The organism is Actinoplanes sp. ATCC 53533 (assembly GCF_003947245.1).
Genome location: NZ_QHHV01000010.1, coordinates 169,291 through 224,646 on the forward strand (window position 1 = coordinate 169,291; position 55,356 = coordinate 224,646).

A 55,356-nucleotide genomic window follows, 5' to 3' on the forward strand; every position below is an offset into this window, starting at 1 on the left:
ACCGTAAAGAACAAGAGAAGCGGTAAGTGTTTGGAGCAGAGCTGGGTGAACGGCACCGAGCAGTCGGACGTGCAGGCGGTCGACTGCAATGGCAGCCCCCAACAGCTCTGGCAGATCCACCAGGCGCAATACGAGATCTATGGATTCTTCCTCGAAAACGAGAGCAGCGGCAAAGTGTTGCAGCAACGCTACGTGTACGACACCGAGTACCCGGAGGTCGTTGTCAGTGCGGAAACCGGCTTCGTTTACGGGCACCGGGTCTGGCGCACGCGGTGACAGGTCCCATCGAGCGGGCGCGCCGGCAGCGGGGTTCCGACGCCTGCTGCACCACCGCACCGACGCGGTAGAGAGGTCATCGTGGCGCCGGGCCTACCGACATGTGCCGCACTGGGCTGTCCGGCCGACCCCGCCAAGCCGCTCAGGACAACTGGCACCCGATGGCAAATCACTGAGGCTTTCCGAGGAACGGCTTGTGCATGTCGGGTCGCTGTCATGGTTGTCGGGTGTGGACAGGCCGGAACCACTTGCGGTGCAACGAAAGACGCAGAACCCCGGTATGAAGTGGTCCTCTCACAGACAAGTTCACCAGAGGTCCTGCGTCAGCTATGAGTTGTCACATACACGGCATCGTCATCGAGGTGAAGGAGGCCCGCCTCCGCGGCGGCCAACCCGGCGCCTGTCGGGCTGGCCCCTGAACGCGGGCCCCTGAACGCGGTCAGGAGCGGGCGCTCGGGGCTGACTTCTCGGTGAGCTCCCAGCGGTCGCCGTGACCCGTGGCGATCGCGATCGCCTCGATCACCCGCCGGGCCGCCGCCGGGTCGTCGACGAAGCCGACTGCGGCTTCGAGGCCGACCGGCGGCCCACCGGCGAGGCTCGCGGCCACGGCGATCATCCGCCGGTCACGGTCCGGCACGTCGGCAGCCGCCGCGAAGCCGACCACCGCTGCCCAATCGGTGACCTGCCCCATCCGCACGGTGTCACCCATGTCCCACACCAGATCCAGGATCCCCACGAGGTCACCGAAGCCCGACTGGTCCGGAACCGTGGTGAAGGTCAGCAGATGCACGGCGGCCCGCCGGCCGAGCGTGGCGCCGGTGGCGATGTCGGTGCGCAGGACGCTCCGAATCTCATCACCGGTGAACCCGGAGGCGAAGTCCGGCCGGGGAGTCCTCCGATGCAGCGGCGGCGCCGTATCGGGGTCGGCCAGCAACTCCGCCACCCGCAGGCACTCCACACACGGCGGCAACGCGGCGATGTCGACGCACGTGTCACTGAGATGCATGTCGTACGCGATGGTGATCGCCCACTGATCACTGCCCCAGACCGGACGCTCCGGAGCCGAACACAGCGTGAGACCCTCCTGCCCGCCGTCCCCGCCGGTCGCGTCGTCGAGATCCACGGACAGATGCCGCAACGTGCCGTCCGTACACAGTCGAGGGTTCATTTGGTCCTCCTCACGACCGGATGCTTCGCCGGTCGCCCGTGTCAACGAAGCCTATCCATGCCCCGCAACGGGTCCGTCCCACGCCGCGCAGGAATGCTTCGGCTCCTGACGACGGAGGCCGCAAACACCGGAGCGTCATCGGCTTCGTCCTGCCGGTCGACGACAGCGCCACGGTCCCACCCGGCATGGCCAGGGCGCCCCCGCGATGCCTTACCCGCTCCTGGAGGCCAACCCCCAGCGTGCCCACCATCGGGTCCGCATCGTCTGACCGCCGCCTTTTCAGGGCGAATCGCTTGGACCCGAAACCGTCACCACGGCGTCACCGTCAGCGCGGCGGCGTAGCGGCCACGCCACGACGGCCACCGCCAGGATCGACATGATCGTGAGGAACGGGTGGATCAAAAGGAGATCGGCCCTGATGTTGTAACCCTTGCCCTGCAGTTCGGCCTCCCACAAGGCATACAGCGACCACAGCAGGGCAGCCGCGAAGCAGGGCCAGGATCGCAGCCGAACCGGCATCCGGAGTATCCGACCGAGGAGGGCCAGGACCCCCACCGCCGCGAAGCCTCCCGCGAGCGTGAAGGCAAGATCCGGTCGTTCCGCCAAGGAGGGGTGGAACAACAAGTAACCAAGCAAGTCGTCTTGCACTGCCGCCGCCCTTCACGCGCAGGCTGCCGGCCTCGTGCGGCCGCACGATGAAGGTACGGCACTCCTCGGCGTGCAGCCGTTGGGACACCGACGCCAAGCAGGAGGGAAGGCACCCGGGTGCGTGCGGATGATCCAGGTAGGTACACGCTCGTACCGAATTCGATGCGCCATCTCACGCCGAGGATCGCGCACCCGCGTCGCCGACCGCATTCAGCGCCGATGCGCGGCGTGCGAGCCCGGGCCGCGCTGCGTGGGCCGTACGACGGTCACGTCGACGCGGTCGGTGCCATGCGGGCGTCGTCTCGCGGTGCTTGCTGGAGCGCCCACCGGCGGACGCCGCGGACCAGCAGGTAGCCGACCATCCAGAACTCGCCCACGTGCGCGGGCACCGCGAGGATCTCGACGACGGCTCCTGCCTCGGGAGCGAGGTATCCGATGAACGCGCCGAGGAGATAGCCGGCGCCGCCGCCGATGAGCAGCCAGCCCAGCGGCCGGGGCATCCACCCCGAGCGGAGCACGCAGTAGCCCATGGGGATGAGCCACAGGCCGAAGAACATCGCTCCCACGCCCCACAGGTTGCCGATCGACAGGTATAGGAGATGGACGGTTGTCGACGCGTCGCCGACCGGGTCGACCGCGGCCTCGGCCGCCGTCGCCAGCAACGCCGCGCTGCTGAGGCCCAGGACCGCGCTGATCAGGCCGAAGACGGCGATGCCGGCGGCGGCGAAAGCGTCCACGGTGCGGAACAGGCGGTAGAACCACATGGCGGTGAACGCCTGGGCGAGGACCATGAGCATCTCCAGCACGACCCCGGCGCGCGCGAGTGACCCGTTTCCGACCAGGTGCGCCAGCGTCGCGCTGGGATCATCGGCCGCGAAGAGCCGCGGCCGGATGACCAGAAGTCCCAGCACGGCCGTGATGACCATGCCGAGATAGCACAGCCCGGTCGTCCGGGCGGTGCGGACCAGCTCGGCCGTGCCGGCTCCGTCAGCCGGTGCGCCGGCTCGTGAGGATCCCATGATCATTCGACGGCCCTCGCTTCGCAGGGGGCAACGATCAGCGAGGACTGGCCTGCGATCCGGGCCAGACGTTGAGGGGTGTGCATGATTCTCCCTTGCTCTGGGCGTGCTGGAGGAAGGCCGCGCGGGAGGAAGGGCGTGCGGGCCGGTGGTAGTGGTGCGGCGGTCAGTCCTCGGTGTCGGGATAGCCGAAGACGTCGTCGAGCGGCATCTTGAACACTCGGGCGATCTGGAACGCCATCTCCAGTGACGGCGAGTAGCGACCCTGCTCGATGGCGATGACGGTCTGACGGGTCACGCCGATCCGGTCGGCCAGCTCCGCCTGCGTCATCTCCCCGTGGGCGAACCGCAGGGCCCGGATCGCGTTGGTCACCCTGGTGGGCTTGGCCATGGTCTACCAGCCCCGCCGGTACGCGACGATCTTCACGATTGACGAAGCGAGCGCGGCCAGGACGAACGCCAGGTACAGCGTGTTGGCGATCCAGAACTGCTCGATCTTCGCCATCGCCAGGCCGAGCGGGACGATCGCCGCGCCGCTCATGACGGAGAACCCGACGGACTCACCCCGCCGGTTGATCTCCTTGTCGCGCACATCGGTCTTGCCGGCCTCCCCCGGTGAGACGGTCGCGGCGATGATGCTCAAGACGATGCTCGCGGCGAAACCGACACCGATCGCGGTGAGCATCGGCCACACGTAGCCGATCGTCGCGACGTCCGTTCCCGGCACCTTAGACAGGACGGCCGCGAAGTAGACCAGGGGGACGACGACCGCGACGACGGCGTAGATCCACGAGTGCTTCTCTTCGGAGGACATGCCCGCTCCCATGTACAACAAACTTGACATAGCCAAGGTAAAGCAGCACTGACATGGTGTCAATGATTCTTTACTCTGCCCAGCTGTCAGGGTACGAGGACGACCTTGCCGATGTTGCGGCGCTCGCCGATCCGGCGGTGCGCCGCCGCGGCCTCCTCGAACGGGTAGACCCCGTCCACGCGCGGCCTGATCGCGCCCGCGCGCCACAGGTCGAGCAAGGCCGCCAGTTCCTCGCGCAGCAGATCGGACCTGCCCCACAGGTGGCCGAGGTTGACACCGCTGACCGTGCGGTTGCGGTCCATCATCGCGACCGGGGTCAGCAGCGGCACGCCGGTGATTTGGGCGACCAGCCGGCGGACGCTGCGCCGCTCGCCGGTGCTGAGGTTGGCGAAGCCGTACGCGATGAGCTGCCCGACCGGGCGCAGCAGGCCGAGGCCGCGTTTCCAGTCCCGGCCACCCAGCGGATCGAGGACGAGATCGACGCCTTCGCCGCCGGTCAGTTCGCGCACCCGTGCCCCATAGTCCTCGGTGCGGTAGTCGATCGGGTGGGTGCAGCCCTCCTCGCGCAGCACCGCGTGCTTGGCCGCGGACGCCGTGCCGAACGTGACGACCTCCGGCACCGTGCGGCACAGCTGCAGCACCGCGATGCCGACGCCGCCAGCGGCCATGTGCACCAGCACCCGGTCCGCCGGGCGGAGGTTCGCCACGCGAAAGAGCATGTGGTACGCGGTGAGGTAGTTGACCGGCAGCGCGGCCCCCTCGGTGAAGCTGAGGTCGTCGGGCATCGGCAGCACCCGCTCGGCGGACGCGCACACGGTGTCGGCGTGGCCGCCGAACCGCACCAGGGCGAGCACCCGCTGCCCGACCTCGAGCCCGGTGACCTCGGCACCGAGGGCGTCGACGACGCCGGCCACCTCGTAGCCCACGACGCACGGCGGCTTCGGCGCGTCCGGGTAGAGGCCCTGCCGGGCCATGACCTCCGCGAAGTTCAGCCCGGCGGCGCGGACCGCGATGCGCACCTCGCCCCGGCCCGGCTCCGGGTCGGGGCTCTCGCGCACCGCGAGGACCTCGGGTCCGCCGGCCTTGGTGATCCAGATGGCACGCATCGATGCTCCGCTCCCTCGACGATCATCGCCATCGTGCCGTAACCGGCCGGCGCGCGCCCGTTCGCCTCAGGGCGCCGCCGGTTGCAGTCGCACGCAGCAGCGGCCCGGGCCCGGGTCGAGCACCGCGAGGTAGTGGCGATCGCCAGCGCCGTCCGCGACGCCGCGCAGCAACTGCAGGTTCACCCCGCACACGAGAGCGGTGAACTGCCGGGCGAGCCGGTGGAACGGGCAGTTGCCCAGCGTGATCCTGCCGCCGTCGTGGTCCTCGCGCCGTGGCTCGTACCCGGCGTCCTCCAGCGCCGCGAGGAGGCCGCCGGCGGCCTCGCCGGTCGTCCGGCCGGACTTGTACGCGGTCCGGTGCAGCACCTCCCGTACGGGGGCTCCGGTGTCGACCGACTCCGCGACGGCCGCGGCGAGCAGTCCGCCGACCGTGTCGTAGTGCCGCTCGGGCACCGACACCGTCACCTCGTCCTCGGCCCGCCGGTACAGCTTCGCGGGGCGGCCGGCACCGGGACCGCCGCGCCCCGGCGGCCGGCGGTATTCGACGGTGAGCAGCCCCAGTTCGGCGAGCCGGTCGAGGTGGAACGCGGCCACCCGCCGGCTGACATCCAGGGCGTCCGCGGCCGCGTCGCGCCCCACCGCCGTCCCGGCGCGGGCGACCAGGTCGAACACGGCCCGGCGGGTCGGATCGTCGAGGGCGGCCAGGGCGGCGACGCGGTCGGGCAGCGGGCGAGTGACCATGACCCCGATTGTAAAACACGCACACCTTGACTTTAGAAGGGACACGGGCCTAGCTTTCTAACGTACGGAAATCGCGGTTTTAGAAGATCGGAGCAGCTCATGGTCACCAACACACCCGGCTCGTCGACCGGCACCCGGCTGGCGGGTCGCGCCGGGGACGGGGCCCAGCAGGCGTTCCTGTTGCTGCGCACCGTCTTCACGGTGGCGCCGATCGCGTTCGGCCTGGACAAGTTCGCCAACCTGCTGACCGACTGGCCCGGCTACCTGGCGCCGTTCGTCGACCGGCTCGTCCCGGGCACGGCTCAGCAGGCGATGTACGCGGTCGGCGTCATCGAGATCCTGGCCGGCCTGCTGGTGGCCGTCCGGCCGAGGTACGGCGCCGTCGTGGTGGCCGCCTGGCTCGCCGGGATCATCGTCAACCTGCTGATCCTGGGCGACTACTACGACGTGGCACTGCGCGACTTCGGCCTGCTCGTCGGCGCGCTCGCGCTGTGGCGGCTGGCCAGCCGGACGGCAACCCGATGACGGCACTGCGCCGGCTCCACACCGGCTACGGCCAGAGTCCGTGGCTCGACAACCTCACCCGCGGCTACCTGCGCGACGGCACCCTGGCGCGCATGGTCGCCGACGGGATCCGCGGGGTGACCGCCAACCCGACCATCTTCGCCAGGGCCATCGTCGGGTCCGCCGACTACGACGAACAGTTCGCGGCGCTGACCGCGGCCGGCCGGCCCCTTGAGGACGCCTACTGGCAGCTGGTCGTCGACGACATCGTCGCCGCGCTGGCCGTGCTGCGCCCGGTGTTCGACGCCAGCGGCGGAACCGACGGGTTCGCCTCCGTCGAGGTGGCCGCCGACCTGGCCCGCGACACGCCGGCCACGCTGGTGGCCGCCCGCGCGCTGCACGAGCGGATCGCGGCGCCCAACCTCTTCGTGAAGATCCCGGCGACCGCGGCGGGCGTCCCGGCGATCCGGTCGATGATCGCCGAGGGCCGCAGCGTCAACATCACGCTGATCTTCTCCCTCGCCCGGTACGAGCAGGTCATCGAGGCGTACCTGGCCGGGCTCGAAGCCCTCGCCGCGCGCGGCGGCGACCCGGCGCGCGTGCGCAGCGTCGCCTCGTTCTTCGTCAGCCGGGTCGACACCGAGGTCGACCGGCGCCTCGACGCGGTCGGCACCCCCGAGGCGCTGGCGTTGCGCGGCCGGGCGGCGATCGCCCAGGCGAAGCTCGCCTACCGGCTGTTCCGGGAGCGCTTCGCCGGCGAGCGGTGGGAACTCCTGGCCGAGCTCGGGGCGCACCCGCAGCGGCCGCTGTGGGCCTCGACCTCGACCAAGAACCCGGCCTATCCCGACACCCGCTACGTCGACGAGCTCATCGGCCCGAACACGGTCAACACCCTGCCCGAGGCCACCATCGCCGCGTTCACCGACCACGGCACGCTGGCCCGCACCATCGACACCGGAGTGGACGAGGCCGCCGCGGCGATGCGCCGGCTCGCCGCGGTCGGCGTCGACCTGGACGACGTCGGAACGGCCCTGGAGGATCAGGGCGTCGCCGCGTTCCACGCCTCGCACCGGCAGGTGCTCGCCGTGCTGGCGGCCAAGGCCGATCAGCTCAGCCACCGCTGAGCGAGCCCGGGATCAGTATCCGAAGGCGGCGACGAGCTGGGTCAGGTCCGCGCCCGAGCCGAGGGGACCTACATACCAATTCTTGGCCCCGGCTCGGGGTGTGGGTCAGCTGCGGGTCACCCAGGTCGGGTTGGCCAGGATGAACTTGTCGACCGTGTCGGTCTTCACCGATTTCAGCAGGTCCATGCTCGTGTCGCTGAGGATCTCGGCGCTGCCCACGCCCGGGATGTTGTCGCTGTTGAACTTGCCGTTGTTGGTCTTGATGGTGACCAGGTCGTCGGGGCGGATGCCGCGCAGGGCGAACACCCAGTCGGCCAGCGGGATGCCGCCGTTGTCCACCGTCATCGTCTTGCCCAGGGCCGACAGCAGGCCCGGCAGCTTCGTCGGGGAGTCGAGGCCGCTGTCCACCATGTTCGTGATCACGGCCTTCAGGAACTGCTGCTGGTGGCGCTGACGGCCGTAGTCGTAGCTGTCGTCATCCAGCAGGTCGCGCTGGCGGACGAAGTCCAGGGCGTCCGCCGGGGTGAAGCAGTGGTTGCCCTTGCGGTAGATGTTCGGCGTCACGCCGCGGATCTTGCCGCGCACCGTGCCGTCCGGATTGATCCTGTACGGGGCCGCGCGCTTGCCCGTGCTGTTGTCGTGACCGATGTGGATGGACGTGGTCGTGGTGTCCACATACATGCAGACCTTGCCGAGCACGTCGACCACCTTGCGGAAGCCCTGGAAGTCGATGACCGCGCCGGCGTCTGGGGTGATGCCGGCCAGGTTCTTCACGGTCTTGGTCAGCAGCGTGACGCCGCCGGTGAGCGCCTTGTCGCCGGTGAGCCCGCGGCTGCCGTACGCGAAAGCGGCGTTGATCTTGTTACGGCCGCCGGCGTAGGGCTGCTTGCCGTTGTCGAACGCGGGGATGCGCACGTAGCTGTCGCGCGGCAGTGACACCAGATAGGCCGCCTTGTGGTCGGCCGGAATGTGCAACAGGATGATCGAATCCGACCGGGTCAGCTTGCTGGGGTCCTGGTTCGGCCGGGTGTCGAGGCCGACCAGCAGGATCGTCTTGGCGCCCTTGACGCTGGCGTGCTTGACCTGCACCCGGGTGTCGCCGAGCAGGGGCTGCTGGGTGATCGTCTTGGTGGCCGCGCCGAGCATCGCGCGGCTGCCCGCCACCGCGGCGCCGCTGCCGGCCGTGAGCAGCACGCCGACCACCAGGCACCAAAGCGCCCAGCGGGGCGACCGTCGGGCCGGCCGGGCGCGGGCCTTGCCCGCCGGTGCCGGCGAACCGGCACCCTGCCCGCTCGCCTGCCCGCTCGCTCGCCCGCTCGTCTTGCCCGCTCGGCGGTCCGCACGTCTGCTCACTGCACCTGCCTCATGGTCCGTCCCCGTCGATGATGATGACGGGGACGGACCAGGAGAACGTTGCAGGGAAACCGGTCGGGCAAGAGGAGACGCGCGTCACAGACCGATCAGGTGCGGTCCCACGCCGCCATGGCCGTGAGGAGATCCAGCAGCGTGATCTCCTCGGTGGCCGGCTCCAGCGACCGGTAGGCGCCGTAGAGGTTGGCGACCGTGCGTTCCGACTCGCCCCAGGCGGCGTAGGGCCCGAGGTCGACCTCGGCGGCGGCCTCCCGCCAGGAACGGCCCGCGGCGAGGCTGCTGCGGGCGTACCCGTCCAGGAAGGTCAGGTAATCGCGGACCTGGCGGATGCCGGCCGGGCCGGTGACCGGGCCGTGGCCCGGCACGACGGTGGCCGGCTCCAGGGCCAGCATGTGGTCGCAGGCCGCGACCCAGTTCCCGATCGGGCCGGACCACATCATCGGGGTGCCGCCGATGAAGAGCAGGTCCCCGGCGAACAGGGTCCGGCTCTCCGGCACCCAGACCACCACGTCACCGCGGGTGTGCGCGGGGCCGAGCGGCAGCACCTCGACGGACCGGCCGCCGACGTCCAGGACGGTCGGCCCGGTGACCGTGACGTCGGCGCCGCGCACGGCGATGTCGGCGAACCGGTACGCGCCGAAGTTCCGCCGCAGGTAGGGCCCGAGCACCGGGCCCAGCTCCGCGGTCATGAGCTGGGCCAGCAGCGCCGGCGGCACCTCGTGCAGGTCGTCGTCGAAGTGCGGTCCGGCATGGATCACGGTGGACGCCGGCAGCAACGAGTTGCCGTAGCAATGGTCGCCGTTGGCGTGGGTGTTCACCGCGTAGCGCAGCGGGCTGCGGTCGGTGACCGGGGCCATCGCCGTGAGCATCTCGCGGGTCATCGGCAGGTCGAACAGGGTGTCGACGAGCAGGGTGGCACCGTCGCCCTCGATCAGGCCGGCATTGCTCCGGCCCCAGCCACCGTCGGGGGCGAGCCAGGCGTGGACGCCGTCGGCGACCTCGTGCAGGCCCTTGCGGTACTCGGTGTGCGCTGGCGGCATCATCGCTCCGGTCGGTAGGCGGCGGGGGCGCTGTCCATCCTGGCGGGTCGGCTTCCGTTCGGCACGGTTGACAGGGTTGGCTAATGCGATTAGCTTATAGCTAACGACATTAGCCAAGCCGGGAGGCAGCCATGACCGAGTTCCTGTCCGTCGACGGCGGGCGCATCGCCTACGAGGTGACCGGCGAGGGCCCGCTCGTGGTCCTCGCGCACGGGATGGGCGACAGCCGCGACGCCTACCGTTTCGTCGCCCCGCGCCTGGTCGCCGCCGGCTACCGGGTGGCCGCGACCGACCTGCGCGGCGCCGGCGAGTCCGGCACCGGCTTCACCGGCTTCAGCCGTACGGATATCGCGGGCGACCTGGTCGCGTTGATCCGCCACCTGGGCGGGCCGGCCGTGCTGGTCGGCCACTCGATCTCCGGCGGGGCGGCCACCATCGCCGCGGCCACCGCGCCCGAGCTGATCAGCGCGATCGTCGAGCTGGCGCCGTTCACCCGCAAGCAGTCCATCGCGCTCGCCGACCTGCGGGTCCGGCGCTTCCGGCAGGGCATGTCCCGGCTGCTCGGCGCCGGCCTGTTCGGCAGCGTCAAGCAGTGGCTCAGCTACCTCGACGTCGCCTACCCCGGCCCGCGGCCGGCCGACTGGGCCGGCCAGCTGGCCCGGATCGAGGCCAAGCTGCGCGAGCCCGGCCGGATGAAGGCGCTGCGGAAGATGGGCCAGTCCACCCCGGCCGACGCCGGCGCCCACCTCGGCGGGGTGCGCTGCCCGGCGCTGATCGTCGAGGGCACGCTCGACCCGGATTGGGCCGACCCGCGGGCCGAGGGCGAGGCGATCGTGGCCGCGATGCCCGCCGGCCTGGCTACCCTGGCGCTCGTCGAAGGTGCCGGACACTATCCGCACACCCAGTTCCCCGATCAGGTGGTGGCGCTCATGCTCCCGTTCCTCGCCGCGGCCGTCCGTGCCTAGGGCCGGCCTCGACCGGGCCACCGTGATCGCCGCGGCCGCCGAGGTCGCCGACGAGCGGGGCTTCGGCGGGCTGACCATGGGCCTGGTCGCCGAGCGGCTCGGCGTCCGCACCCCGTCGCTGTACAAGCACGTGGACAGCCTCGCCGAGCTGCACCTCGGTCTCGCCGCGCTGGCGATGACCGAGCTCGGCGACGCGCTGCGGGACGCCACCCAGGGATACGCCGGGCGGGACGCGCTGGCCGCGGCCGCCCGCGCCATGCGGTCCTACCTGACCACGCACCCGGGCCGGTATGCCGCCACGGTCGGGGTCGCCGACCCGGAACTCGACGCGGCCGGTGCCCGGGTGATCGGGTCGCTCGCCGCGGTGCTGCGCGGCTACCGGATCGACCCGGCCGAGCAGACCCATGCGCTGCGGACGCTGCGCAGCACCCTGCACGGCTTCGCCACGCTCCAGGCCGCGCACGGCTTCCAGTGGGACGCGGACACCGACCAGAGCTTCGAGTGGCTGATCGACTTCCTCGACCGCGGGCTGCGCCGCCCCTGAGTCACGCGGAGTCGCGCACCACCAATCTGGTGGGCAGGATGATGGACGTGCGCTCCTGCCCCGCGATCAATCCGATGAGCATCCGGGCCATCTCCTTCCCCAGGGCCTGGATCGATTGGTGGACAGTGGTCAGGGGCGGAACGGTGCGTTCGGCGATGCCCAGGTTGTCGAAGCCCACCACCGCCACGTCGGCCGGCACGGACCAGCCCGCCTCGCCCAGCACGCGCAGCGCGCCGGCCGCCATGTTGTCGCTGGCGGCGAAGACGGCGTCCAGGTCAGGGTGGCGGTCGAGCAGTGTCCTCATCGCCGCGGCGCCGCCGGCCTCGGTGAAATCGCCCTCCGTCATGCCGTGCGGGCTCAGGCCGGCCATGATCATCGCCTCGCGGTAGCCACGGTAGCGGGCCTCGCCGACCTCGGTGCTGATCTGGCCCGTGATGGTGACGATGCGGGTTCGGCCGAGACCGATGAGGTGTTCCGTCGCGAGCCGCGCCCCGCCGAGGTTGTCGGAGTCGACATACCAGTGCGGCTCGAAATGCAGTGGCCGCCCGCCATAGACCGCCGGCAGGCCGGCTTTACGCACGATGTGGATCAGCGGGTCGTCCCCGCGCAGCGCCATCAGCATGATGCCGTCGACGCCGCGCGTGTGCAGGAGGTTCGTCAGCCGGGATCGACCCCGGCCGGAGCTGGCCAGGCACAGCAACAGGTGCAGGTCGGTCTCCTCGAGGGCCGCGGACACCCCGACGATGACCTGAGCGAAGAACGGATCGGCGAACAACTCGGGATCGTCGTGGGAGACCGCGAGGGCGACTATTCCCGTCTGCTGGGTGGCCAGGGCCCGGGCGGTGCGGTTGGGGAGATAGCCCATCTCCTTGATGGCCCGCTCGACGGCGTCGCGGGTGGCGCGGCTGACGTGCGGCGCCTTGTTGATGACCCGGGACGCGGCGGAACGCGACACGCCGGCTCGCTCGGCCACCTCGTCCAGAGTGGGTTGCCGCCGAGGTGCCCCTGCTGCCATCTCGATGCCGAGCCCTTCCGTTCCGCCCGCCGATGTCGTTGATCGATGGTATCGACCGGTGCCGACAGCGTCGATGCGGTCTACTGGAAGCGGTCTCAGAAAAGGTCAAGCGGCGAGCGCTAATCCGGTCCGCCGTAGAACTCGGCAGACACCCCACCCTCTTGACATCCGCTCGGGTTTTGCCGAGCATCAGATCGACCTACATGGATAGATGCGACTGGAAGCGCTTCCAGTTTCACCGACCCGACTCGATCACGATCCACCGCCGGCGACCACGACGTCGCGGCTCCGGGCAGAGCGAAGTCGTAGCCCCGAACGGCTCAGCAGCACAGCTCGCCGACACCTTCCGACGCAAAGGAGACCCGCAATGAAACGACCGGCCCGTCCTTGGGCGCTTGCCGCCGCGCTGGCGTTGGCGGTTCCCGCGGTCCTGCTCGGCGCGACCGCCGCCCACGCCGATCCCGTCAGCCAGACCAGCGGGTTCTACGTGAATCCCCAATCCGGCCCCGCGTCCTGGGTTGCCGCCAACCCCGGGGACGGCCGCGCCGCCGCGATCCGAAGCCAGATCGCGCAGAAACCGATGGCCGGCTGGTTCGGCAACTGGAGTGGCGACATCGCGGGTGCGGTCGGCCGATACGTCGCGGCAGCGGACGCCGTCGACAAGCTTCCGATCCTGGTGGCCTACAACATCCCCGGCCGGGATGCCTGCGGCGGCCACTCCGGCGGGGGCGCCGGCAGCGTCGCCGGCTACGACTCGTGGATCGCCTCCTTCGCCGCCGCCATCGGCAACCGGCCCGCCGTGGTGGTCCTCGAACCGGACTCGCTGGGCGACTTCAGCTGCATGAGCCAGGCGCAGATCAGCGAACGCGTCGGCATGCTTTCTCGCGCCATCAGCCAGTTCCGGTCCAGGACGCCGCACACCTGGGCCTACCTGGACGCCGGCAATCCCGGCTGGGTCGACGCCCAGACGATGGCGCAGCGCCTCAACATGGCCGGCGCGGCCAACGCGCACGGCTTCGCGCTGAACGTGTCGAACTACTTCGCCACCGGCGAGAACGCGAACTACGGCAGCAGGGTCGCCACCGCGCTGCGAAGCTTCGGATACAGCAAGCCTTTCGTGATCGACACCAGCCGCAACGGCAACGGCTCCAACGGTCAATGGTGCAACCCGGGCGGCCGCCGGATCGGCACGCCGAGCCAGCTGGGCGGCGGTGCGGAGATGCTGCTGTGGCTCAAGACCCCGGGCGAGTCCGACGGCAACTGCGGTGTCGGGGCCGGATCCACCGCCGGGCAGTTCCTGCCCGAGGTGGCCTACAAGATGATCTACGGGTATTGATCCAGCCGCGCGGGTTCGGTGCGTACGCCCGGTGCTACCCGGACGGTCGCGGCGAGTCGGCGCGTGCCAGGATGCCGGCCGCGGCGATCAGGCTGGCCGCGCCGATGGCAGTCATGACCGGGGTGAATCCTCCGGTGGCACCCAACAGCGCGGCCGCGGCCAGCGGAGCGCCGGCCTTGGTGAGGGTGACCGGAGTGGCCAGCGCCCCCGCGATGCTGGCATAGGCGGTGGTGCCGTACCGGTCGGCGAGCAGCTGTGGGGTGGCGATGCTGGCGATGCCGAAGCCGAGCCCGAACGCGGTGACCGCGACGATCGCACCGGTCCGGCCGCCGGCCAGCACGGGCATGCTGAAGCCGGCGGCGGCCTGGATGACGAACACCGCCGCGACGACCCGGTGCAGGCGTACGCGTCGTTGCGCGGCTGTCAGCACGAGCCGGCCGGTGACCGACAGCACGCCGAGGAGCCCGGCGACGGTGGCGGCGAACGTGGCCGGGTGGCCGGTGCTGGTGAGGAAGCCGACGAGGTGCACGGTCATGGCGCTCATGGCGGCGCCGTGGGCGACGAACGCGATGGCCAGGCACCAGAATCGGCTGTCGCGCAGCGCGGTCCGCACCGGCACCCGCCGCTCGGCCGTCGTCGCCCGCGGGCCCGCCGACCGCCTGACCGGTGGGCGGCGGATGACGATGGCGTGCAGGGGCACGGCGATGGCGGCGTACGACCCGGAAAGGATGAGCAGCGTGGTGCGCCAGCCGAGCCGGTCGTTGAGCAGGCCGGTCAGCGGCATGAAGATCGTGCTGGCGAAGCCGGCGACGACGACCATCGCCAGCAAAGCCCGGGGCCGGCGGGCCGCGTCGAACCAGGAGACGATGACGGCGGTGGCAGGCTCGTAGAGGGCCATCGACATCGTGGCGCCCAGGCCGAGGAAGACGGCGTAGAGCTGCCAGACGGTGTGGATCTGGGACCAGGCGACGAGCAGCGCGGCCCCGGCGAGCGCGCCGAGGGTCATCACCGCGCGGCCGCCGTGCCGGTCGAGCCATCGCCCGACGGGCACGGCCATGATCGCCCAGGTGAGGATGGCCGTGGTCAACGCGCCGGTGACCGTGGTGGCGGAGGTGTGCAGGTCGCGGGCGATCGGGTGCAGCAGGACGGCGAAGGCGTAGTACAGGGTGCCGTAGCCGACGGTCTGGGTGATCGCGAAGACGGCGACGATGCGCCAGCCGTAGCACACCGTCCGGTGGCCGCCCGTCTCAGACTCGGCGGCCACCGGCGTGGTTGATGGCATCAGGTCAGCCGCAGCAACCGCCGGCCTGCTCACCGTCGGTCGGGGCCGACGCGCTGACCAGCGTCAGCGGCGCGGAGAGCAGCCCGCCGGCGATGCCGGTCGCCAGCCCGCGCCCGGCCGGCTCCGGCGCCCCGCAGCAGCCGCCGTCGCCGTCGATCCGGTCGCCGTCGATCCGGTCGCTGTCGACCGGCACGCTGCTGCTGCACACCCCGGTTTCGGGCAGGTCCAGCCGCACGTCCCGGGCCGCCTGCCAGTCCCCGGCGAGCGCGGCGACGACCGAGCGGGCCTGCTCGTAGCCGGTGGCGAGCAGGAATGTAGGCGCTCGCCCGTAGGACTTGGCGCCGATGGCGTAGTAGCCGGGCTCGGGGTGGGCGAGCTCGTCGACGCCGTGCGGTGGCACGGTGCCGCAGGAGTGCTCGTTCGGGTCGATCAGCGGGGCGAGCGTGCGGCCGGCGCCCATGATCGGGTCGAGGTCGAGGCGCAGCTCGGCGGCGATGCTGTGGTCGGGCCGGAATCCGGTCGCCGACACGATCCGGTCGGCCAGCACCGTACGGGTGCCGTCGGAGACCTCGACGCCGCCGCCGGGCCGCGGGGTGAGCCTGTCGACGGAGAAGCCGGTGATCAGCTCGACGCGGCCGGCCTCGACGTGCTCGCGCAGGACGGTGCCGAGGGTGCCGCGGGCGGGTAGCGCGTCGGCGGACCCGCCGCCGTAGGTGCGCGCCGGGCCGGTCGCCCGGATCGCCCAGGTGACCTGCGTGCCGGGTGCCTGATCGGCGAGCTCGGCGAGCAGCAGCAGGGTGTTGGCCGCGGAGTATCCCGCACCGATCACCAGGACGCGCCGGCCGGCGAACCGGTCGCGGTCGGCACCGAGCACGTCGGGCAGGGCCTGCTCGAGGAAGGGCGCCGAGGCGATTTCGCCGTGCGCGGGGATGCCGGAGGCGCCGAGCACGTTCGGGGTGTCCCAGGTGCCGGAGGCGTCGATGACGGCGCGGGCGAGGACGTCCTCGCCGGTGGCGAGGCGGATCAGGAACGGCGTGGTGTCGCGGCCGGCGGTGCGGACCCGGTCGAGGCCGAGCCGGGTCATCGCGACGACGCGGGCGCCGTAGCGGATCTGGGACTTGACGGCCGGGAGGTCGGCGAAGGGCTGCAGGTAGTCGGCGGCGAGCTGGGCGCCGGTGGGCAGTTTGTCGTCGTCCGGGCGGACCCAGCCGGCCTCGGCCAGCAGCCGGGCCGCGGCGGCGTCGATGTTGAACCGCCACGGGGAGAAGATCCGGACGTGCCCCCACTGGCGTACGGCGGCGGCCGCGGTCTCGCCGGCCTCCAGGACGGTGTAGGCGATGCCGCGCTCGGCGAGGTGCGCGGCGGCGGCGAGGCCGACCGGCCCGGCGCCGATGACGACAACGGGCAGGCTGCCCGAGGGGGTGCTCACGATGTGACTCCTCGATCTTGGAAGCGGATGGTTCGGTGCGGCCGCGCGGCCGGGCCGACGGAGGCGGTCATCAGCAGCCTCCCGTCGGCGTTGGTGCGGGGCGGCCCATGACGACGTCGGCCGCGGACGGGAAGCAGTCGACGCAGCGGGCGTTGATCCGGTAGTGCCTGGCCGTGCCGACCGGCTCGACCAGGACGAAGCGCACCTCGGTGAGGATCTTGAGGTGCTGCGAGACGGTGGACTGGGCCAGGCCGACCGCGGCGACGATCTCCGCTACCGGCAGCGGCCGGTCCTGCCGGGCCAGGTATTCCACGATCTGCACCCGCGTGGGGTCGGCGAGGGCACGGAACCAGGAGGCGTACTCCTGCGCGATGCTCCGGTCGAGCAGGTCTGCCATCATCCACCAGCTTCATCGTCAATCGCCGATTACCGATGAAACCGTAGCCGACGCCGGACCTCATCCGCAGCAGCCCTGCCCGGAAGCGACGGCATCGACCTTCGCCGCACTGCCGCAGCAGGAGCCTTCGGCTGCGGCGTCGGACGCGGTGCCGCAACACGGGGCGGCCGGCGCCGCGGCCGGATCGGGCGGGCTCAAGGTGGCCCGGGGCGGGTGGCCGCAACATCCGCCCGTACCGGCAGTGGTGAGAGCTGGCGCCGGGTCGCCGGAGAGACCACCGCGGGTCTGGGTGTCGGTCATGATCGCGCTCCTTCGCTCGATTCGATCTCGGTCGAACTCGATGACTGTCGAAACCGACAGTTGCACGCGGATTCGATATCTGTCAACCTCGAAGCATGTCGAAATCAGAGACGCCGCTCGACACGGTGCCGTGCTGCCCCCCGATGGCCACGACCCGCATCCCGGCTGAGTCCGCCGTCACGCTGTCGCAGGCGTTCAAGGCCCTCGGCGACCCGATCCGGCTGCAGCTGATGTCGATGATCGCCTCGGCCGAGGGCGGAGAGATCTGCGTCTGCGACCTCACCCCCGCGTTCGAGATCTCCGGGCCGACGATCTCGCACCACCTCAAGGTGCTGCGCGAGGCCGGCCTGGTCGACGCCGAGCGCCGCGCGAGCTGGGTGTACTACCGCGCCCGGCCGGGCCTGATGCGCCAGCTCGCCACCCTCCTGACCGTCGACGAGACAGTCAGCGCGTAGCCGGCGCGAACCAGCTGCCCGCCGCCGGGCCGGATGACCATCGGATGAACAGCCGTCCGGATCCTTGCGCCGACCAATAGCCTCAGTGATTATTGAGTCAATGGATACTGAGCGATTTTCCCTGCGGGAGCGGGCACGGATCCACGCCGCGCTCGGCGACCCGGCCCGGCTGGCGATCGTCGACGCGCTGAGCGTCGGTGACGCCTCGCCGGGTGAGATCGCCCGCGACCTGGCGATGCCGACCAACCTCGTCGCGCACCACGTCAAGGTCCTCGCCGAGGCCGGGCTGCTCGAACGCACCCGCTCCGAGGCCGACCGGCGCCGCACCTATCTGCGGCTGCGCCCCGGCACCCTCGCCCTGCTCGCGCCGCCCCGCCTGCCGGACCCGGCCCGGGTGGTGTTCGTGTGCACCCACAACTCGGCCCGCTCGCAGCTCGCCGCCGCCTTGTGGGCGGACCGCACCCACCGGCCCACCGCCTCGGCCGGCACCCGTCCGGCGCAGCGGGTGCACCCCCGGGCGGTGCGGGTCGCCCGCCGGCACGGGCTGCGGCTGAACGCGACCGGCACCGCGCACGTCAGCGACGTGGTCAACGACGACGACCTGGTCATCGCGGTCTGCGACAGCGCACACGAAGACCTGACCGCGACGGTGCGCCCGCGGCTGCACTGGTCCGTGGCCGATCCGGTACGCGCCGACACCGACGCGGCTTTCGAAGCCGCATACACCGACCTCGCCGGGCGCATCGACCGCCTCGCGCCCACTCTGACCGGAGAACAGTCATGACCGACACCACCGCCCACTGGCGTGCGGAAATGTCCATCGACCAAGCTCTCGCGCTGAAAACCGCAGCGGCCCGGCTCGCCGCCGAGTTCGACGGCACCTACGGGCCCGAGACCATCGAACGGTTCCTGCACACCAGCTACGACCAGTTCGCCACCATCGGCAGCATCCCGAACTTCCTGCCCCTGCTCGCGGAACGCTTCGCGCGGCAGCGGCTGCAGGCCCTGGCCCGCATCGAGGGTCACCAGCGCGACGGCAAGCCGGTCGTGTTGTTCCTGTGCACCCACAACGCCGGCCGCTCGCAGATGGCGCTGGGCTTCTTCAGCCACCTCGCCGGTGAGAACGCCATCGCCTGGTCCGGTGGCTCCGAGCCCGGCAATCAGATCAACACCGCCGCCGTCGCCGCCATGCGCGAGCGCGGCATCGACATCTCCGGCGAATACCCCAAGCCCTGGACCGACGAGGTCGTCCGGGCCGCCGACGTAGTGATCACCATGGGTTGCGGTGACGCCTGCCCGGTCTTCCCCGGCACCCGCTACGAGAACTGGGACCTCGACGACCCCGCCGGCCTGGCCGTCGCCGACGTACGGCCCATCCGCGACGAGCTCGAACGCCGCGTCCGCCGGCTCCTGGACGACCTGCACGTCCCCGCCTGACAATCCCCGTCCATCCCTGGGAGAACCCGCACTCATGAACCCTGTTGCGACCTGGCGGCGCCTGCTCGCCGAGTTCATCGGCACCGCGCTGCTGGTGACCGCCGTCGTCGGCTCCGGAATCATGGCGACCACCCTGTCGCCGGACGATGTCGGCCTGCAGCTCCTCGAAAACTCGGTCGCGACCGCGTTCGCGCTCGGCGCCCTGATCCTCACCTTCGGGCCGGTGTCCGGGGCACACTTCAACCCGGTCGTCTCCGCCGCCGACTGGTTCCTCGGCCGGGGCACCGGGACCGGCCTGACCGGCGCTCAGCTCGGCGGATACGCCCTGGCCCAGACCCTCGGCGCCGTCGCCGGTTCGGTGCTGGCGAACCTGATGTTCGACCTCGCCGCGGTGGACTTCTCCGGCAAGGACCGGTCCGCCGGGCACCTGTGGCTGGGTGAGGTCGTCGCCACCGCCGGGCTGATCCTGCTCATCTTCGCCCTGGCCCGGTCCGGCCGGGCCGCAGTCGCCCCGGCGGCGGTCGGCGCGTACATCGGCGCCGCGTACTGGTTCACCAGCAGCACCAGCTTCGCCAACCCGGCGGTGACGATCGGGCGGGCGTTCACCGACACCTTCGCCGGGATCGCCCCGGCCTCGGTGCCCGGCTTCATCGTCGCCCAGATCATCGGCCTCGCCGTCGGCACCGGGCTGCTGCTGGCCCTCTACCCGGGTGTGGGACAGGCGGCCGACGAGGTCGTCGTCGCTCACGACAGCACCGCCGCCATGGCACACGATAGGAGACACATCCGATGAGCAAGCCCAGCGTCCTGTTTGTCTGCGTGCACAACGCCGGCCGCTCTCAGATGGCCGCCGGCTGGCTGCGCCACCTCGCCGGAGACGCCGTCGAGGTCCGCTCGGCCGGCTCCGCACCCGGCAAGACGATCAACCCCGCCGCCGTCGAGGCCATGGCCGAGGTCGGCATCGACATCACCGGCCAGACCCCCAAGAAACTCGAATGGGAGACCGCCGAGAGCAGCGACGTCATCATCACGATGGGCTGCGGCGACGCCTGCCCGGTCTTCCCCGGGAAACGCTACGAGGACTGGAAGCTCGAGGACCCGGCCGGTAAGGGCGTCGAGGCGGTCCGCCCGATCCGCGACGAGATCAGGACCCGGATCGAGAAGCTGCTCGCCGACCTCGTGCCGGCCCCCTGAGTCAGCCGCGCAGATAGGCCAGGACCGCCAGCACCCGGCGGTGGTCCTGGTCGGCCTGCGGTAGGTCGAGCTTCTGCAGGATGGCGCGGATGTGCTTGGCCACCGCCGCCTCCGTGACCACCAGGCGGATGGCGATGGCCCCGTTCGAACGACCCTCCGCGATCAGCGCGAGCACCTCCCGCTCGCGCGGCGTCAGCGCGCCGAGCGGGTCGCGGCGCCGGCGCAGCAGCTGCCGCACCACCTCCTGGTCGACCACCGTGCCGCCCTCCGCGACGCGGTGCAGCGCCTCGACGAACTCCTCGACCCGGCCGATCCGGTCCTTGAGCAGATAGCCGACGCCGGTGCCGTCGCCCGAGCCCAGCAGGTGGGTGGCGTAGGTGGTTTCCACGTACTGGCTCAGCACCAGGATCGGCAGCGCGGGGTGCCGGCGGCGCAGCTCCCCCGCGGCGCGCAGTCCCTCGTCGGTGAGGCCCGGCGGCATCCGGACGTCGGTCACCACGATGTCGGGGCGGCCGGCCTCGACCGCCTCCCGCAGCGCCGCCGCGTCCCCGACCGCCGCGACCACCTCGTGACCGAACCGGGTCAGCAGCCCGGCCAGGCCCTCGCGGAGCAGGACGCTGTCCTCGGCCAGGACTATGCGCAGGGCGGCAGCGGCCGGCACGGGATCTCCACGGTCAGGACGGTCGGGCCGCCGGGCGGGCTGGACAGCGTCAGTGTGCCATCGACCACGGACACCCGGTCACCGAGCCGGACCAGCCCGGTGCCGCCGCCCGGGTCGGCGCCGCCGCGCCCGTCGTCGCGCACCCGGACGGTCAGGGTGCCGCCCGCGTAGCCGCCGCTGATCTCGGCGCGCTCCGCGCCGCTGTGCCGGGCCAGGTTGGACACGGCCTCGCAGACGACGAACCAGGCGGTCGACTCGATCGAGCCCGGAAAGCGCCGGGGCAGGTCGAGGCTGACGCCGACCGGGATCACCGAGCGGTCCGCGAGGTCGGCCAGCGCGGCGGGCAGGCCGAAGTCGGTCAGCACCGGCGGGTGGATGCCACGGATCAGCTCGCGCAGCTCGACCAGTGCCCGCTCGGCCTCGTCCTGGGCCCGGGCCAGCTGGGCGGTCAGCGGGCCGGCCGGCGCGTCGAGGCGGGCCAGCCCGAGCATCATGGTCAGCGCGATGAGCCGCTGCTGCGCGCCGTCGTGCAGGTCGCGCTCGATGCGGGCGCGCTCGGCCTCGAAGGCGTCGACCAGCCGGACGCGCGAGCGGGTCAGCTCGGTGATCCGCGCGTCCGGCGCGGTGATCAGGACCCGGGCCAGGGCGCCGCGGGCCCCGGCATAGACCGTCATCCCGTACGCGGCCACCGCGTACGCCGGCCCGGCGAGGGCGGCGACGGCCAGGGCGAGCGGCAACGAGGTGACCGGCCACTCCTTCAGCACGTTGACCTGTTCACCGTCCAGAGCCAGCAGGACCGGCGTCGCGAGCAGGGCCGGCGGCAGGGCGACGGTCAGCACCACCGCCAGCAGGTCGAACGGCCAGAGCAGGCCGGCCAGCAGCACCGCGTAGCCGAGCTCGCGCCAGGTGAGCGGCTCGGTGAACCGGGTGCCCAGCCAAGCCCGTAGACCCGGCCGCGTCGGCGGGCGATGCCCGTCCGGCGGCGGGCGGTCGTCGAGGAGCCGCAGCACCCGCCGTTCGGCCCGCGCGACCGGCAGGCCCAGCAGCGCGAAGCCCGGGAGGCCGAACACGACCAGGGCGCCGGCCGTCAGCAACAGCAGCGCGGCGATCAGGGTGCCAGCGCCGGCCAGCGCGCCGGCGAGCAGATAGCCGGCGGCGCGCCAAGGCCAGGCGGAGAGCAGAAAACGCCGGCTGCCCAGTGCCTGCCACACGCTCATCCAGCACACCGTAGACCGTAGTGCCAGCGCTACCGGGAAGACTCTCGCCCGGGAGACTGCGTGGCCGGGCCCGCGTCGGCAGGGTGGTGCGATGATCCTGATACTCGCCGGCCTGCGGACCCGCTGGGTGACGCTGATCGGCAGCTTCGTCGCCCTCGCGCTCGGCGTCGCCCTGCTGGCCACCATGGGCCTGGCCCTGGCGTCCACGGTGGATGCTCCCCCGCAGCACCCGGAGCGGTTGGCCGGGGCCCCGGTGGTCGTCCGCGGGCCGGACGAGCTGCGGGTCGGTGAGAAGACCCAGCCGCTCGCGAACTACCGCGGGGTGCCGGCCGAGGTGGCGGCCCGGCTCGCCGCGGCGGCGCCCACGGTCGCGGACCGCTCGTTCGAGGCCCGGGACGGCTTCACCGGCCACCCCTGGTCGGTGGCGGGCTACGGCGGCTACCGGCTCACGGCGGGCCGCGCCCCGGTGCGGCCCGGCGAGGTGGTGGTCGGTGGCCCACCGGCCCTGGTGGGGACCATCGTGCAGGGCCGCGAGGTGGTCGGGACCGTCCCGCCTACCGGGTACGAGCGGGCGATGTTCCTCACCGACGCGGAGGCGGCCCGGCTGTCGCCCCGGATCGACAACCTCGTCGTGGACGCCGCCGCCGCCGAGGTCCGGGCGGTGGTCGGGGCGGCCGTGGGGATCCAGGTGCTGACCGGTGACGGCCGGCGCCGGGCCGATCCCGACCCGGACCGCGACGCCGAGGCGCTGATGGCTGCCAACGCCCTGCTCGGCACGGCCGGCGGGGTGACCACGTTCGTCTCGGTATTCGTGGTCGCGTCCACGTTCGCCTTCGCGGTCGCCCAGCGCCGCCGGGAACTGGGTCTGCTGCGCACCGCCGGGGCCACGCCGGGCCAGGTGCGCCGGATGGTGCTCGCCGAGGCGGCGGTGGTCGGCGTCCTGGCGTCGGCGGCCGGCTGCGCGCTGGGTTCCCGGGCCGCGCCGCCGCTGGCCCGGATGCTGGTCGACGAGCGGCTGGCGCCCGCGTGGTTCGTGATCGGCGGGCACCGCTGGCCCTACCACGTGGCGTTCTGGACCGGGCTGCTGGTGGCGCTCGCCGGGGCGGCGACCGCGGCGGTGCGGGCCGGGCGGGTCGGGCCCCTGGAGGCGCTGCGGGAGGCCGCCGTCGACAGCCGGGCCATGCCGATAGGCCGCCGGATCGCCGGCGCGCTGGTGCTGGCGACCGGCCTGGGGTTGCTGGTCTGGCGCCTGATCGTCGAGCCCGGGGAGGCGCTGCACCGCAAGACGTACACCACGCAGCCGATGCTGCTGATCACGGCGATCGCGCTGCTGACGCCGGCCGTCGTCGGGCCGCTGGTCCGCGCGCTCCGGCTGCCCGGGGTGACCGGACCGCTGGTGCTGGCGAACGCCGCCGCCGGGCTGCGGCGCACCGCGGCGATCGCCGCGCCGGTGCTGATCACCGTGGCGCTGACCGGCTCCCTGCTCGGCGCGACGGCCACCATCAGCACGGCGAAGGCCACGGAACTGCGCGCGCGGACCGCCGCGGATCTGATCATCGAACGGCCGGACGCCGCCACGGTGGCGCGGGCCCGGGCCGTACCCGGCGCGACCGTCCTGACCAGCGCCCAGACGGCGGTCTATGTGCTGGAGGAGGGCACCGCCCTGATCCGCTCGCCGGCGCTGGCCGTGGACGCCGCCGCGCTGGCGTCGGTCCGGCGCCTGCCGGTGATCGCCGGCAGCCTCGCCGACCTGGACGACACCTCCATCGTGGTCAACGACGAATGGGCCGAGCACACCGTCGGCGCCGAGATCGACGTCTGGCTCGGTGACGGGACCCCGCGCACGCTGCGCATCGCGGCGGTCCTCGCGACCGGTACGGGCGACAACGGCGCGTACGTGACGCCGGCCAACGCGCCGGGTGCCGCGCCGGACCTGCTCGAAATGATCGTTGCGGGGCGGGCGCCGGCGGCCGGACTCGCGGGCGTCGGCCTGACCCGGGAACAATGGCTTGCCGGCCAGGCGCCGCGCACCGGCCGGGAGACCCGGGTGGGCTTTCTGGTGGTGCTCGGCATCGCCCTGCTCTACACGGCCATCGCGCTCGCGAACACCCTGGTCATGGCCACCACCGACCGGGTGCCGGAGTTCACGGCGCTGCGCCGGGCCGGCGCGACCCGCGGTCAGGTGCTCCGGCTGGTCGCCGCGGAGGCGCTGGCGGTGGTGGCGATCGGGGCGCTGCTGGGCGTGGCGGTCACCCTGCTGAATCTGGCGGGGATCTGGGCGGCGCTGGGGGCGCTGTCGGTGTGGTCTCCCCCGGTCGTGCCCTGGCGACCGCTGGCCACGACCGCACTGGCGTGCGCGGTCATCGCGGTGACAGCAGCCCTGGCGACCGCGTCCCGCCGCACAAGATGAGCGCACGAATGCCGTACAAAGGTCGGGTGGCCGGGAGGAGTCTCACCTCCCGGCTCCCTCAGATCCGGGCGTGACAGTCTCCCGTCACCCGGCTCCTGTCATCTCCGGTGGCCAGAAGTTGCGGGTCCATCGCCAGTGTGCGAACGGGTGAGGATGTCGTTTGGTGATCCTCTCCCAGCACGCTTTGGCTTTCTTGAACCCGCGTAGGGGTGGCCGGAAACGCAGGAACACCATGGGCGGTCGTCGCGGGCCGGCGCTCCCGGTCAGCGACATCCGGCTCTCGGTGTCACCGACATAACCAACGGGCCCACCGCAGTTTGGTGCGGCTCTCGTTTGCATGGGTCCTGCCGGTTTCATGAGGTCGGATGACGGGCAGTTCCGGGAACGCCGTTCGTGGCTATGTCCCGCCGGTCCGTACGGCGGCGTGTGTTCGTCACGGCTGGGTTGATGCGGTGCGGCGGTAGCGGCCGGGCGCAATGCCGTGTTCTCGGGAGAAGGCCCGGGAGAACGCGAACTCGGATTGGTATCCGACGCTTTGGGCGATGTGGCCGACCGGGTCGTCGGTGTCGCGTAGGAGGCGGGCGGCGTGGTCGATGCGTACTCGGGACAGGTAGGCCAGCGGGGTGGTGCCGACGATCGCTTTGAACCGGCGGGCGAATGCCGGGCGGGACATCGCGATGGTGTTGGCCAGGGTTTCCACTGTCCAGTCGCGGTGTGGCGCTTCGTGCATCAGTGACAGGGCTGGTCCGATGCGGGGGTCGCTCAGAGCCGTAAGCCAGGATGGTCCTGTCACCGCGGCCTGGTCGGCTCGCTCGATGCAGGCGCGGACAGCCAGCACAAACAGCACCTCGGTCAGCTTGGTGGCCACCGTAAGTGATCCGGCTCGTCCGCCCGTGGTCTCGGCGGCGATGATCCGGATGATCGACTGCAACTGCGGGTCGGCGCTCATGCCGGGAACGCAAACGACCTCGGGTAACGCCGACAGGATCGGATGCCCGCTGCTGTCGCCCGCGTAGGGGAACTTGCCGCGTACCACCCGGACGGTGGGCCCGTCGCCGCCGAGATCGACGACCCCTTCGCCCCCCGGGGGATGCGCGGCCTCCAGGTCCGCGAAAGGGACGGCGTCTGCCAGGGGTGCTCCGGTGAGCTGGTGCGCTGTGCCGCGTGGCAGCAGCACCACGTCTCCGGACACCAGTTGCATCGGTGGCATGTCGGCGGTGCGCAGCCAGCAGGCGCCCTCGGCGATGAGGTGGAAGCCCGCCGTGCCGAGCTGGTCCACCGCGCAGCCCCAGCTGGCGCCGGAGGAACGCAGTTGCGGGAGCAGCACGCCGCGGAAGCCGGTGGCGGCCAGTACATCGGCGAAGACATCCATGCCGGCACCCTAACGCTGAAAGAACCACCCGGATCAGTCCCTGAGAGTCTCAGACAAAATCTTGAGCCTTTCTGCCATGGACGCTCTCTGTCTCGTCTACCTAGCGTTAGTGGCGAATGGGAGGTGCCGGCACGGCACGTCGCCGTCGGCCCGCAAGGACGTCCCTGCCGGTCTACGCGGAGCAGCGGCGCATCTTCGACCGGCTGATGGTGGAGGGAGTCAAGAACGGCGACGACCCCGCGGTCGTTGCCAAGGCGATCGTCACCGCCGCGACCGACGCGAAAGCCGAGGCTGCGCTACGCCGCCGGTCCCATGGCCGGGCGCGCCAGGATCCTGGATCGCCTCGCTCCTGCCGGGATCTTCGACAGCCAGATCCGCAAGATGAACAACCTGGCCGGCTGGCAAGCCTGCCCCACAACCCACCGGAGCGTCACGTCCAGTGCGGTGTCGTCAGCAGGAAGCAACACCTCATTGCGCCATTCATGCCGGAAGAACTCAACCAGCTCTCCGGCTGACACCCGCCACCCACCACCCATCGCGCCGTTACTGCTGGGAGAGATCCATGGCCGACACCCCACACTCCGCCGCCATCACCGCCCCCGCCGCCACCGTCGAGCGCTGGCGGGATGCTGTGCAACATGGTGACGCCGACGCCGCGGTCGCCTGCCTGAGCCCGGACATCGTGCTCAGCTCGCCGCTCACCGACCAGTACCGCGTCCAGGGACCCCATCAGATGCACGACTTCCTGACCTCGGCGTTCACCGCGGTCAAAGGCATCCGCTTCCACACCCTGACCGGCCAGGGCAACTCCTACGCCGTGGCCTACCGGGCCAAGGTCGGATCCCAGCCGTTCGAGGAAGCGCAGCTGCTGCGCCTCGACGAGCAGGCACGCATCAACGAGATCACCCTCTTCGGGCGCCCGATGCCGGCGCTCACCGCCCTGATGATCACCCTCGGGCCGCAACTCGCCCGCCAGCAAGGACGCCGCGGCCTCGCCGCCCTCCTGCGCATCAGCTCCGCACCGGTCCACTCGATGGTCGGCTTCGGCGACCGCCGCATCGTCCCCCTGACCCGGCCCGCGTAGTTACGTTCCGACCCGGCCCCGAAGCCAAGCGCCCCCGGAAACGGCCGCCACCGGACACCGTCGAGGTGACCCGTGTGCCGCGCCATGCCCATTTGCCATTCGACCCAGCAGGAGATCTCGCATGAAACGACGTACGTTCCTGGGCGCGGCGACCGCGTCGCTGGCCGCAACCCCACTCGCCGGCCCGGCGTTCGCCGCCGGCTCGACCGCCGGCTGCTACACGGTCGTCGCCCGCCTCTGGGGCGCTATGCCGACCGGTGTCACCGTCTCGCACCACGGCCGTATCTTCGTCAACTTTCCCCGCTGGGGCGACGACGTGCCGTTCACCGTCGCCGAACTGCGGGACGGCGAGCCGGTGGCCTATCCGAACGTCGAGGTGAACCGCGAGGACGCCGCCGACCTGGCCGGGCACCTGCAGTCGGTGCAGAGCGTCGTAGTCGACCCGGCCGACCGGCTGTGGATCCTGGACACCGGAAGCCCGCTGTTCGCCGGCTCCTCCTACGGCGGCCCGAAACTCGTAGTGGTGGACCTGCGCACCAACCGGATCGTACGGAAGATCCTCTTCCCGCCCGAGGTGGTGCCGGCCAACAGCTACGTCAACGACGTGCGCTTCGACCTGCGGCGCGGCGCCAAGGGCATGGCGTTCATCACCGACTCGGGCGGCCCGAACGGCATCATCGTGGTCGACCTCGCCACCGCCCGCTGCTGGCGGCGACTGGCCGGGCATCCCTCGGTGCTCGCCGACCCGGACTTCGTACCGATCGTCGACGGCCGGCCCTTCATGGTGCGCCCCGCGGGCGGCGAGCCCACCCCCTACGCGGTCGGCTCCGACGGCATCGCGCTCAGCGCCGACGGTAGGCACCTCTACTACTGCCCGCTGTCCAGCCGCCGGCTGCACCGCGTGGCCACCGACGCCCTCGCCGACCCGCACGCCACCGACGCCGAAGTCGCGGCGACCGTCGAGAACCTCGGGTTCAAACCGATGGCCGACGGCCTCGAGAGCGACGACAAAGGCCGCCTCTACGGCGGCGACCTCGAGCACAACGCCATCTGGCGCAGAAACCCGGACGGCAGCTACCGGACGATCGCCCAGGGCACCGACCTGAACTGGATCGACACCCTCTCGGTCGCCTCGGACCGGCACCTGTACGCCACCGCCAACCAACTCGACCGGCTGCCGCCCTTCCATGAAGGCCAGGACCTGCGCCGCAAGCCGTATCTCCTGGTCCGCCTCCCGATCGACGCCGGGCCCGTCCGGCTCGGGTGATCTCTCCAGTTCGCGTCACCTGGCTGACTGGTCGCTGTCCCGGTGCGCACTCCGGCCGTGCCGGCGGACAACCTCGACCAAGGCGTTGACCCGCACCCAGCCGACCACCCACCGCTCTCAAGCTCCCGGCGCAGCCGGCTGAGCACCCCTGCGTCCAGGCCGTGCTCGCTCGACGAGCCGTGAGAAATGTGCCCGTTTCGAGGAACCAGTGGGAGTTACCGCGATGGAACGCCTTGCCCGAACCGTGCTCCGAGCCCGATGGGTGGTGATCGTCGCCTGGCTCGGCGCGCTCGTCGCAGGCGGGTTCGCCGCCGCGGCGGTCCCGGACCGGCTCACCTACGACTCTTCCCTTCCAGGTCAGGAGGGATACGAGACCAGCGTCAAGCTGCAGGAGGCGTACGGGACGACGTACTTCCCGGCCGCCGTTCCGGTCCTGACCGCGCCCGAGGGCCAGACGATCGAGCAGCACCGCGACGACGTCACCGCCGTCACGAACGAACTGCGAAAGATCCCCGGCGTCCGGGTGATCGACTACGGCACGACCGGCGACCCCACGTTCCTCACCGACGACGGCCGGTCCACGTTCGCGTTCGTCTACGGCCCGCAGCCCCGGGGCCTCGGGGACGCCGTCGGGCCGGCGGTGGCGCAGACGGTCAAGGCTGCCGCGGCGCAGCACGGGCTCGAAGGGTCGGTCACCGGCTACGTGCAGCTCAGCGAGGGCAGCGAGGAGTCCGCAGGACCGAGCGTGCTCACGGAGACGCTCCTCGGCGCCGCCGGTGCCCTCGTCGTGCTGATCTTCGTGTTCGCCTCGTTCCTCGCCCTCGTGCCGATGCTCATCGCGGCCGTCTCGATCCTCACGACGTTCCTGATCGTGCTCGGGCTGACGTCGTTCACCGACGTGGCCTTCGTCGTCCAGTTCCTCATCTCGCTGATCGGGCTCGGTGTCGCGATCGACTACTCGCTGCTCGTCGTCACCCGCTGGCGGGAGGAACGCGCACACGGCGCCAGCAACGACGACGCGATCGTCACCGCGGTGAAGACCGCCGGGCACGCGGTCCTCGCGTCAGGCGTCACCGTCGCGATCAGCCTGCTCGCGCTCATCGTCGTCCCGGTGCCGCTGCTGCGCAGCGCGGGCTTCGGCGGCATGCTCATCCCGGTCATCAGTGTCGCCGTCGTCCTCACCCTGCTGCCGGCGCTACTCAAGATCGCCCCGGGGATCGACTACCCGCGGATCCGCAGGGAGGACAAAGCCTCCCCCTTCTGGTCGGCCTGGGCCGGTGGCGTCGTCCGGTTCCGCTGGCTCGCGGTCGGCGTGGCGCTCGCCGCTATGGCGCTGGTGATCGCGCCGGTGTTCGGTATGCAGTTCGGCCAGGCCAGCTCCTCGTCGCTCGCCAGGAACGGCCAGGCGGTCGACACCCTTCACCGGCTGCGGGACGGCGGTGTCGGGACCGGTGTGATCACGCCGATCAAGGTGCTGGTCAAAGGCGGCGACCCGGCGGCTTTCGTCGAGGCGGCCGAGCAGGTGGATGGCGTGCGCGCGGCGGTCGCCTGGCCGCCGGGGCGCGACGGCGCCGTCGACGTCGAGGTGATCCCGGACGCCGAGACCGTGGACAACACCAGCGTCGCCACCGTGACCGCCGTCCGCGAGGCGGTGAAGGACCTGCCCGGCTACGACGGCGTCGCCGGCTCCGGTGCCGACGTCCTCGACTACGACGCCGCGGTCTACGACAGGTTCCCGCTCGTCCTGGCGCTGATCGCGATCGTGACGTTCATCCTGCTGGTGCGGACGTTCCGCTCGCTGCTGCTCCCGCTCAAGGCCGTGCTGCTCAACCTGGTCAGCCTCGCCGCCGTGTTCGGCTTCGCCACCTGGTTCTGGCAGGAGGGTAACGGCTCCGAGGCGATCTTCGGGATCAGCGAGACCGGCGCGATGACGGTCTGGCTGCCGGTGCTTATCTTCTCCTTCCTCTTCGGCCTCTCGATGGACTACGAGGTCTTCATCCTCGCCCGCATGCGCGAGGAGTACGACCGCACCGGCACCACGTCGATCGCCGTGCGGGAGGGCCTCGGGCGCACCGGCCGGCTCGTGACGGCGGCCGCGCTGATCCTGTTCTTCGCGTTCGCCGCCCTGGCCGGGGTCCCGTCCACTGACATCAAGGTGATGGCGACCGCGCTCGGCGCCGGCATCGTGCTCGACGCCACCGTGATCCGAGCCCTGCTGGTCCCCGCCCTGGTATCGCTGTTCGGCCGCTGGAACTGGTGGCTGCCGGCGACCATCGCCAAGATCCTGCGGGTGGAGCCCTCCCCGCTCGCCCCCCGCGACGCCGAGCGGCTGGCGCTCGCCGGCGGATACCCGGAGCCGGAGCACGAGACGATCCGCACCCGTTGACCCCAGCCGGGGTGCCGACTCACCCGCGGTTCCCGAGACTGCGGTCGGTCACCATCCGACGCCTTGCCGTTACATCTAGCTAGTTGGAAACACAACAAACCGTATCTGCTATGAGTTCGGGAGTTCATGATGACGACAACTCGGCCGGTGGCACTCGTGACAGGCGCCTCCTCCGGCATCGGGAAAGAGACCGCGCTCGCGCTGGTCAAAAAGGGTTTCGACGTGATCGGCACCAGCCGCGACACCTCCCGGGCCCCCCGGCTGAACGGGGTCGCGTTCCTCGACCTCGACGTGGCCAGTGACACCTCGGCCACCGCCACGGTCAAACAGGTGATCAACCGGTTCGGGCGGATCGACGTCCTGGTCAACAACGCCGGCGTCGGCTCGGTGGGTGCGGTCGAGGAGATGTCGGTCGCGCAGGCTCAAGCGGTCTTCGAGATCAACGTCTTCGGGGTGATGCGCATGGTGAAGGAGGTCCTGCCGCACATGCGAGCCCAGAGCGGCGGGCGCATCGTCAACCTCTCGTCCGTCCAGGGCTACATCCCCGCCCCGTTCATGGCCATCTACGGCGCTTCCAAGCATGCGATCGAGGGCTACTCCCAGTCCCTGGACCACGAGGTCCGTGGGTACGGCATCCGGGTGCTGCTGGTCGAGCCCGCCTTCACCAACACCGGATTCGAGGCCAACAGCACCCGGCCCGACACACCGCTGCAGGCCTACGCCCAGCAGCGGGAGGCCTTCGGCCGCCTGTTGGCGGCGGGCGTCAAGTCCGGCGACGACCCCGCCGTCATCGCCAAGGTCATCGTCGCGGCCGCGACCGATTCGAAACCGAAGCTGCGCAACACCGCCGGCCCCATGGCCGGACGCTCCCGCATCCTGCGCTTCCTTCCCGCCGGGATCGTCGACAGGCAGATCCGCACCATGAACAAGCTGGCCGGCTGACACCCGCCCGCCCCGCGAAGACCTCACCGCGCCATCCATGCCAGGAGAAGACCATGCTCGACACCTCGCACTCCGCCGCCACGACCGTCGCCCAGTGGCGTGCCGCCGCCGAAAGCGCTGACGCCGACGCCGCGCTCGCCTACCTGAGCCCGGACATCGTCCTCAACGCCGACGAGGGCGCCGACGTCGATGCCAGGCAGGTCAACCTGGGCGAGCAGATCACCGCGTCGATCGAGAAGTCCACGGCCGACGGCGACGACAAGATCGACTGGAAGGTGACGGACAGGAACGAGATGGAGAACGAACTCGGCAGGCAAGTTGTTCGGCGCGCTCGTCGTGCCCGACGACTTCACCTCGTCCGTCATCGCACTGACCGACACCGCGACCACCGCGACCCCGGCCCACGCGGCTCGGCCCGCCCGCGAGGCACGCTCGACTAGAAGGCTTGAGGGGGTGGACGCTTGTCGACCGCCTGGTATCGCGGCGTGCCATCACGAGGTAGCCCACCATTCGTCCAAACAAGCGATCCGTCAGCGCCGACGACAGAGTGCCGGGCGGTGGGTAGCGGGCCTGTCGGACACTCGACTGTGCACGGTTATCTAGTGCGCTAGCCTTTCTCGCCAAACCCATCAGCGCGTTTCCTGCCCGGAGTGGCCATGCCGAGAATTGACCAGAAATCGATAGTATCGGGTAGTGCCATGGAGACCGCCCTGGCCGGGGTGAGAGAGAGGTTCGTCGCGAAATTGGGGTCGGCGAGTGACTGCACTTTCGACAAATTGACACAGTGGCTGCAGGCCTATGTCGATACCGGCGGCCAGCTTTTGGGCAAGTGCCTCGTGCGGGCCGAGGCATTGGCGCCCGTGCTGACCAAGACCGATCAGAAGTCCGGCTGGCTCAAAGCCACGATGAAGGCGCCGATGAAGACCATTCCGCAGCGATGGGATGCGGTCGAGGCTGCCTTGAACAAGGGACAGGCTCTCGTCGTTGAAGGCAGGGGCACCGAGATCAGCGGAGACAAAAGCAAGTTCGCGAACAGCACGGGATTTCATGCCTTCGTTCTGCTGCAGGTGATCGAGGACGGGGACGGAAAAAAATGGTTCATAGGCTTCGATCCAGATGTCAGCGCCACGACCGAGACCCAGAAGCTGTGGAATAACTTGATCAGGGCCGCCTTCGATACCACGGACAAGGACGAAGACCTCGGAAAATGGAACGAGAAGGTCAAGGATCTGAAGGCCGACAAGTTGTATGAAATCTTGACGACAATGGTTCTCGGCACGACGACCAGCGGGTTCGGGCCGCTGGTCAGGGGATACGCCATCGACCGGACAAAAGAGCTGGAGGGGGCTTGGCGCGGCTGAATTTCCGAAGCCGCTGTCCTTGAGCCTTTCTCAGTGCGGCCGGATCGGCGATGACCTGCACAAAGGTGAGCGCACGGATGCCGCACAAGGTGAGCGCACGGATGCCGCACAGGATGAACGCGCGGGATGGGCGCTCAGTGGCGGCGCGCCACCACGGAGGCGGTGAGGGCGGCGAGGGCCGCGCGGGCCTCGCCGGTCAGTGGCGCGCCCGCGAGCGCGGCCGTCGCCTCGGCCGCCCGCTGCGAGATCAGGTCCTCGATCCGTTCCCGGGCGCCGGTCGCCGTGATGATGGCGCGCAGTTCGCCGGCGCCGGCGTCGTCCAGCTCCGGGTCGCCGAACAGCCGGCGGATCCGGGCCGCCTGGGCGCGGTCGGCCCGGTCGCGGGCCATCGCGACCATCACCGTCGGCTTGCCCTCGCGGAGGTCGTCGATGACCGGTTTGCCGGTGACCGCCGGGTCGCCGAAGACGCCCAGCACGTCGTCGCGCAGCTGGAAGGCGTCGCCCAGCGGGTCGCCGAACGACTGCAGTGCCTCCTGCAGCCCGGGCTCGCCGCCGGCCAGCGCCGCGCCGATCTGCAACGGGCGGGTCACCGTGTAGCGGGCCGCCTTCATCCGGATGACGGTCAGGGCGCCCGCCACCGAGCCATCGCCCACCCCGGAGACCAGGTCCAGGTATTGACCCGCGATCACCTCGGTGCGCATCACCGTGAAGAGCCGGTAGCCGCGGTGGATCCAGTCGATCGGCAGGCCCGACTCGTGCAACATGTGGTCGGCCCAGGCCGCGCAGAGGTCGCCGCAGAGCAGGGCCGCGCTGTGGCCGTACCTGGCCGCCTCGCCGCGCCAGGAGTGCCGGGTGTGCACCTCCGCGAAGTGCCGGTGCACGGTCGGCTGGCCGCGGCGCAGGGTGCTGCCGTCCATGATGTCGTCGTGGATCAGGGCGAACGCGTGGAACAGCTCCAGGGCGGCCGCCGCGATGACGATCTGCGGGGTGTCCGGCTGGCCGGCACCGCGCCAGCCCCAGTAGCAGAACATCGGGCGCAGCCGCTTGCCGCCGGAGAGCACGAACCGGCGGACCGCGTCGAGCACGCCCGCCGGGGTGCCGTCCGGCCAGTGCGGGCGCTGCCGGTCCAGGTAGGCGACCAGCGCGGACTCGCACCGGCGGGCCAGCTCGGCGTCGGTACCCGGCGCGGTCCCGACACTCATGGCGTCGGACCAACGAGCGGGGTCGGACCAGCGAGCGGGGTCGGACCTGCGACCGGCGTCGGACCAGCGAGCGGGTTCGGATCAGCGACCGGCGTCGGATCAGCGACCGGCGTCGGAGATGAAGGTGAAGGAGCGGGCGGCGTCAGCCCGGCCAGGCTGAGCAGCAGCTCCTTCACCTCGACCGCGTCGATCGAGTCCCGGGCGGCGGCCGGGTCGGAGCAGATCAGCACCGGCGCGTCACGCGGGTCGGTGGGCAGCCGCCCGTGCGAACCGCGGACCGCGCGGGCACCGGCGTCCAGGCCCACGACGCTCATCAGATACCGCATGCCGAGCTTCTTGCGCAGCAGCGCGAGCCCGGCCCGGCCCTTGGCGGCACCCGGGCCGGCCGGGTCGAAGAACAGCTCGGCGGGGTCGTAGCCGGGCTTGCGGTGGATCTCGACCAGCCGGGCGAAGTCCGGGGCGGCCGCGTCGTCGAGCCAGTAGTAGTAGGTGAACCACGCGTCCGGCTCGGCGACCAGCACCAGTTCCCCGGAGCGCTCGTGATCGAGGCCGTGCGCCGCCTGGCCCTCGGCGTCGAGCACCTCGGCGACACCGGGCAGCGCCGCGCAGAGTTTCGCCACGGCCGGGATCTCGGCGGGGTCGCGGACGTAGACGTGGGCGATCTGGTGGTCCGCGACGGCGAACGCCCGCGACGTCCACGGGTCCAGGTATTCCATTCCGGCCTGGGTGTGCACCCGCAGCAGGCCCTCGGCGCGCAGCAGCCGGTTGATGTCGACGGGCCGAGAGACGTCGGTGATGCCGTACTCGGAGAGCACCACGACGGTGGCGTCCCGGGCGGCCGCGGCGGCGAGCAGGGGTCCCAGGGTGGCGTCCAGCTCGGCGGCGGCCGCGGCCGCCTGCGGCGAGGACGGGCCGTGGCGCTGCAGGTCGTAGTCCAGGTGCGGCACGTAGACCAGGGTCAGGTCGGGCCGGTGGCGGTCCATGATCTGCTCGGCGGCCCGGCAGATCCACGCCGACGACGGCAGGCCCGCGTTCGCGCCCCAGTAGCTGAACAGCGGAAACGTGCCGAGCGAGGCGGTGAGCTCGTCGTGCAGCTCCGGCGGGTACGTGTAGCAGTCCGGGTCCTTGCGCCCGTCGGCGTGGTAGACCGGCCGGGGCGTCACGGTCCAGTCCACGTCGGCACCCATCGCGTACCACCAGCAGACGTTGGCCACCGTGTAGCCGGGCCGGCGCGCCCGGGCCGCGTCCCACAGCTTCTCCCCCCGCACCAGCGCGTTGTGCTGCCGCCAGAGCAGCACCTCGCCGAGGTCGCGGAAGTACCAGCCGTTGCCGACGATGCCGTGCTCGGCGGGCAGCGTGCCGGTGAGGAACGTGGACTGCACCGAGCACGTGACCGCCGGCAGCACCGTGCCCAGCGGGGCCTGGAAGCCGGTGCGGGCCAGCCGGGCCAGGCGCGGCATGTGCTCGAGCAGCCGCGGCGTCAGGCCGACGACGTCCAGGACGACCACGGGCTTCACGGCGTCACTCCCTCGTGGACGGTGAGGCCCAGCGCGGTGAGCTGGGCCCGGGCGAAGAACAGCTCGGAGGCGATCCCGGCGGCGAGCTCGGCGGGGGTGCGCGGGCGCGAGGTCGGCGGCAGCACGTGCCAGGTGTACGTCTCGACGTCGAAGTGGTCGCAGAGCGCCGCGGGCCCGCCGGCGAGCAGCCGCAGCGACTCGGCGAGCACCCCGACGGTGGTCTGCAGCGGCGGCACGGGCGGCGCGTGCAGCGGCACGTGGTAGTGCACCCGCCAGGGCTGGTCGCCGGCGCCGGGCACCGCGAGCGCCTCGTCCAGGTCGTCGGTGGACAGCCCCAGCGGGCCACGGGTCTGGTGCAGGAAGCGCGGCTCGACGTACTCGCCGAGCACGGCGGCGTCGGCGCGCGGGTCGGCGCTGGCCAGGGCCGCCGAGACCTGCACCTTGACGATCGGCAGGCCGGTGCCGGCCAGGTTGCGCAGGGCGTCGGCCGGCTCCTCCCACGAGCAGGCCAGGTGGGCCAGGTCGAGGCAGACGCCGAGCCGGGTGGTGTCGATCCCGGCGAGCAGCGCCGCCGCCTGGGCGGTGTTCTCGATGACGCAGCCGGGCTCGGGCTCGAAGGCCACCCGGATCTCGCGGTCCATCAGGGCCAGCGACCGGGCGAGCTCGTCCAGGTTGTGCCGGCAGTCGGCGGCCCGGGCCGCGTTCCACGGATCGCGCCAGGCCAGCGGCAGCGTGGAGATGGAGCCCCGGGCGGCGTCGGCGGGCAGCAGGTCGTCCAGGACCACGGCCAGGTCCATGGTGTACGCGAGCCGCTGCGCGGTGGTCCAGTCCGGCTGGTAGACGGCGTACTTGACGACCGGCGCCTGGAAGGCCTGGTACGGGAACCCGTTGAGGGTGACCACCTCCAGCCCGCGCGCGTCGAGCTCCCGGCGCAGCCGCTGCCGGCCGGCGACGTCCGAGGCGAGCCCGGCGGCCACCGGCGCGGCGAGCCACAGCCCGAGGCCGAGCACGTCCGCGCCGAGCCGTTCCCGGATCGGCACCGCGTACGTGTCGAGCTGGTCCAGGATGCCGGCGAAGTCCTCGGCGGCGTGCACGTTGGTGCAGTACGACAGGTGCACGAGCTGCCCGTCCGGATGTCGCAGCCGCATCAGCTGCCTCCCCGGGCGATGGAACTGCCGGCGAAGGTGGCGCCGGGCGTGGCGGCGGACAGGTCCAGGCGCCCGGACTGGCCGTAGAACTCGACCGGGTTGCGCCACAGCACCTTGTCCACGTCGTCGGCGGTGAATCCGGCCGCCAGCAACGCCTTGCCCGTCGCCACGGTCAGCAGCGGGTCGGAGTGGCCCCAGTCGGCCGCCGAGTTCACCAGGATCCGCTCGGTGCCGTACGCCTTGATGATCTCGACCATCCGCGGCGGCGACATCTTGGTCTCCGGGTAGATGGAGAAGCCCAGCCAGCAGCCGGAGTCGCGGACCAGGCCGACGGTCACCTCGTTGAGGTGGTCGACGGCGACCCGGCCGGGCTCGATGCCGGACTCGGCGACGACGTCGAGGGTGCGCTTGGTGCCGGCGGCCTTGTCCCGGTGCGGGGTGTGCACGAGCGCGGGCAGCTCATACTCGATCGCCAGCGCCAGCTGCACGGCGAAGGCCTCGTCCTCGGCCGGGGTCATCGAGTCGTAGCCGATCTCGCCGACCGCGACCACGCCGTCCTTGTCGAGGTAGCGCGGCAGCAGGTCGAGCACGCCCCGGCAGCGCGGGTCGTTGGCCTCCTTGGGGTTCAGCGCCAGGGTGGCGTGGTGCTTGATGCCGAACTGCGCCGCCCGGTACGGCTCCCAGCCGATCAGCGAGTCGAAGTAGTCGGCGAACGAGCCCGGGTTGGTGCGCGGCTGGCCCAGCCAGAACGCCGGTTCCACCACCGCCTGCACACCGTTGGCCGCCATCGCCCGGTAGTCGTCGGTGGTGCGTGAGGTCATGTGGATGTGCGGGTCGAAGATGCGCATCATGCCTGCCTCCTCGAGGTGTTCGCGACGGTGAGCCGGTTGAGCAGGGCGAGCGCGTCGACCGGCATGCGCCGGCCGGCGGCGGCGCGTTCGGTGGCCAGGGCGCCGAGCATGGCCGCCAGTTCCTGGTCGGCCCGGTCGTCGAGCCGGTCGACGGCGCTGAGCGCGATCCCCATGAAGACGCACTTGACCACGCCCTGCCGCCAGGTCGCGGCGTCCAGGTGCGCGGCGTAGGGCCCGAGCGCGGCGCCGACGAGCCGGACGTCGTTGGTGCGCAGCGCGTCGTGCAGCAGCGGCACCCCGGCGTCGCCGATCTCCAGCAGCGGCAGGGCGGCCAGCACGGCGAGCCGCTCGGCGGCGTCACCCTGGTGGTACAGGGTCACGATCCGCTCCGGGTCGGCCAGTTGGGCCAGCAGCAGCGCCCGCCCGGCCCGCCCGGCCGTCCAGGCACTGCCGTCGGCGAGCGGCTCGCGCCCGAGCTTGCGCTCGGCGCGTGCGAACAGCGGCCCGGCGGCGTCCGGGTCGGTGCGAATCCGGGCCAGGGCGTCATCCAGCCACGGTCTTCCCGGTACGGCGGTGAGCGCGGCGCGCAGGTCGTCAAGTGTCATTGTCCCTCCTCGTCGGCCGCTCGCAGGAACGCCAGGGACTCGCGCGCGACGGCCGGGGCGGCGTGCGAGTGCCGGGGCAGCTCGACGGCGACCAGGCCGCGGTAGCCACCGTCGCGCAGGGCCCGCAGCACGGGCGGGAAGTCGATCTCGCCGGTGCCGAACTCGAGGTGCTCGTGCACGCCCCGGACCATGTCGTCGATCTGCACGTTGACCAGGTGCCCGGCCACCGCGGTCACGCAGTCGGGCACCGGCAGCGGTTCGAGGCAGCGGCAGTGGCCGATGTCGAGGGTGAGGCCGAACATCGCCGGGGCGCCCAGCTCGGCGTGCAGCCGCCGCCAGTCCGCGATGTCGGCCACGAGCATGCCGGGCTCGGGCTCGAAGCCGAGCGGGACACCCGCGGCGGTGGCGGCCTCGGTGACCTCCGCGCAGCCCTCGACCAGTCGCTGCCAGGCGGTGCGTTCGTCGACGCCGTCCGGGCGTACCCCGGCCCAGCAGGACACCGCCTCGGCACCCAGGTCCGCGCCGACGGCGACCGCGCGCCGCAGGAAGTCCAGCCGCAGTTTGCGGTCGTCGTGCAGCAGCGTGGGCGCGTGCTTGCGCCACGGGTCGAGCAGATACCGGGCGCCGGTCTCGACGACCACCGCGAGGCCCAGGTCGCGGAGCTGGTCGGCGACCACTTCGACCCGCCGGGCCAGGCCGGGCGCGAACGGGTCGAGGTGGTCGTGGTCCAGGGTCAGCGCGACGCCGGTGTAGCCGAGATCGGCGATCACGGCGAGCGCGTCGGTGAGGCGGTGGTTGGCGAACCCGTTGGTGCCGTAGCCGAACCGCAGGCCACTCATGCGGGGCTCCCCTCCTGGCCCTTCCGCCGTGTCCCGCGTCCGGTGCGGTCACTCATGTGGGTGAGACCTTGCGGGCGAGCAGCCGGGCCAGCGGGGCGGCGGCGGCCAGGGCGAGCCCGGTCCAGCCGCGGCCGGCCCGGGCGGTGAGGGCGCCCTGCAGCGACGGCAGCGCGGTGATCCCGGCGCCGACCGCGGCACGCACGCCGGCTGCCTCGGGCTCGGTGAGCAGCCGGGCCTGGGCGCGGCCGTAGCTGGTCAGGTATTCGCCGGCGAGCATGGTGGTGGCCGCGGCGCCCCGGTGTGCGACGGCCGCCGCGAGACCGACGGTGGCGGTCAGGGTCGCGGCGGGCAGGGCGGCGCTGGTGCTGCCGGAGACCTCGCGCCGGGACAGTTCGGTGACCGTGTACGTGTGCGCGGCGATGACCAGGGCGGCGGGCAGCGCCCGTACCGGATCACCGGCGGTCGCGCCGAGCAGGACGTCGAGGCCGCGGCAGGCGGCCATGCCCGCCGGCCCGGCCGCGGTGTTCTTGGCCCGCAGGTCGTAGGCCCAGACCGCGACGGCCAGCGGCACCGCGACGGCCAGGGCCCGCGCTCCCCCGGCCTTCGCGGCCACGGCCAGGCCGGCCGCGGTGAGCCCGGCCGCGATGCCCAGGGCGGCCGGTGCGGAGATCCGGCCGGACGGGATCGGGCGCTCCGGGCGCTCGACGGCGTCCAGCTCGCGGTCGGCCCAGTCGTTGGCGGCCATCCCGGCCCAGTAGAGGCAGACCGAGGCGCCGGCCAGGCCGGCGGTGCGCCGGCTCAGCGTGCCGGCCGCGGCCGCCCCGGCGATCACGTCGCCGGGCACGGAGAGCGCGGCCGGGGCCCGGACCAGCTCGACGAGGGTACGCAGCGGCGCCTTCACCGTCGGCCGCCCGTCACGAGTCCAGTCCCGCCAGCTCGGCCGGCGCGGACCTTCCGCAGCCCGTCACGAGTCCAGTCCCGCCACGAAGGCCGCCAGCTCGGCCCACTGCTCGGCCAGTGCGGACGGTCCGGCGCCGAGCGGATCCTTGAAGAAGAAGCCGAGCGCGCTCAGCGGCCCGGCGCGCCCGGCGCGGTGCGCGGCGGCGGTCAGCCGGGCCAGGTCGAGCACCAGCGGGGCGGCCAGGGCGGAGTCGCAGCCGTGCCAGGTGAACTCCATCCGCATCCCGGTGCCGAGGAACCCCTCGAAGGTGACCAGGTCCCAGGCGGTCTTGAAGTCGCCGATCTCGGCCACGTAGTCGATCCGGCTGGTGCCCTCCGGCTGATAGCCGAGGGCGTCGCCGAGCACCCGCTGCTTGCTGGCGACCTTCGCGGCGTTGGCGGCCGGGTCGGCCAGGTTGGCGCCGTCGCCGCCGCCGAGCAGGTTGATCCCGGACCAGCTGCGCACCCGCAGGTTGCGCAGCGCGAACATCGGCGCGAGCACCGACTTGACCAGCGTCTCGCCGGTCTTGCCGTCGTTGCCCGCGAACGGCAGCCGCTCGCGGGCGGCCAGCTCGGCGAGGGCGGGCAGGCGGGCGCCGGTGGACGGGGTGAAGTCGATGAAGGCGCAGCCCGCGGTGAAGGCGGCGTACGCGGCGAGCGAGCTCGCCGGCAGGACCGGCTCCGGCCCGCCCAGCGCCTCGGTCAGCGCGGCCAGGCTCGCGTGCGCGGGGTGCGGCTCGGCGAACGGCTCGGTGGTGGAGACGTTGATGACCACCACGTGCTCCAGCCCGTGCCGCGTGGCGAAGTCACGCAGGTCGGCGGCGATCCGCTCGGCGGTGCCGGCCTGGGTGGCGGCGGCGGGCAGCGGCCGCAGCTCGGCCTCGAGCGCGGTCAGCTCGTCGGCGAGCGCGGCGACCAGCCGGCCGGGCAGGACCCCGGCGGCGGCCAGGGCGTCGGCCTTCTTCAACACCGGCGTGGTGACGATGTCGTGACCGCCGAAGACCAGGTCGCCCCAGCCCGGCAGGGTCGCGGCGCGCAGCTGCGGCAGCTCGGTCACGCAACCGGCCGGCCCGACCAGGCGGGCCCGCAGCGCGGTGGCGCCGACCATGGCGGTCACGGCGACGGAGCCGCGCGCGCCGATCAACCAGATTCCCGTGCGCATACGGCATCCCTCCGCACTACACCATGTGTCCTGCGTGTTACGTGAGGCGACGCTAACCCAGGCTCCGGGACAAAGGAAAGGCTCGATATGAAGAAACTTCTCCATAGGAGATCAAAACTTTCCCGCCCGTCGTACGAAAGTCACCGGGAGGGTGTGGACGCTCGCGCATGGATACGCGGTTTCCGACCATGGCCCGTCCCGGCGGCGGGACGTTGACTGGAGCCCATGACGACATTGGTGCTCGGCGGCACGGGCAAGACCGGCCGGCGGATCGCGTCCCTGCTCACCCGGCGGGGCGTGGGCGTCCGGATCGGCTCGCGCTCGGCACGGCCGCCCTTCGACTGGACCCGGCCGACGACCTGGGACGCCGCCCTCGACGGCGTCGACGCGGTCTACCTCAGCTTCTATCCCGATCTGGCCCTGCCCGGCGCGGCGGAGACCATCGCCGCCTTCGTGGACCGCGCGGCCGGCAGCGGCGTCCGCCGGCTGGTCCTGCTCTCCGGCCGCGGCGAGCCACGGGCGGAGATCAGCGAGGAGACCGTGCGCCGCTCCGGTCTGGCATGGACGGTGGTGCGGTCGAGCTGGTTCAACCAGAACTTCAGCGAGGGCTTCCTGCTCGACGCGGTGCTCGCCGGCGAGCTGGCGCTGCCCGTCGGCGACGCCGCCGAGCCCTTCACCGACGCGGACGACATCGCCGAGGTGGCGGTGGCCGCGCTCACCGACGAGCGGCACGCCGGCCAGACGTACGAGCTGACCGGGCCCCGGCTGCTCACCTTCGCCGACGCCGCCGCCGAGATCGCGAAGGCGACCGGCCGTCCCGTCGGCTTCGTGGCGTTGCGGCCGGCCGAGTTCGCCGCGGTGCTACGCGAGCAGGGGCTGCCCGAGGACCTCGGCGAGCTGTTCCACCTGATCACCGACGGACGCAACGCGCAGGTCGCCGACGGGGTGCCGCGCGCGCTGGGCCGCCCGCCTCGCGACTTCGCCGACTACGCCCGCGCGACGGCCGCCAGCGGCGTCTGGGACGTGCCGCCACGGTGATGGTCACCGGCGTGCCCCGGTGACCGCCACCGGCGTGGGCGTGGCGCTACGGTGACCGCGTGGACTCGCTGATCGGGCTGCTGGACGGGCCGCGGGCGCGGGGGGCGTTCCTGCTGCGGTCGCTGCTGGAGCCGCCGTACGCGCTGCGGATCGCCGACGAGGCCCCGCTGACGGTGATCACGCTGGTGCGCGGGGTGGCGTGGGTGCTGCCCGACGACGGTGAGCCGGCGCCGCTGCGCCCGTACGACGTGGCGCTGGTGCGCGGACCGGGGCACTACACGGTCGCCGACGATCCGGGCACACCCTGGCAGACCCTGATCGGTCCCGGACAAACCTGCACCACCTTGGCCGGCCCGGACCGCACCGCCAGCGTGGACGCGGGCGGGCGCACCTGGGGCGACGGCCCGGACGGTGGCACCCTGCTGCTCACCGGGACGTACCAGCTGCGCAGCGAGGTCAGCCGGCGACTGCTCACCGCGCTGCCGACGCTGCTGATCCGGCCGGGCGCGACCGGGCCGGTGGAGCTGCTCGCCGCCGAGATCGGCCGCCCGGAGCCGGGCCAGGAGCTCGTCCTCGACCGCATCCTGGATCTGCTGCTGGTGGCGGTGCTGCGCGGCTGGCTCGCCGCGCCCGGCTCCGGGGCGCCGGCCTGGTACCGGGCCCGCGACGACGCGGTGGTCGGACCCGCCCTGCGGCTGCTGCACGAGGAGCCGGACCGGCCCTGGACGGTGGCGGCGCTGGCCGGGCGATGCGGGGTGTCGCGCTCGGCGCTGGCCCGGCGCTTCACCGAGCTGGTCGGCCAGCCGCCGATGACCTACCTGACGGCCTGGCGGCTCACCCTGGCGGCGGACCTGCTGCGCGAGCCGGAGGCGACCATCGGCGCGGTCGCCCGCCGGGTCGGCTACGGCAGCTCGTACGCGCTCAGCGCCGCCTTCAAACGCGAACGCGGCATGAGCCCGCAGGAGCACCGCCGGCAGGCCTGAGGCCATCGGATACCGGGTGCGGATCTCCCGCGAGGCTTCAGGCCTGCATGCGTTCGTACAGGGCGCGCACCTCGGTGCCGCCGGCCTGGCGGCGGGAACGGCCGAGCAGCATCCGGATGGTCTCCGCGACCTCGGCCGACGTGCGCACGTGCTGCGGCGCGATCCGTTCCGCGGTGAGCAGGAAGCGGATCGCCTCCCGATCCTGCCCGCCGATGCGGGTCAGGGCCCGGGCGGTGTCGGCGTAGTAGTAGACCTGCCGGACGCCGGCCGGGATCGCCGCCGGGTCGGTGCGCCGGGCGATCTCCACGACCCGGACCGGGTCGCCGTCGTCGACCTCGATGCTCATCCGCCAGATGTCCACGTTGGTGGGGCCGAAGAACATTCCCATCGTGTCGGTCTCGCCGGTGCGGCGGGCCAGCCGGGCGGCCTCGATCAGCAGGTCCCGGCTGTCCTCGAGCCGCTGCCGGCACCGGCTGGCCAGTGCGGCGACCAGATGCAGCGAGCCGAGCACCTCCGGCCCGCCGGGCAGGCCGAGGTGCCGGCTCAGGTCGTCCACGGCCCGCTCGGCGAGCGTCTGACCCCGCTGGTACGAACCGCAGGCGGTGGCCGCCCTGGCCAGCGCGTACGCCGCATGCCCCCGCAGCACCGGGTCGCCGGTCGCGTCCGCCGCGTCGCGGCATCGCTCCGCGCCCACCCAGGCGTCCGCGGGATACCCGAGATTGCGCAGCACCGTGGAGGCGATGTGGGTAGCGTCGCAGAGCAGCCGCAGCGCCTCGAGATGATCCGGGCCGGCCGTCTCGGTGTGCAGGTCGCGCAGCAGATCCGGGAGCAGGCGGGAGGCGCCGGCATAGTCGCACGCCCGGTGCAGGGCGTCGGCCAGCGCGACGCTGCGGCGAAGCTCGGCCACCGGCGGCGCGGGCCGGGCGGGCGGCTCGGTCAGGTCGATGTCGACCAGGGCCCGGCGCAGGTCGAGCACGCCGGCCCGGGCCGATGCGGTCGCCCGGTCGAGGGCCGGTATCCCGGTGCCGGACAGATCGGCCGGCGCACATTCCAGCGCGCCGGCGATGTCCGCCAGCATGAACCGGTTGTCGGCCGTCTGCAGCCCCCGTTCGATCCGGCTCCAGGTGGCGTGCGAGACACCAGCCCTGCTGGCGGCGTACCGGACGCTCCACCCACGAAGCAGGCGGCGCGCGCGGATCTGCTCGCCGACCGCGGGGTCGGCGATCCGTCGGAGGGTCATACGACCGACGGTAATCGCACTGCCCCGCCGGGCGGTCCATGCCTGTACCACCGTCTTTCGGCACGGCCGCGGCCGTGCCGGCGCTCATGGGTCGAGCAGGCCGGCGTAGTCGGCGATGGTCAACGGCTGGGTGGACAGCGATCCGTCGCCGCGGGGCACGCCGAGCGGGCGGCCCGCGCTGGTGAAGGAGACCGTGCCCACCTCGGCGCCCTGGCTGGTCAGGGTGCAGACGATCTGGCCGTAGGCGAGGATCTCGTCGCTGCGTGCGGCCTGGTCGGGTGGTTCGCTGATCGTCACGGTGGCCCGCCGCTGGATGACTGTCATGCCGTCGATCCGCATGGTGCTCAGCGCGCTGGACAGACCGTCCTGCTGCTCGGCCCTGGTGGGCCCGGCGAGCAGGTCGGCGAGCATCCGCTGGGGTGTCGGCGGGACGGGCACCCGCCGGACCGCCCGCACCAGGCTGCCGTCGCGGACCAGGTAGAGCCGTTCGAGGGCGGAGCCGAGGCCGCCGGGGGCGGGCGTGCTGGAGCCCGCCGCCGGGCGCGGTCGGTCCAGGTCGCGAGGTGATCCGTCCACCGGTACGCCGCACGCGCCGGTCAGCAGGCACGCCGTCAGGAGCGCCGGGAGGCCGCGGCCGCTCCGGGTCATGGCGCGCATCCCGGCAGCTCGACGACGAATCGTGCGCCGCCGCCGGGGCGGTCCAGCACGGTCGCGGTCCCGCCGTGCGCCGACGCGTGCCGGGCGACGATCGCCAGGCCCAGCCCGGTCCCGTCGCTGTCGCCGCGGGTGCCGGCGGCGCGGCCGCGCACGAACCGGTCGAAGATCACGGCCTTGTCGTCCGGGCCGATGCCGGGCCCCTCGTCGTCGACCTCGACGCATCCGTGCTGCCCGCGCAGGCTCAGCCGGATCGCGGTCGGGCCGCCGCCGTAGGCGCTCGCGTTGTCCAGCAGGTTGCCGAGCAGTTGACGGACCCGGCGCCGGTCGACGCACCACACCGGGGCACCGTCGGTCGACACGATGCTGTCGGCGACGCCTCGTTCCCGGCACACCGAGCGGGCCAGCTCGTGGATGTCGACGGGTCCCCGGTCGGTGTCCTGGTCGGCGCGGGCCAGGGTGAGCAGGTCGTGCACCAGCCGCTGAAACCGGGTGACCTCGTCGGAGACCAGCCCGGCGGCGATGGCGGTGCGTTCGTCCAGTTTGTCCCGGCGGCGGTTGAGCACGCTCGCCGCGGCCGCGAGGGTCTGCAGCGGCGAGCGCAGTTCGTGGCTGACGTCGGCGGCGAACCGCCGGTCCCGTTCGAGACGCGCGGACAGCTCCTCGACCATGTGGTTGAAGGATGTCGACAGGCGGGCCAGGTCGGGTTCCTGCGCCGGGTCGAGGCGGGCGGCGGAGGCACCGCTGGCGATCTCCTGGGCCGCCTCGGCCACGCGGACCAGCGGCCGCAGGACGTAACGGCTGGCGTACCAGCCCAGGCAGGCCCCGGCCAGTGCGGTGCCGACCGCCACCGCGGTGAGCACGATCGTGAGCACCCGCAACGTGTGGTCGAGCTCCCGCAGCGAGTCGACCTCGTAGAAGACGGTGTCGGCCGCGATGGGCAGGGCGATCACCAGGGTGGGCGTGCCGTCGGCGAGGATCCGCTGCATCGCGGGGACGCCGGACCGGGCCCGCTGGCGCAGGGCCGCCGGGATCGCGCCGGTGACCCCGGTGTCCGCGCTGCGCGCGTACCAGGTGTCGCCGCGCTGCAGCAGTGCCCGGCGGTCCTCGCCGGTGTCGAGCGAGCGCAGCACGGCGACCATGTCGGGCCGGACGACGCTGGTGATGCCGGCGCGCACGACGGCCGCGTCGTAGTGGGCCGCGCGCACCGCGGTGCTCTCCCGCTCGGCGAGCAGGGAGTGCCGGGCGATCTGGAAGGAGGCGAACGCCATCGTGGTCGACAGCGCGAGCGCACCGGCGGCGAACCCGGCGACGACCCGTACGCGGAGCCCTGCGCGGATCATCGCTGCAGCTTGTATCCGAGGCCGCGGACCGTGACCAGGTGCCGGGGCGCCCCCGAGTCGTCCTCGATCTTGTGGCGGAGCCGGCCGACGTGCACGTCGACCAGGCGTTCGTCGCCGACGTCGTATCCCCACACCCGTTGCAGCAACTGCTGGCGCGACAGCACCCGCCCGGGATGGTCGGCGAGCTCGCACAGCAGCTGGAACTCGGTGCGGGTCACGGCGACGGGCTCGCCCCGCAGCCGCACCTCGCCGGCGGCCGGCACGATCTCGAGGTCACCGAAACGCGACACCGGGATCGCGTCCGGTCCCGCCGTGCGCGCCCGGCGGCGCAGCGCCCGCAGCCGCGCGGCGAGCTCCGGCACCGCCACGGGCTTGACCAGGTAGTCATCGGCGCCGGCCTCCAGCGCCGCGACGATGTCGTGGGTGTCCTCGCGGGCGCTGATCACCACGATCGGCACGTCATCGGCGCGCCGCAGCTGCCGGATGCACTCAAAGCCGTCGACGCCCGGCAGCATCAGGTCGACCAGCACCGTGTCGGCCGGGCTGCGGTGCTGAGCGGCCAGGCCCTCCTCGGCGGTGGGCGCACCGGTCACCGTGTAGCCCTCGTCCTCCAGCGCCAGGATCAGCGAGAGCCGGATCCGGTCGTCGTCCTCGATCACCAGTACCGCGGCCACGTTCCCATCATCGCCGCCGGACACAGCTCCGGCGAATCCTGGCGCGGAAAAGCACGGACTGTCACGAGACCGTCATATAGCCGCGGAGCCGCCGCCATGCCGGACGGCCACTCTGTGATCACCAGGGCATGGTCCAGTCGGGGGAGGTCAGCGATGCCGGAGACGATCCCGGAGGCGATCGTCGTGGTCACCGAGGCGTTCGAGGGGGTCGCCGTCGACAGGTGGGCGCGGCTCATCGCCGAGACGGTGGCGCTCGCCCCTCGCCGGCTGATCGTGGACCTGCGCGCGAGCCCCGTGCTGGACGCCGCCGCGATCGCGGTGCTGCTGCGGGCGCATCGCACGATGATGCACACGGGCGGCCGGCTGACGTTGCGCGGGCCAGCGCACCGGGTACGGCGGATCCTTCGGCTGGCCCGGCTGGATCACGTGTTCGACACCGAGGACGCGGACCCCGCCGAGGCGATGAACACGTGACCCGGCCGGGACCGCCGGCACCACCACTCCGTACCAAATTTAGATGCATCAGTGAACCTTTCAGGGACGGGCGCCGTACCTCTCGCCGATGGATGTCGCCGCTGTTGGAGGTACCGATGCTCCGTTCTTCCGGTCGTAGCCACGCCGGCCTCGTCACCGCCGTCCTGCTGGTGCTGACGCTCGCCGGGCCGGCCGCCCCGGCCGGCGCGGCCCCGGTCGGGCCGACCCAGCTCAACGCCGCGGACATGACGTTGCTCAACGGCGTGCGGCTCGCCGGCCTGTGGGAGATGCCCGCCGGGCAGATGGCCGCGGAGAAGGGCAGCACTGCCGTGGTACGCCAGGTCGGCCAGATGATCGCCGACCAGCACGTCGAGCTCGACCAGTACGTGGTGGACGCCGCGAACGAGATGGGCGCCACCCTCCCGTCGAGCCCGACGGCCGAGCAGCAGGGCTGGCTGTCCGAGATGCAGAACGCCCAGGGCGGGCAGTTCGACCAGGTCTTCGTCTCCCGGCTGCGCGCCGCGCACGGGAAGATCTTCCCCGTGATCGGGGCCGTCCGGGCCGCCACCCGCAACAAGCTCGTGCGCACGCTGGCCGACCAGTCCACCATCTTCGTGATGAACCACATGAAGTTGCTGGAGACCACCGGCCTGGTGCAGTACGGGAAGCTACCGCCGGCGGCGCTGCCTCCCGCGCAGGACGTGTCGAGCCTGGGCATCGCCAAAGCCAACGTCGGCATCGCCCCGCCGGTGCAGCCGGCCGTGCTGTGGATCCTGATCGCCTGCACGATGACGATCGCCGCGCTCGTCTCGGTCCGGCTGGTCCGCGGCCGCCGGGCCGCCGCCGATCCCCGATCACGGATGTTCCGGGGCTGACCGGCCGGGGCGGCCCACCCGGGCCGGCACGGGGAGCGCCCGCATCGGTACGCCGCCCGCGCCGACCGGCGGGGAGGGTGCTGCCCCGGGTCCGATGGTCGGGCCCGACCATGGCGCCCGGCACGCGATCGCATGACAGTCGCATGACAGAGTCCGGTGGCCGGCATGTCAAAGTAGGTCCCGTGACTTCGCAGACGACGCTCTCCGCCGGCGAAGACGAGGTGGTCGACGCGCTGCTGGCGCTCAGCCGGGTCTTCGTCGGCATGGCCGCCCGCTCGCTGGCGAGCCTCGACGACGACGTGACCCTGCAGCAGTTCCGCACGCTGGTCGTGCTGGTCGCGCACGGGCCGCAACGGGTCGTCGATCTCGCGCAGGAACTCGCCGTGACCTCCTCGACCGCCACCCGGATGTGCAACCGGCTGGTGCGCAAGGGCCTGGTGGCCCGGGAGGAACGGCCCGAGGACCGCCGGGCCGCCTGGGTCATCCTCACCGCGCGCGGCCGCGAGCTGGTCGGTGAGGTCATGCGCCACCGCCGGGAAACCATCGCGACGCTGGTCGCCGACCTCTACCTGACCCGGCCGCTGGCCCTCGCCGCCACCCTCGGCGCCCTGATCGAGGCGGCCGGAGAGCTACCGGAACCGCAGTGGCGGCAGCGCTGGGAGCACCCCCCGGCGGCCACGACCGGGACCTATGATCAGCTAAATCATGCATAGGTGCACCCTTTTCCACCGCAAGGCTGTCATCGAACTGTCATGTCGCCGCGGACCAGGCGTCATATCGCGTAACCAGGCTGATCGATAGCCGAACCACGTCGAGACACGCTGGAGGTGCGTCGTGCCGTTGTCCACCCACGACCTGTTGGGCCGCGAGCTACGCGACAGCGGCGATCGGTCGGTCGGAACGATCACCGCCGTCTACCGCTACCCCACCGACCTGGATGCCCCGTGGGGAGCCGCCGCGGTCACCCACGGTCGGATCCTCACCTTCACCCACCTGGTCGATCTGCAGAACGCCGATCTCGACCAGGCGTCGACGGTGCAGGTGCCACATACCAGCCACACCATCAACACCGCGCCCAACTACACACCATTGATCGGCGACACCCTGGCCGACGACGACGCGGAGAACGTACGCGCCCACTACTGGGATGCCGCAACACCAGGCTGAGCCGACCACAGTGCGACGTTCTGCTCGTGGGCCACTCACCTAAGGGCCCACGAGCAGGAACGACCTCAACCCGCCGTCCACTTGGACAGGACCGCTCGCGGCCGGCGAACGCACCGCCGCTTGCCCCGCTCACAGCCCGGTGCGGGATCTGGGACATCATTACCCGGCAGGTCGCTCGCCAGTTCCTGAGTCTGGTGCCTTCATCCGCATGCTCCCGTCGCCGCCGCCCGCTTCGCGACGCGGAATGCTGCCGCACGTTGGTCACTGTCAACTTCGAGTCAGGACTGCTCCGGGGTTTGTTCTCCGGTGCCGCCGGGTCCGGCCGGCGGGGTGTTGGTGGTCGCCGCCCTGACCCGTAAATAGAGAGTTCGGGGGCAGGCGGCAGCGTCCCGGCGGAGCCGGGATGTCTGTCGGGTTTTAGGGGTGTGTCATGTGGTGGGTTGCAGGGTGACTTGTGGCCGAGTTGTTCGAGTTGGTGGATCAGGCTGCGGGTGGAGCGCCATGGGCTCCCGACGTCGACCGGACGGCTACCACCCCACATCCGCGATCATCGAGCAGAACAGGCGATGGCCGACGCACACCCAGTCCCACCACAACACCGCATCCACCCACTGGGCTGCCGCGCGTTTTCCGGACAGTGCTTTTAGCGTGTTTTCACGCCGCTAATGTGTTGTCCGTGCGTCCGCTGAGAATTTCGTACGGCGTCTTATAGCCGAGCGCCGAGTGGATCCTTTGGCGATTGTAGTACAGTTCGACATAGCGCACAATAGCGTCTCGTGCGTGGGCTTTCATCGGGAAGACGGTCCGGTTGACCATCTCATTTTTCAGGCTGGCATTGAACGATTCTGCTAGGGCGTTGTCCCAGCAGACCCCCGTACGGCCGACCGAGGACCGCAGACCGAGTTTCTTCAGCGTCCGGCGATACTCGTGCGACATGTATTGGCTGCCGCGATCAGAGTGGAAGATCGCACCTTTCGGTATGGTGATGTTACGGGCCGCCATCTCAATAGCGTCGACGACCAACTCGGTGCGCATGTGGTCCGCGACCGCCCAACCGACGACTGCCCTGGAGTAGCAGTCGATCACCGTCGCCAGGTAGATCCAGCCCTGCCACGTGTGCACGTACGTGATGTCCGCGACGAGCTTGGCGCCGGCGGCGGTCGCGGTGAAGTCCCGGCGTACCAGATCCGGCACGCGGGCCGCGGCCTGCTTGTCGGGACGGGTCGTGACCTGCCATTTCCGCGGTTGGGCCGCCCGCAGACCGACCTGAGCCATCAGCTGGCGGACCAGCTCCACACTGCACCGCCGGCCCTGGCGTCGCAGGATCTCGTGGACACGCCGGTGCCCGTAGCGGCCCTCATGGCGGGAGAAGATCGCGGTGATCGCGGCCAGCAGGACACCACGACGTGCTGCGGTCGCCGACTCCGGTCGGTCGCGCCACTCGTAATAGCCCGACCGGGACACCTCCAATTCCGTGCACATCATCACGATGGGAAAGTCAGCCTTCTCGGCGTCGATAAGCTCGTAAACGTCGCTTACCGATGATCCTGAGCGAAGAAGGCCGCCGCTTTTTTCAGGAACTCGTTCTGCAGCCGCAACTCCCGGTTCTCACGTTCGAGTTCCTTCAACCGCGCCCGATCCGGCAAAGCCAGGGGCTGTTCTTCCACAGGGTGACTCTTCCTATACGCGCTGACCCAATTACCGAGAGTGCCGTCCAACAAGCCGAGTTCCCGCGCGACGACCGCGATCGGACGTGACGTCTCGATCACCATCTTCACCGCCTCATCGCGGTACTCCTGCGAGTAGGACCGTTTCTGCCGCGCCATGCCCATCTCCATCCCAGACCGAGATCATATTAGATCCCCTGTCCGGAAACTTCGTGGCAGCTCAACGCCTTCGACCTCGCCTTCGACGGTCGGCTGACCGCAGGCCGCAACTAACCCTCAACAACATCGAGTTACACCGTTTTCTTGACAGACCCCCGTTGCCCCTTCCATGGCTGCCGTGGCGTTGGGTAAGTGTGCGGGGTCGGTTGCGCTTTGGGGCGTGTGGAACTGGGAGTGCGGCGCAGGGACGCCAGTGCCTGCCACAAACTCACCACTTACGGGCCGGTCAAGCCGCCCTGGCTGGGGTGAACAGCGTGGGTGGTCGCTGTGCCGCGATCGGCGGCGGTTCGCGGACGTTCGGGCAGTGCTGCGTGGACCGCTTCGGGAGGCGGTTCCGCGCCGGTGCTCAGATTTTGGAGACCTGCGGCGTGCTCGATGCCCCGGATCATCAAGATCGCCGTGGACGTGGACGTGGACGTGGACGTGGACCTGGACCTGGACCTGGACCTGGACCTGGCGGCGATGGCGATGGCGGCGATGGCGGCGATGGCGGCGGTGGCTGTATGGGCTTTTTGTGAGGATCGGTCTGGGGTGTGGGGCGGGGTGCTCAGGATGTGGTTGCTGTGCTCAGCGTGCGGACCGGGGTTCCCCAAGGGGTTCCGACGAGTCGGTTGGGTGCACCGGCAAGATGTTTCGGATTGGTCCTGGCGGCTGGCGTGGGCCTCGTCGCGGTAGCCGGGCGGGTTCGCGGTCAGCTTGCCGGTCGGATCGGCGACTGGGGAACGAGCGGTTCCCGGCCCGGGGCGCTGGTCCGGACGGAGGCGCCGGCCCACTCGGGGTGTGGGCCGGCGCCTCCGATGGCTCAGCGCTCGGTCGGGGTTTCCAGCGGCGCCGCGTCGGAGGTGATGCCGACCCCGTTCAGGACCGGGCTGTTCCCGTCGCGGGCCCGGGTCAGCTCCACCCGGTACTGCGCGTAGCGCGAGCCGGCCGTTACCCGGCCGCCCTGGCCCACCCTGGTCCAGCCGGTCCAGGTCGCGCCCGGGGATGCGGTGCTGCCCGTACGGACGAACAGTCGCAGGGTGGCTCCGGCGGGCACCTCGGCCTGGTATGTCAGCCGGTCCCAGGTGACCATCTGCCCGGCGTCGAGCACCCGGGAGGTCTTGCTGCCGGTGCGGGCGCCGGCGGACAGCCGTACCCCGTCGTCCTTGACCGTGGTTTGCTGGGCCGTGCCGGTGCGCAGTTGCGGGCCGGTGAAGTCGGCCACGCCGACCGCCGCGGAGACGAACGTCGCCGGTGGGCGGTTGAGGGCCGGCCATACCGTCGTGTTGCCCGCCGCGTCGACGCTGCGGATCCGGTAGTGGTAGGTCTTCAGCGGCGCCAGCTGGGTCACCACGACGCTGTGCCGCCGGCCGCCCTGGTCGCCCTGCCACTCGTCGAGGGCGTCCGGGGTTGTGCCGATCAGCAGCGTCGCGGCGGCTGACTCGTCGGTGCGCCAGCCGATCGTCGCGGTGCCGTCCGGTTGGGGCTGCACGGAGACCGCCGACATGCCGGCCGCTCGGCGGTCGGTGGCCGGGGTGACGAACTGTTGCACCTTCGAGACCGTGGTCCGGCCGCCGGGTGCGGTCACCCGGACCCGGTACCAGTAGGCGGTGCCGGGGGCGAGCCCGGCGAGCCGGACGGTGCGCTTGCCGGCCCGGGTGCCGTCGACGACCCGTCCGGTCAGCTGGTCGGCCTGCGTGCCGTACTCGATCTCGGTGCGGCTGGCGAGGGTGCCCGTCACGGTGACGCTCGCCGTGCTGCTGTCGGCCACCAGGGTGGCGGCAGCGACCGTCGGCGCGGCGGCGGGCGCGCCGTAGTCTGCCGCGTACGCTCCCGGCGCGGCGGTGAACATCGCGTATTCGACGCCCTTGATGGTGGTCCGGGTGAACGGCACGGCGGTGCCGGCCCGGGTCAGCGTGGACAGCGTGCTGCCGGCCGGGCCGAGCGTCGGCACCATTCCGGTCAGCCCGTTGGCGCCGCTGCCCACGTTGAGGGTGAACGACAGGGTGTTCGCCGACCACGAGATGCCGGTGTACGACGAGGCGTTGCGCCCGTCGAGCCAGGTGAGCATCTGCCGGGCGCTCACCAGGGGCACGCCGTGGCGCTGCGCGGAGGCCAGCACCTGGTCGCTGTCGTACGTGGTGGCCTTGTCGGTGTGCATGTTGACCGTAAAGGCGCCGTAGCGGCCCTCCGGGCCCATTGCCGCGTCCAGCAGCGCGTCCGGCGTGAACGGGTAGCTCTGGTCGGACTCGTCGGTCATCTGGGTCGCGGCCTGGTAGACGTCGATGAGCCCGCCCGTCTTGCCGGAGAAGCGCATCGGCATGCCGGAGCCGGTCATGAAGCCCGGCCGGTCGTCGATCCAGGTGCCGGGCCAGTAGTAGTAGTTGGTGTCGAGCCGGATCCCGTTGGCGGCCTCGGTGGACGCCTGGGTCGACCAGTCCGACCAGACCAGGCAGTGCATCCGGTTGGTGGTCGGCGCCGGTACCCCGCTGTACTTGGCCCGCCAGGTCCCGAGCTGGCTGGTGTAGGTGGAGGCCAGCGAGCTGGCGGTGAAGTTCGCGCAGTTGTTGTTGGGGTGCAGGCCGACCTCGAAGCCCCGCGACTGGAACGCCGTCGCCTGGCTGTTGCTCAGCGGCGAGTTCGGATAGAGGTACGAGGTGAAGCGGGCGCACTGCCAGTCGTCGACGACGCAGCCGGTCGGGCTGTTCGCCGTGTACTGGTCGAACCGGCCCGCCGTGCCGCCGGTCGCGTGGTCGTCGCCGGTGGCCACGATGACCGCCTTGAGGCTGCGCGGGAAGTACCAGAACCGGGGCAGCGGCTTGCGGTCGAGGTTCATCGCGCCGATCAGGTTGGCCAGCAGCCGCTGCTGCTCGTCGGCCTGCGGGATGGCGACCCTGTTTAGGTTGACCCAGTCGGTGCTGGAGCCGCCGAAGTAGAGGTCGTCGGAGCGGATCGGCGAGCTGCCGTCGCGCTCCTGCTGGTCCCAGGCCGGGTTGCCCTGGCGGGTGTACACCAGGGACTGGGCGAGGTCGAAGCTGAACGCCGCGGCCTGTCCGCCGGAGGTGCCGACGTCGGCCAGCGACACCGCCGGGTTGGTGGTGGCCGCCGTGGCGCTGGAATACAGCGTGGCGACGGCGCGGGCGCCGGCCAGGGTGTACCGGTCGGCGGTGCCGTGGAACTGGATCGTCTGGTCGGTGATGCCGGCGCCGGGCGAGGCCGACCCGTCGATCTTCAGGTAACCCTCGGCCAGCGTGCCGGTGGTGGAGGTCAGGCCGAGCAGGCCGGCGAGTTGCTTGTCGGGCCGGAACGCGACGAGGTTGCCGCCGCCGTTGACCCAGGTGGTGAGCATGCCGACCTGTGCCGCGGTGAGCGGGGTCGGGCCGAGCAGCACGACGTCGTACTGGCTGAGCACCGACGCGGTGACCGACGACAGGTCGGTGGTGGCGAACTCGTTGATGCCCTCGGTCCGCAGGACCTCCGCGAGGAACGAGGTGAACCCGCTCGCCCCGGTCACGGCCGACTTGACCACGAGCACCGGTCCGCCCGGGCCCTGGTCCGGTGGCGGCGGTGGCGGCGCGGCGGTGGTGAACGACCAGCTTCCCGGCGCCATGACGTTGCCGGCGGCGTCCCGGGCGCCGCTGACCGCGACGGTGTAGCCGGTGGAGGTGGCCAGCGCGGCGGCGGGGGTGAACGTGGCGGTGCTGCTGCCGGCGTTGTAGACGGTGGTGCCGGCGACCGAACCGGACGGGCCGGTCAGGGTCATCACGATGCTGGACGCGGTGACCGGCTCGCTGAAGGTCACGCTGACGGCGCCCGAGGTCGGCACGCCGACCGCGCCGGGCGCCGGGGCCCGGGCGGCGATGGTCGGCGCGGTGGAGTCCGTGGCGGTGGTGTCGAAGACGACGTCGACCCAGT

The 55,356-nt window shown here is 71.7% G+C and carries 57 protein-coding genes (2 of these 57 cut by a window edge); 26 read left to right on the forward strand and 31 right to left on the reverse strand.

What is annotated here, in order from left to right:
* Positions 1–276, forward strand: the final stretch of a protein-coding gene (locus DMB66_RS03870; RefSeq protein WP_158647136.1) for an RICIN domain-containing protein. It extends 282 nt beyond the left edge of the window; only the last 276 of its 558 coding nucleotides appear in the window; the start codon falls outside the window, past its left edge; its stop codon occupies positions 274–276.
* 439 nt (positions 277–715) lie between these two features.
* Here DMB66_RS03870 and DMB66_RS03875 read toward each other — a convergent pair whose 3' ends face one another.
* The 7 genes from DMB66_RS03875 to DMB66_RS03905 form a co-directional block, all read right to left on the reverse strand.
* Entirely contained in the window at positions 716–1,444 is a 729-nt protein-coding gene (locus tag DMB66_RS03875; RefSeq protein ID WP_125802587.1) for a hypothetical protein, read from the reverse strand.
* A gap of 279 nt (positions 1,445–1,723) precedes the next feature.
* Positions 1,724–2,092, reverse strand: a complete 369-nt coding sequence (locus tag DMB66_RS03880; protein ID WP_125802588.1) for a hypothetical protein — start codon at positions 2,090–2,092, stop codon at positions 1,724–1,726.
* 266 nt (positions 2,093–2,358) lie between these two features.
* A complete protein-coding gene (locus DMB66_RS03885) occupies positions 2,359–3,111 on the reverse strand; it encodes a DUF4386 domain-containing protein (protein WP_125802589.1) in 753 nt (250 codons plus the stop codon).
* A 166-nt stretch (positions 3,112–3,277) separates the two neighbouring features.
* Positions 3,278–3,502 (reverse strand): helix-turn-helix transcriptional regulator, encoded by a 225-nt coding sequence (locus tag DMB66_RS03890; RefSeq protein WP_125802590.1) that lies wholly within the window; start codon positions 3,500–3,502, stop codon positions 3,278–3,280.
* Between the two features lie 3 nt (positions 3,503–3,505).
* Positions 3,506–3,925 carry a hypothetical protein gene (locus tag DMB66_RS03895; RefSeq protein WP_125802591.1) on the reverse strand — a complete coding sequence of 140 codons (420 nt, stop codon included), beginning with the start codon at positions 3,923–3,925 and terminating at the stop codon, positions 3,506–3,508.
* Positions 3,926–4,011: 86 nt separating this feature from the next.
* Positions 4,012–5,031: a medium chain dehydrogenase/reductase family protein gene (locus DMB66_RS03900; protein WP_125802592.1), complete on the reverse strand. Its 1,020-nt coding sequence runs from the start codon at positions 5,029–5,031 to the stop codon at positions 4,012–4,014.
* 66 nt (positions 5,032–5,097) lie between these two features.
* The gene (locus DMB66_RS03905; protein WP_125802593.1) at positions 5,098–5,772 is read right to left on the reverse strand and encodes a metalloregulator ArsR/SmtB family transcription factor; all 675 of its coding nucleotides are present in this window, start codon (positions 5,770–5,772) and stop codon (positions 5,098–5,100) included.
* 99 nt (positions 5,773–5,871) lie between these two features.
* Here DMB66_RS03905 and DMB66_RS03910 point away from each other — a divergent pair, with 99 nt between their 5' ends.
* Positions 5,872–6,297 carry a hypothetical protein gene (locus tag DMB66_RS03910; protein ID WP_125802594.1) on the forward strand — a complete coding sequence of 142 codons (426 nt, stop codon included), beginning with the start codon at positions 5,872–5,874 and terminating at the stop codon, positions 6,295–6,297.
* Positions 6,294–7,400 carry a transaldolase gene (gene tal, locus DMB66_RS03915; RefSeq protein WP_125802595.1) on the forward strand — a complete coding sequence of 369 codons (1,107 nt, stop codon included), beginning with the start codon at positions 6,294–6,296 and terminating at the stop codon, positions 7,398–7,400. The genes DMB66_RS03910 and tal overlap by 4 nt, the downstream gene beginning before the upstream one ends.
* Before the next feature lie 105 nt (positions 7,401–7,505).
* Here tal and DMB66_RS03920 read toward each other — a convergent pair whose 3' ends face one another.
* Both DMB66_RS03920 and DMB66_RS03925 read right to left on the reverse strand, forming a co-directional pair.
* A complete protein-coding gene (locus tag DMB66_RS03920; protein ID WP_233624280.1) occupies positions 7,506–8,753 on the reverse strand; it encodes an LCP family protein in 1,248 nt (415 codons plus the stop codon).
* 107 nt (positions 8,754–8,860) lie between these two features.
* Positions 8,861–9,814, reverse strand: a complete 954-nt coding sequence (locus tag DMB66_RS03925) for an MBL fold metallo-hydrolase (RefSeq protein ID WP_125802596.1) — start codon at positions 9,812–9,814, stop codon at positions 8,861–8,863.
* 128 nt (positions 9,815–9,942) lie between these two features.
* Here DMB66_RS03925 and DMB66_RS03930 point away from each other — a divergent pair, with 128 nt between their 5' ends.
* Both DMB66_RS03930 and DMB66_RS03935 read left to right on the forward strand, forming a co-directional pair.
* On the forward strand, positions 9,943–10,776 hold the full coding sequence (locus tag DMB66_RS03930; RefSeq protein ID WP_125802597.1) for an alpha/beta fold hydrolase: 834 nt from the start codon (positions 9,943–9,945) through the stop codon (positions 10,774–10,776).
* Positions 10,769–11,320, forward strand: a complete 552-nt coding sequence (locus DMB66_RS03935; RefSeq protein WP_125802598.1) for a TetR/AcrR family transcriptional regulator — start codon at positions 10,769–10,771, stop codon at positions 11,318–11,320. Before DMB66_RS03930 ends, DMB66_RS03935 begins: the two co-directional genes overlap by 8 nt.
* A gap of 1 nt (position 11,321) precedes the next feature.
* On the opposite strand, the gene DMB66_RS03940 is transcribed toward DMB66_RS03935, so the two are convergent.
* Positions 11,322–12,335: a LacI family DNA-binding transcriptional regulator gene (locus DMB66_RS03940; protein WP_199751895.1), complete on the reverse strand. Its 1,014-nt coding sequence runs from the start codon at positions 12,333–12,335 to the stop codon at positions 11,322–11,324.
* Positions 12,336–12,702: 367 nt separating this feature from the next.
* On the opposite strand from DMB66_RS03940, the gene DMB66_RS03945 reads away from it, so the two are divergent.
* Positions 12,703–13,671 carry a glycoside hydrolase family 6 protein gene (locus DMB66_RS03945; RefSeq protein WP_125802600.1) on the forward strand — a complete coding sequence of 323 codons (969 nt, stop codon included), beginning with the start codon at positions 12,703–12,705 and terminating at the stop codon, positions 13,669–13,671.
* 34 nt (positions 13,672–13,705) lie between these two features.
* On the opposite strand, the gene DMB66_RS03950 is transcribed toward DMB66_RS03945, so the two are convergent.
* From DMB66_RS03950 to DMB66_RS03965, 4 genes are all read right to left on the reverse strand, one after another.
* The gene (locus DMB66_RS03950) at positions 13,706–14,935 is read right to left on the reverse strand and encodes an MFS transporter (RefSeq protein WP_233624281.1); all 1,230 of its coding nucleotides are present in this window, start codon (positions 14,933–14,935) and stop codon (positions 13,706–13,708) included.
* Between the two features lie 22 nt (positions 14,936–14,957).
* Positions 14,958–16,385, reverse strand: a complete 1,428-nt coding sequence (locus tag DMB66_RS03955; protein WP_199751936.1) for an FAD-dependent oxidoreductase — start codon at positions 16,383–16,385, stop codon at positions 14,958–14,960.
* Positions 16,386–16,452: 67 nt separating this feature from the next.
* A complete protein-coding gene (locus DMB66_RS03960; protein WP_125802603.1) occupies positions 16,453–16,782 on the reverse strand; it encodes a helix-turn-helix transcriptional regulator in 330 nt (109 codons plus the stop codon).
* Positions 16,783–16,839: 57 nt separating this feature from the next.
* Positions 16,840–17,079, reverse strand: coding sequence for a hypothetical protein (locus DMB66_RS03965; RefSeq protein WP_125802604.1), 240 nt, complete (start codon positions 17,077–17,079; stop codon positions 16,840–16,842).
* 95 nt (positions 17,080–17,174) lie between these two features.
* On the opposite strand from DMB66_RS03965, the gene DMB66_RS03970 reads away from it, so the two are divergent.
* The 5 genes from DMB66_RS03970 to DMB66_RS03990 all read left to right on the forward strand — a co-directional run bounded on the left by DMB66_RS03970 (position 17,175) and on the right by DMB66_RS03990 (position 20,165).
* Positions 17,175–17,534, forward strand: a complete 360-nt coding sequence (locus DMB66_RS03970) for a metalloregulator ArsR/SmtB family transcription factor (RefSeq protein ID WP_125802605.1) — start codon at positions 17,175–17,177, stop codon at positions 17,532–17,534.
* A 100-nt stretch (positions 17,535–17,634) separates the two neighbouring features.
* On the forward strand, positions 17,635–18,318 hold the full coding sequence (locus DMB66_RS03975) for a helix-turn-helix domain-containing protein (protein WP_125802606.1): 684 nt from the start codon (positions 17,635–17,637) through the stop codon (positions 18,316–18,318).
* The gene (locus DMB66_RS65745) at positions 18,315–18,971 is read left to right on the forward strand and encodes an arsenate reductase ArsC (protein ID WP_125802607.1); all 657 of its coding nucleotides are present in this window, start codon (positions 18,315–18,317) and stop codon (positions 18,969–18,971) included. Before DMB66_RS03975 ends, DMB66_RS65745 begins: the two co-directional genes overlap by 4 nt.
* Positions 18,972–19,005: 34 nt before the next feature.
* Positions 19,006–19,764, forward strand: a complete 759-nt coding sequence (locus DMB66_RS03985) for an MIP/aquaporin family protein (protein WP_125802608.1) — start codon at positions 19,006–19,008, stop codon at positions 19,762–19,764.
* A complete protein-coding gene (locus DMB66_RS03990) occupies positions 19,761–20,165 on the forward strand; it encodes an arsenate reductase ArsC (RefSeq protein WP_125802609.1) in 405 nt (134 codons plus the stop codon). The genes DMB66_RS03985 and DMB66_RS03990 overlap by 4 nt, the downstream gene beginning before the upstream one ends.
* Before the next feature lies 1 nt (position 20,166).
* Here the strand turns inward: DMB66_RS03990 and DMB66_RS03995 are convergent, their stop codons facing one another.
* Complete coding sequence (locus tag DMB66_RS03995) at positions 20,167–20,826, reverse strand: response regulator transcription factor (protein WP_125802610.1); 660 nt, start codon at positions 20,824–20,826, stop codon at positions 20,167–20,169.
* Positions 20,799–22,043 carry a sensor histidine kinase gene (locus tag DMB66_RS04000; protein WP_125802611.1) on the reverse strand — a complete coding sequence of 415 codons (1,245 nt, stop codon included), beginning with the start codon at positions 22,041–22,043 and terminating at the stop codon, positions 20,799–20,801. Before DMB66_RS04000 ends, DMB66_RS03995 begins: the two co-directional genes overlap by 28 nt.
* Before the next feature lie 91 nt (positions 22,044–22,134).
* On the opposite strand from DMB66_RS04000, the gene DMB66_RS04005 reads away from it, so the two are divergent.
* On the forward strand, positions 22,135–24,453 hold the full coding sequence (locus tag DMB66_RS04005) for an FtsX-like permease family protein (RefSeq protein ID WP_125802612.1): 2,319 nt from the start codon (positions 22,135–22,137) through the stop codon (positions 24,451–24,453).
* 433 nt (positions 24,454–24,886) lie between these two features.
* Here DMB66_RS04005 and DMB66_RS04010 read toward each other — a convergent pair whose 3' ends face one another.
* A complete protein-coding gene (locus DMB66_RS04010; protein ID WP_125802613.1) occupies positions 24,887–25,825 on the reverse strand; it encodes an AraC family transcriptional regulator in 939 nt (312 codons plus the stop codon).
* Between the two features lie 116 nt (positions 25,826–25,941).
* Between DMB66_RS04010 and DMB66_RS62400 the strand changes: the two genes are divergently transcribed.
* The 7 genes from DMB66_RS62400 (at position 25,942) to DMB66_RS04045 (ending at position 32,865) form a co-directional block, all read left to right on the forward strand.
* Complete coding sequence (locus DMB66_RS62400) at positions 25,942–26,340, forward strand: hypothetical protein (RefSeq protein ID WP_199751898.1); 399 nt, start codon at positions 25,942–25,944, stop codon at positions 26,338–26,340.
* 47 nt (positions 26,341–26,387) lie between these two features.
* Positions 26,388–26,909 carry a nuclear transport factor 2 family protein gene (locus DMB66_RS04020; protein ID WP_125802614.1) on the forward strand — a complete coding sequence of 174 codons (522 nt, stop codon included), beginning with the start codon at positions 26,388–26,390 and terminating at the stop codon, positions 26,907–26,909.
* Positions 26,910–27,030: 121 nt separating this feature from the next.
* Positions 27,031–28,176, forward strand: a complete 1,146-nt coding sequence (locus tag DMB66_RS04025) for an L-dopachrome tautomerase-related protein (RefSeq protein ID WP_125802615.1) — start codon at positions 27,031–27,033, stop codon at positions 28,174–28,176.
* Positions 28,177–28,399: 223 nt separating this feature from the next.
* Positions 28,400–30,562, forward strand: a complete 2,163-nt coding sequence (locus tag DMB66_RS04030; RefSeq protein WP_125802616.1) for an MMPL family transporter — start codon at positions 28,400–28,402, stop codon at positions 30,560–30,562.
* 129 nt (positions 30,563–30,691) lie between these two features.
* Positions 30,692–31,504 (forward strand): oxidoreductase, encoded by an 813-nt coding sequence (locus tag DMB66_RS04035; RefSeq protein WP_125802617.1) that lies wholly within the window; start codon positions 30,692–30,694, stop codon positions 31,502–31,504.
* A gap of 53 nt (positions 31,505–31,557) precedes the next feature.
* On the forward strand, positions 31,558–31,944 hold the full coding sequence (locus DMB66_RS04040) for a hypothetical protein (protein ID WP_125802618.1): 387 nt from the start codon (positions 31,558–31,560) through the stop codon (positions 31,942–31,944).
* 258 nt (positions 31,945–32,202) lie between these two features.
* Entirely contained in the window at positions 32,203–32,865 is a 663-nt protein-coding gene (locus DMB66_RS04045) for a hypothetical protein (protein WP_125802619.1), read from the forward strand.
* Between the two features lie 134 nt (positions 32,866–32,999).
* Here the strand turns inward: DMB66_RS04045 and DMB66_RS04050 are convergent, their stop codons facing one another.
* The 8 genes from DMB66_RS04050 to DMB66_RS62410 all read right to left on the reverse strand — a co-directional run bounded on the left by DMB66_RS04050 (position 33,000) and on the right by DMB66_RS62410 (position 41,128).
* Positions 33,000–34,067, reverse strand: coding sequence for a polyprenyl synthetase family protein (locus DMB66_RS04050; RefSeq protein ID WP_125802620.1), 1,068 nt, complete (start codon positions 34,065–34,067; stop codon positions 33,000–33,002).
* Complete coding sequence (locus DMB66_RS04055; protein ID WP_125802621.1) at positions 34,064–35,584, reverse strand: alkaline phosphatase family protein; 1,521 nt, start codon at positions 35,582–35,584, stop codon at positions 34,064–34,066. The genes DMB66_RS04050 and DMB66_RS04055 overlap by 4 nt, the downstream gene beginning before the upstream one ends.
* Entirely contained in the window at positions 35,581–36,732 is a 1,152-nt protein-coding gene (gene eboE / locus DMB66_RS04060; protein WP_125802622.1) for a metabolite traffic protein EboE, read from the reverse strand. The genes DMB66_RS04055 and eboE overlap by 4 nt, the downstream gene beginning before the upstream one ends.
* A complete protein-coding gene (locus DMB66_RS04065; protein ID WP_125802698.1) occupies positions 36,732–37,580 on the reverse strand; it encodes a TatD family hydrolase in 849 nt (282 codons plus the stop codon). Before DMB66_RS04065 ends, eboE begins: the two co-directional genes overlap by 1 nt.
* Positions 37,580–38,188, reverse strand: coding sequence for an EboA domain-containing protein (locus DMB66_RS04070; RefSeq protein ID WP_125802623.1), 609 nt, complete (start codon positions 38,186–38,188; stop codon positions 37,580–37,582). Before DMB66_RS04070 ends, DMB66_RS04065 begins: the two co-directional genes overlap by 1 nt.
* Complete coding sequence (locus tag DMB66_RS04075; RefSeq protein WP_125802624.1) at positions 38,185–39,027, reverse strand: sugar phosphate isomerase/epimerase; 843 nt, start codon at positions 39,025–39,027, stop codon at positions 38,185–38,187. Before DMB66_RS04075 ends, DMB66_RS04070 begins: the two co-directional genes overlap by 4 nt.
* Before the next feature lie 52 nt (positions 39,028–39,079).
* Positions 39,080–39,928 (reverse strand): SCO3242 family prenyltransferase, encoded by an 849-nt coding sequence (locus tag DMB66_RS62405; protein WP_125802625.1) that lies wholly within the window; start codon positions 39,926–39,928, stop codon positions 39,080–39,082.
* 63 nt (positions 39,929–39,991) lie between these two features.
* Positions 39,992–41,128, reverse strand: coding sequence for an inositol-3-phosphate synthase (locus DMB66_RS62410; RefSeq protein WP_125802626.1), 1,137 nt, complete (start codon positions 41,126–41,128; stop codon positions 39,992–39,994).
* A gap of 225 nt (positions 41,129–41,353) precedes the next feature.
* Here DMB66_RS62410 and DMB66_RS04090 point away from each other — a divergent pair, with 225 nt between their 5' ends.
* Together DMB66_RS04090 and DMB66_RS04095 are read left to right on the forward strand one after the other, a co-directional pair.
* Entirely contained in the window at positions 41,354–42,166 is an 813-nt protein-coding gene (locus DMB66_RS04090; RefSeq protein WP_125802627.1) for an NmrA family NAD(P)-binding protein, read from the forward strand.
* A gap of 59 nt (positions 42,167–42,225) precedes the next feature.
* Positions 42,226–43,149, forward strand: a complete 924-nt coding sequence (locus DMB66_RS04095; protein ID WP_125802628.1) for an AraC family transcriptional regulator — start codon at positions 42,226–42,228, stop codon at positions 43,147–43,149.
* A 37-nt stretch (positions 43,150–43,186) separates the two neighbouring features.
* On the opposite strand, the gene DMB66_RS04100 is transcribed toward DMB66_RS04095, so the two are convergent.
* The 4 genes from DMB66_RS04100 to DMB66_RS04115 all read right to left on the reverse strand — a co-directional run bounded on the left by DMB66_RS04100 (position 43,187) and on the right by DMB66_RS04115 (position 47,060).
* Positions 43,187–44,389 carry a helix-turn-helix domain-containing protein gene (locus DMB66_RS04100; RefSeq protein ID WP_125802629.1) on the reverse strand — a complete coding sequence of 401 codons (1,203 nt, stop codon included), beginning with the start codon at positions 44,387–44,389 and terminating at the stop codon, positions 43,187–43,189.
* An 84-nt stretch (positions 44,390–44,473) separates the two neighbouring features.
* The gene (locus tag DMB66_RS04105) at positions 44,474–45,037 is read right to left on the reverse strand and encodes a GerMN domain-containing protein (protein ID WP_125802630.1); all 564 of its coding nucleotides are present in this window, start codon (positions 45,035–45,037) and stop codon (positions 44,474–44,476) included.
* Positions 45,034–46,386 carry a cell wall metabolism sensor histidine kinase WalK gene (locus tag DMB66_RS04110; RefSeq protein WP_125802631.1) on the reverse strand — a complete coding sequence of 451 codons (1,353 nt, stop codon included), beginning with the start codon at positions 46,384–46,386 and terminating at the stop codon, positions 45,034–45,036. Before DMB66_RS04110 ends, DMB66_RS04105 begins: the two co-directional genes overlap by 4 nt.
* On the reverse strand, positions 46,383–47,060 hold the full coding sequence (locus DMB66_RS04115; protein ID WP_125802632.1) for a response regulator transcription factor: 678 nt from the start codon (positions 47,058–47,060) through the stop codon (positions 46,383–46,385). The genes DMB66_RS04110 and DMB66_RS04115 overlap by 4 nt, the downstream gene beginning before the upstream one ends.
* Before the next feature lie 153 nt (positions 47,061–47,213).
* On the opposite strand from DMB66_RS04115, the gene DMB66_RS04120 reads away from it, so the two are divergent.
* From DMB66_RS04120 to DMB66_RS04135, 4 genes are all read left to right on the forward strand, one after another.
* Complete coding sequence (locus DMB66_RS04120; RefSeq protein ID WP_158647138.1) at positions 47,214–47,534, forward strand: STAS domain-containing protein; 321 nt, start codon at positions 47,214–47,216, stop codon at positions 47,532–47,534.
* A gap of 116 nt (positions 47,535–47,650) precedes the next feature.
* The gene (locus DMB66_RS04125; RefSeq protein WP_125802634.1) at positions 47,651–48,409 is read left to right on the forward strand and encodes a DUF4142 domain-containing protein; all 759 of its coding nucleotides are present in this window, start codon (positions 47,651–47,653) and stop codon (positions 48,407–48,409) included.
* 182 nt (positions 48,410–48,591) lie between these two features.
* Entirely contained in the window at positions 48,592–49,122 is a 531-nt protein-coding gene (locus tag DMB66_RS04130) for a MarR family winged helix-turn-helix transcriptional regulator (protein ID WP_233624282.1), read from the forward strand.
* A 121-nt stretch (positions 49,123–49,243) separates the two neighbouring features.
* Entirely contained in the window at positions 49,244–49,576 is a 333-nt protein-coding gene (locus tag DMB66_RS04135) for a hypothetical protein (protein WP_125802636.1), read from the forward strand.
* 654 nt (positions 49,577–50,230) lie between these two features.
* On the opposite strand, the gene DMB66_RS04140 is transcribed toward DMB66_RS04135, so the two are convergent.
* Positions 50,231–51,402, reverse strand: a protein-coding gene (locus DMB66_RS04140) for an IS3 family transposase (protein WP_125802637.1) whose coding sequence is annotated in 2 segments (ribosomal slippage) — positions 50,231–51,144 and positions 51,144–51,402 — 1,173 coding nt in all. Because the reading frame shifts where the segments join, the coding sequence is not laid out codon by codon here.
* Between the two features lie 435 nt (positions 51,403–51,837).
* Here DMB66_RS04140 and DMB66_RS04145 point away from each other — a divergent pair.
* Complete coding sequence (locus DMB66_RS04145; protein WP_125802638.1) at positions 51,838–52,137, forward strand: hypothetical protein; 300 nt, start codon at positions 51,838–51,840, stop codon at positions 52,135–52,137.
* Between the two features lie 127 nt (positions 52,138–52,264).
* On the opposite strand, the gene DMB66_RS04150 is transcribed toward DMB66_RS04145, so the two are convergent.
* Positions 52,265–55,356 carry the 3' portion of a DUF4082 domain-containing protein gene (locus DMB66_RS04150; RefSeq protein WP_125802639.1) on the reverse strand. The gene runs 1,381 nt beyond the window's last position, so only the last 3,092 of its 4,473 coding nucleotides appear in the window; its start codon lies beyond the right edge, outside the window — the gene reads right to left on this strand; the stop codon is at positions 52,265–52,267.

Excerpts from the sequence above, each read along its gene's own strand:
- DMB66_RS03875 (WP_125802587.1), bottom strand. The coding sequence starts at position 1,444 with ATGAACCCTCGACTGTGTACGGACGGCACGTTGCGGCATCTGTCCGTG.
- DMB66_RS03885 (WP_125802589.1), bottom strand. The coding sequence starts at position 3,111 with ATGGGATCCTCACGAGCCGGCGCACCGGCTGACGGAGCCGGCACGGCC.
- DMB66_RS03890 (WP_125802590.1), bottom strand. The coding sequence starts at position 3,502 with ATGGCCAAGCCCACCAGGGTGACCAACGCGATCCGGGCCCTGCGGTTC.
- DMB66_RS03895 (WP_125802591.1), bottom strand. The coding sequence starts at position 3,925 with ATGTCCTCCGAAGAGAAGCACTCGTGGATCTACGCCGTCGTCGCGGTC.
- DMB66_RS03900 (WP_125802592.1), bottom strand. The coding sequence starts at position 5,031 with ATGCGTGCCATCTGGATCACCAAGGCCGGCGGACCCGAGGTCCTCGCG.
- DMB66_RS03905 (WP_125802593.1), bottom strand. The coding sequence starts at position 5,772 with ATGGTCACTCGCCCGCTGCCCGACCGCGTCGCCGCCCTGGCCGCCCTC.
- DMB66_RS03910 (WP_125802594.1), top strand. The coding sequence starts at position 5,872 with ATGGTCACCAACACACCCGGCTCGTCGACCGGCACCCGGCTGGCGGGT.
- tal (WP_125802595.1), top strand. The coding sequence starts at position 6,294 with ATGACGGCACTGCGCCGGCTCCACACCGGCTACGGCCAGAGTCCGTGG.
- DMB66_RS03925 (WP_125802596.1), bottom strand. The coding sequence starts at position 9,814 with ATGATGCCGCCAGCGCACACCGAGTACCGCAAGGGCCTGCACGAGGTC.
- DMB66_RS03930 (WP_125802597.1), top strand. The coding sequence starts at position 9,943 with ATGACCGAGTTCCTGTCCGTCGACGGCGGGCGCATCGCCTACGAGGTG.
- DMB66_RS03940 (WP_199751895.1), bottom strand. The coding sequence starts at position 12,335 with ATGGCAGCAGGGGCACCTCGGCGGCAACCCACTCTGGACGAGGTGGCC.
- DMB66_RS03945 (WP_125802600.1), top strand. The coding sequence starts at position 12,703 with ATGAAACGACCGGCCCGTCCTTGGGCGCTTGCCGCCGCGCTGGCGTTG.
- DMB66_RS03960 (WP_125802603.1), bottom strand. The coding sequence starts at position 16,782 with ATGATGGCAGACCTGCTCGACCGGAGCATCGCGCAGGAGTACGCCTCC.
- DMB66_RS03965 (WP_125802604.1), bottom strand. The coding sequence starts at position 17,079 with ATGACCGACACCCAGACCCGCGGTGGTCTCTCCGGCGACCCGGCGCCA.
- DMB66_RS03970 (WP_125802605.1), top strand. The coding sequence starts at position 17,175 with ATGTCGAAATCAGAGACGCCGCTCGACACGGTGCCGTGCTGCCCCCCG.
- DMB66_RS03975 (WP_125802606.1), top strand. The coding sequence starts at position 17,635 with ATGGATACTGAGCGATTTTCCCTGCGGGAGCGGGCACGGATCCACGCC.
- DMB66_RS65745 (WP_125802607.1), top strand. The coding sequence starts at position 18,315 with ATGACCGACACCACCGCCCACTGGCGTGCGGAAATGTCCATCGACCAA.
- DMB66_RS03985 (WP_125802608.1), top strand. The coding sequence starts at position 19,006 with ATGAACCCTGTTGCGACCTGGCGGCGCCTGCTCGCCGAGTTCATCGGC.
- DMB66_RS03990 (WP_125802609.1), top strand. The coding sequence starts at position 19,761 with ATGAGCAAGCCCAGCGTCCTGTTTGTCTGCGTGCACAACGCCGGCCGC.
- DMB66_RS04000 (WP_125802611.1), bottom strand. The coding sequence starts at position 22,043 with ATGAGCGTGTGGCAGGCACTGGGCAGCCGGCGTTTTCTGCTCTCCGCC.
- DMB66_RS04005 (WP_125802612.1), top strand. The coding sequence starts at position 22,135 with ATGATCCTGATACTCGCCGGCCTGCGGACCCGCTGGGTGACGCTGATC.
- DMB66_RS04010 (WP_125802613.1), bottom strand. The coding sequence starts at position 25,825 with ATGGATGTCTTCGCCGATGTACTGGCCGCCACCGGCTTCCGCGGCGTG.
- DMB66_RS62400 (WP_199751898.1), top strand. The coding sequence starts at position 25,942 with ATGGGAGGTGCCGGCACGGCACGTCGCCGTCGGCCCGCAAGGACGTCC.
- DMB66_RS04020 (WP_125802614.1), top strand. The coding sequence starts at position 26,388 with ATGGCCGACACCCCACACTCCGCCGCCATCACCGCCCCCGCCGCCACC.
- DMB66_RS04025 (WP_125802615.1), top strand. The coding sequence starts at position 27,031 with ATGAAACGACGTACGTTCCTGGGCGCGGCGACCGCGTCGCTGGCCGCA.
- DMB66_RS04030 (WP_125802616.1), top strand. The coding sequence starts at position 28,400 with ATGGAACGCCTTGCCCGAACCGTGCTCCGAGCCCGATGGGTGGTGATC.
- DMB66_RS04035 (WP_125802617.1), top strand. The coding sequence starts at position 30,692 with ATGACGACAACTCGGCCGGTGGCACTCGTGACAGGCGCCTCCTCCGGC.
- DMB66_RS04040 (WP_125802618.1), top strand. The coding sequence starts at position 31,558 with ATGCTCGACACCTCGCACTCCGCCGCCACGACCGTCGCCCAGTGGCGT.
- DMB66_RS04045 (WP_125802619.1), top strand. The coding sequence starts at position 32,203 with ATGGAGACCGCCCTGGCCGGGGTGAGAGAGAGGTTCGTCGCGAAATTG.
- DMB66_RS04050 (WP_125802620.1), bottom strand. The coding sequence starts at position 34,067 with ATGAGTGTCGGGACCGCGCCGGGTACCGACGCCGAGCTGGCCCGCCGG.
- eboE (WP_125802622.1), bottom strand. The coding sequence starts at position 36,732 with ATGCGGCTGCGACATCCGGACGGGCAGCTCGTGCACCTGTCGTACTGC.
- DMB66_RS04065 (WP_125802698.1), bottom strand. The coding sequence starts at position 37,580 with ATGCGCATCTTCGACCCGCACATCCACATGACCTCACGCACCACCGAC.
- DMB66_RS04070 (WP_125802623.1), bottom strand. The coding sequence starts at position 38,188 with ATGACACTTGACGACCTGCGCGCCGCGCTCACCGCCGTACCGGGAAGA.
- DMB66_RS04075 (WP_125802624.1), bottom strand. The coding sequence starts at position 39,027 with ATGAGTGGCCTGCGGTTCGGCTACGGCACCAACGGGTTCGCCAACCAC.
- DMB66_RS62410 (WP_125802626.1), bottom strand. The coding sequence starts at position 41,128 with ATGCGCACGGGAATCTGGTTGATCGGCGCGCGCGGCTCCGTCGCCGTG.
- DMB66_RS04090 (WP_125802627.1), top strand. The coding sequence starts at position 41,354 with ATGACGACATTGGTGCTCGGCGGCACGGGCAAGACCGGCCGGCGGATC.
- DMB66_RS04100 (WP_125802629.1), bottom strand. The coding sequence starts at position 44,389 with ATGACCCTCCGACGGATCGCCGACCCCGCGGTCGGCGAGCAGATCCGC.
- DMB66_RS04105 (WP_125802630.1), bottom strand. The coding sequence starts at position 45,037 with ATGACCCGGAGCGGCCGCGGCCTCCCGGCGCTCCTGACGGCGTGCCTG.
- DMB66_RS04110 (WP_125802631.1), bottom strand. The coding sequence starts at position 46,386 with ATGATCCGCGCAGGGCTCCGCGTACGGGTCGTCGCCGGGTTCGCCGCC.
- DMB66_RS04120 (WP_158647138.1), top strand. The coding sequence starts at position 47,214 with ATGCCGGAGACGATCCCGGAGGCGATCGTCGTGGTCACCGAGGCGTTC.
- DMB66_RS04125 (WP_125802634.1), top strand. The coding sequence starts at position 47,651 with ATGCTCCGTTCTTCCGGTCGTAGCCACGCCGGCCTCGTCACCGCCGTC.
- DMB66_RS04145 (WP_125802638.1), top strand. The coding sequence starts at position 51,838 with ATGCCCCGGATCATCAAGATCGCCGTGGACGTGGACGTGGACGTGGAC.